General features: G+C 74.0%; 52 protein-coding genes (2 of these 52 running past the window's edge). 32 read left to right on the forward strand and 20 right to left on the reverse strand.

All coding sequences use genetic code 11. The features are described from left to right. Nucleotides 1-2,210, forward strand: partial view of a hypothetical protein gene (locus tag ACFY7C_RS18860; RefSeq protein ID WP_389651393.1) — the 3' portion only. It extends 460 nt beyond the left edge of the window; only the last 2,210 of its 2,670 coding nucleotides appear in the window; its start codon lies beyond the left edge, outside the window; it ends in the stop codon at nucleotides 2,208-2,210. After that, nucleotides 2,210-3,412, forward strand: a complete 1,203-nt coding sequence (locus tag ACFY7C_RS18865) for a pyridoxal-phosphate dependent enzyme (protein ID WP_389651396.1) — start codon at nucleotides 2,210-2,212, stop codon at nucleotides 3,410-3,412. Before ACFY7C_RS18860 ends, ACFY7C_RS18865 begins: the two co-directional genes overlap by 1 nt. Nucleotides 3,413-3,467: 55 nt before the next feature. Here the strand turns inward: ACFY7C_RS18865 and ACFY7C_RS18870 are convergent, their stop codons facing one another. Further along, a complete protein-coding gene (locus ACFY7C_RS18870) occupies nucleotides 3,468-4,328 on the reverse strand; it encodes an NADPH-dependent F420 reductase (RefSeq protein WP_389651399.1) in 861 nt (286 codons plus the stop codon). On the opposite strand from ACFY7C_RS18870, the gene ACFY7C_RS18875 reads away from it, so the two are divergent. Then, nucleotides 4,268-4,843 carry a GNAT family N-acetyltransferase gene (locus ACFY7C_RS18875; protein WP_389651401.1) on the forward strand — a complete coding sequence of 192 codons (576 nt, stop codon included), beginning with the start codon at nucleotides 4,268-4,270 and terminating at the stop codon, nucleotides 4,841-4,843. The two genes, ACFY7C_RS18870 and ACFY7C_RS18875, sit on opposite strands and share 61 nt — an antisense overlap. A 42-nt stretch (nucleotides 4,844-4,885) precedes the next feature. Here ACFY7C_RS18875 and ACFY7C_RS18880 read toward each other — a convergent pair whose 3' ends face one another. The 5 genes from ACFY7C_RS18880 to ACFY7C_RS18900 form a co-directional block, all read right to left on the reverse strand. Then, complete coding sequence (locus ACFY7C_RS18880) at nucleotides 4,886-5,437, reverse strand: YdeI family protein (protein WP_389651404.1); 552 nt, start codon at nucleotides 5,435-5,437, stop codon at nucleotides 4,886-4,888. Nucleotides 5,438-5,540: 103 nt separating this feature from the next. After that, complete coding sequence (locus tag ACFY7C_RS18885) at nucleotides 5,541-6,836, reverse strand: ATP-binding protein (protein ID WP_389651407.1); 1,296 nt, start codon at nucleotides 6,834-6,836, stop codon at nucleotides 5,541-5,543. A 347-nt stretch (nucleotides 6,837-7,183) separates the two neighbouring features. After that, nucleotides 7,184-7,537 (reverse strand): DUF805 domain-containing protein, encoded by a 354-nt coding sequence (locus ACFY7C_RS18890; protein ID WP_389651410.1) that lies wholly within the window; start codon nucleotides 7,535-7,537, stop codon nucleotides 7,184-7,186. 197 nt (nucleotides 7,538-7,734) lie between these two features. After that, nucleotides 7,735-8,100 (reverse strand): SPW repeat protein, encoded by a 366-nt coding sequence (locus ACFY7C_RS18895; protein WP_389651412.1) that lies wholly within the window; start codon nucleotides 8,098-8,100, stop codon nucleotides 7,735-7,737. Between the two features lie 265 nt (nucleotides 8,101-8,365). Next, on the reverse strand, nucleotides 8,366-8,749 hold the full coding sequence (locus ACFY7C_RS18900) for a VOC family protein (protein ID WP_389651414.1): 384 nt from the start codon (nucleotides 8,747-8,749) through the stop codon (nucleotides 8,366-8,368). Nucleotides 8,750-9,115: 366 nt separating this feature from the next. On the opposite strand from ACFY7C_RS18900, the gene ACFY7C_RS18905 reads away from it, so the two are divergent. Beyond that, complete coding sequence (locus ACFY7C_RS18905; RefSeq protein ID WP_389651417.1) at nucleotides 9,116-9,490, forward strand: cupin domain-containing protein; 375 nt, start codon at nucleotides 9,116-9,118, stop codon at nucleotides 9,488-9,490. A 143-nt stretch (nucleotides 9,491-9,633) separates the two neighbouring features. Here ACFY7C_RS18905 and ACFY7C_RS18910 read toward each other — a convergent pair whose 3' ends face one another. Next, nucleotides 9,634-11,046 (reverse strand): sulfatase-like hydrolase/transferase, encoded by a 1,413-nt coding sequence (locus ACFY7C_RS18910; protein WP_389651419.1) that lies wholly within the window; start codon nucleotides 11,044-11,046, stop codon nucleotides 9,634-9,636. Between the two features lie 287 nt (nucleotides 11,047-11,333). Here ACFY7C_RS18910 and ACFY7C_RS18915 point away from each other — a divergent pair, with 287 nt between their 5' ends. After that, on the forward strand, nucleotides 11,334-12,581 hold the full coding sequence (locus tag ACFY7C_RS18915; RefSeq protein ID WP_389651422.1) for an ROK family protein: 1,248 nt from the start codon (nucleotides 11,334-11,336) through the stop codon (nucleotides 12,579-12,581). A 97-nt stretch (nucleotides 12,582-12,678) separates the two neighbouring features. Further along, entirely contained in the window at nucleotides 12,679-13,191 is a 513-nt protein-coding gene (locus ACFY7C_RS18920; RefSeq protein ID WP_389651425.1) for a DinB family protein, read from the forward strand. Nucleotides 13,192-13,251: 60 nt separating this feature from the next. Here the strand turns inward: ACFY7C_RS18920 and ACFY7C_RS18925 are convergent, their stop codons facing one another. Next, nucleotides 13,252-13,626, reverse strand: coding sequence for a hypothetical protein (locus ACFY7C_RS18925; protein ID WP_389651428.1), 375 nt, complete (start codon nucleotides 13,624-13,626; stop codon nucleotides 13,252-13,254). A gap of 174 nt (nucleotides 13,627-13,800) precedes the next feature. On the opposite strand from ACFY7C_RS18925, the gene ACFY7C_RS18930 reads away from it, so the two are divergent. Together ACFY7C_RS18930 and ACFY7C_RS18935 are read left to right on the forward strand one after the other, a co-directional pair. Beyond that, entirely contained in the window at nucleotides 13,801-15,270 is a 1,470-nt protein-coding gene (locus ACFY7C_RS18930) for a carboxylesterase/lipase family protein (RefSeq protein WP_389651431.1), read from the forward strand. A 95-nt stretch (nucleotides 15,271-15,365) separates the two neighbouring features. Continuing rightward, complete coding sequence (locus tag ACFY7C_RS18935; RefSeq protein WP_389651433.1) at nucleotides 15,366-15,944, forward strand: hypothetical protein; 579 nt, start codon at nucleotides 15,366-15,368, stop codon at nucleotides 15,942-15,944. Here the strand turns inward: ACFY7C_RS18935 and ACFY7C_RS18940 are convergent. Next, on the reverse strand, nucleotides 15,917-16,690 hold the full coding sequence (locus ACFY7C_RS18940; protein WP_389651435.1) for a metallophosphoesterase: 774 nt from the start codon (nucleotides 16,688-16,690) through the stop codon (nucleotides 15,917-15,919). The genes ACFY7C_RS18935 and ACFY7C_RS18940 overlap by 28 nt on opposite strands. Before the next feature lie 176 nt (nucleotides 16,691-16,866). Between ACFY7C_RS18940 and ACFY7C_RS18945 the strand changes: the two genes are divergently transcribed. Continuing rightward, nucleotides 16,867-17,562: an RraA family protein gene (locus ACFY7C_RS18945; protein ID WP_389651438.1), complete on the forward strand. Its 696-nt coding sequence runs from the start codon at nucleotides 16,867-16,869 to the stop codon at nucleotides 17,560-17,562. Nucleotides 17,563-17,694: 132 nt separating this feature from the next. Here ACFY7C_RS18945 and ACFY7C_RS18950 read toward each other — a convergent pair whose 3' ends face one another. Further along, nucleotides 17,695-18,135, reverse strand: a complete 441-nt coding sequence (locus tag ACFY7C_RS18950; protein WP_389651441.1) for an OsmC family protein — start codon at nucleotides 18,133-18,135, stop codon at nucleotides 17,695-17,697. Nucleotides 18,136-18,434: 299 nt separating this feature from the next. Between ACFY7C_RS18950 and ACFY7C_RS18955 the strand changes: the two genes are divergently transcribed. Next, nucleotides 18,435-18,767 carry a hypothetical protein gene (locus ACFY7C_RS18955; protein WP_389651444.1) on the forward strand — a complete coding sequence of 111 codons (333 nt, stop codon included), beginning with the start codon at nucleotides 18,435-18,437 and terminating at the stop codon, nucleotides 18,765-18,767. Nucleotides 18,768-19,034: 267 nt separating this feature from the next. After that, on the forward strand, nucleotides 19,035-20,003 hold the full coding sequence (locus tag ACFY7C_RS18960; protein ID WP_389651446.1) for a hypothetical protein: 969 nt from the start codon (nucleotides 19,035-19,037) through the stop codon (nucleotides 20,001-20,003). A 136-nt stretch (nucleotides 20,004-20,139) separates the two neighbouring features. Here ACFY7C_RS18960 and ACFY7C_RS18965 read toward each other — a convergent pair whose 3' ends face one another. After that, the gene (locus tag ACFY7C_RS18965) at nucleotides 20,140-20,826 is read right to left on the reverse strand and encodes an NADPH-dependent F420 reductase (RefSeq protein WP_389652753.1); all 687 of its coding nucleotides are present in this window, start codon (nucleotides 20,824-20,826) and stop codon (nucleotides 20,140-20,142) included. A 245-nt stretch (nucleotides 20,827-21,071) separates the two neighbouring features. Between ACFY7C_RS18965 and ACFY7C_RS18970 the strand changes: the two genes are divergently transcribed. From ACFY7C_RS18970 to ACFY7C_RS19010, 9 genes are all read left to right on the forward strand, one after another. Further along, nucleotides 21,072-23,474: a molybdopterin cofactor-binding domain-containing protein gene (locus ACFY7C_RS18970; RefSeq protein ID WP_389651448.1), complete on the forward strand. Its 2,403-nt coding sequence runs from the start codon at nucleotides 21,072-21,074 to the stop codon at nucleotides 23,472-23,474. Between the two features lie 99 nt (nucleotides 23,475-23,573). Continuing rightward, nucleotides 23,574-24,053, forward strand: a complete 480-nt coding sequence (locus ACFY7C_RS18975; RefSeq protein ID WP_389651451.1) for a (2Fe-2S)-binding protein — start codon at nucleotides 23,574-23,576, stop codon at nucleotides 24,051-24,053. Nucleotides 24,054-24,122: 69 nt separating this feature from the next. Next, a complete protein-coding gene (locus ACFY7C_RS18980) occupies nucleotides 24,123-24,692 on the forward strand; it encodes a dihydrofolate reductase family protein (RefSeq protein ID WP_389651454.1) in 570 nt (189 codons plus the stop codon). 38 nt (nucleotides 24,693-24,730) lie between these two features. After that, nucleotides 24,731-25,387, forward strand: coding sequence for a maleylpyruvate isomerase N-terminal domain-containing protein (locus ACFY7C_RS18985; protein WP_389651457.1), 657 nt, complete (start codon nucleotides 24,731-24,733; stop codon nucleotides 25,385-25,387). A 444-nt stretch (nucleotides 25,388-25,831) separates the two neighbouring features. Then, entirely contained in the window at nucleotides 25,832-26,680 is an 849-nt protein-coding gene (locus ACFY7C_RS18990) for an ABC transporter ATP-binding protein (RefSeq protein ID WP_389651459.1), read from the forward strand. A gap of 97 nt (nucleotides 26,681-26,777) precedes the next feature. Beyond that, on the forward strand, nucleotides 26,778-27,782 hold the full coding sequence (locus ACFY7C_RS18995; protein WP_389651462.1) for an alpha/beta hydrolase: 1,005 nt from the start codon (nucleotides 26,778-26,780) through the stop codon (nucleotides 27,780-27,782). After that, on the forward strand, nucleotides 27,775-28,956 hold the full coding sequence (locus ACFY7C_RS19000) for an acyltransferase (protein ID WP_389651465.1): 1,182 nt from the start codon (nucleotides 27,775-27,777) through the stop codon (nucleotides 28,954-28,956). Before ACFY7C_RS18995 ends, ACFY7C_RS19000 begins: the two co-directional genes overlap by 8 nt. Beyond that, entirely contained in the window at nucleotides 28,949-30,346 is a 1,398-nt protein-coding gene (locus tag ACFY7C_RS19005) for a sensor histidine kinase (RefSeq protein ID WP_389651467.1), read from the forward strand. Before ACFY7C_RS19000 ends, ACFY7C_RS19005 begins: the two co-directional genes overlap by 8 nt. Next, entirely contained in the window at nucleotides 30,343-31,017 is a 675-nt protein-coding gene (locus tag ACFY7C_RS19010; RefSeq protein ID WP_389651470.1) for a response regulator, read from the forward strand. Before ACFY7C_RS19005 ends, ACFY7C_RS19010 begins: the two co-directional genes overlap by 4 nt. A gap of 131 nt (nucleotides 31,018-31,148) precedes the next feature. Here the strand turns inward: ACFY7C_RS19010 and ACFY7C_RS19015 are convergent, their stop codons facing one another. Both ACFY7C_RS19015 and ACFY7C_RS19020 read right to left on the reverse strand, forming a co-directional pair. After that, complete coding sequence (locus ACFY7C_RS19015; protein WP_389651473.1) at nucleotides 31,149-32,084, reverse strand: hypothetical protein; 936 nt, start codon at nucleotides 32,082-32,084, stop codon at nucleotides 31,149-31,151. After that, nucleotides 32,084-33,376: a VWA domain-containing protein gene (locus ACFY7C_RS19020; RefSeq protein WP_389651476.1), complete on the reverse strand. Its 1,293-nt coding sequence runs from the start codon at nucleotides 33,374-33,376 to the stop codon at nucleotides 32,084-32,086. The genes ACFY7C_RS19015 and ACFY7C_RS19020 overlap by 1 nt, the downstream gene beginning before the upstream one ends. Nucleotides 33,377-33,545: 169 nt before the next feature. Here ACFY7C_RS19020 and ACFY7C_RS19025 point away from each other — a divergent pair, with 169 nt between their 5' ends. Next, nucleotides 33,546-34,217, forward strand: coding sequence for a GntR family transcriptional regulator (locus ACFY7C_RS19025; RefSeq protein WP_389651480.1), 672 nt, complete (start codon nucleotides 33,546-33,548; stop codon nucleotides 34,215-34,217). A 31-nt stretch (nucleotides 34,218-34,248) separates the two neighbouring features. Here ACFY7C_RS19025 and ACFY7C_RS19030 read toward each other — a convergent pair whose 3' ends face one another. Then, nucleotides 34,249-34,965 (reverse strand): flavodoxin family protein, encoded by a 717-nt coding sequence (locus ACFY7C_RS19030; RefSeq protein WP_389651483.1) that lies wholly within the window; start codon nucleotides 34,963-34,965, stop codon nucleotides 34,249-34,251. Nucleotides 34,966-35,215: 250 nt separating this feature from the next. Between ACFY7C_RS19030 and ACFY7C_RS19035 the strand changes: the two genes are divergently transcribed. The 7 genes from ACFY7C_RS19035 (at nucleotide 35,216) to ACFY7C_RS19065 (ending at nucleotide 44,277) form a co-directional block, all read left to right on the forward strand. Then, nucleotides 35,216-36,187, forward strand: a complete 972-nt coding sequence (locus ACFY7C_RS19035; RefSeq protein WP_389652756.1) for an alpha/beta hydrolase — start codon at nucleotides 35,216-35,218, stop codon at nucleotides 36,185-36,187. Nucleotides 36,188-36,201: 14 nt separating this feature from the next. Next, nucleotides 36,202-37,755, forward strand: coding sequence for a peptidoglycan DD-metalloendopeptidase family protein (locus ACFY7C_RS19040; protein ID WP_389651486.1), 1,554 nt, complete (start codon nucleotides 36,202-36,204; stop codon nucleotides 37,753-37,755). Nucleotides 37,756-37,766: 11 nt separating this feature from the next. Beyond that, nucleotides 37,767-39,236 (forward strand): hypothetical protein, encoded by a 1,470-nt coding sequence (locus ACFY7C_RS19045; protein ID WP_389651489.1) that lies wholly within the window; start codon nucleotides 37,767-37,769, stop codon nucleotides 39,234-39,236. Nucleotides 39,237-39,289: 53 nt separating this feature from the next. Next, nucleotides 39,290-41,314: a family 43 glycosylhydrolase gene (locus ACFY7C_RS19050; protein WP_389651492.1), complete on the forward strand. Its 2,025-nt coding sequence runs from the start codon at nucleotides 39,290-39,292 to the stop codon at nucleotides 41,312-41,314. 95 nt (nucleotides 41,315-41,409) lie between these two features. Next, entirely contained in the window at nucleotides 41,410-41,979 is a 570-nt protein-coding gene (locus tag ACFY7C_RS19055) for a hypothetical protein (RefSeq protein WP_389651495.1), read from the forward strand. Between the two features lie 124 nt (nucleotides 41,980-42,103). Further along, nucleotides 42,104-42,877 (forward strand): serine/threonine protein kinase, encoded by a 774-nt coding sequence (locus ACFY7C_RS19060; protein ID WP_389651498.1) that lies wholly within the window; start codon nucleotides 42,104-42,106, stop codon nucleotides 42,875-42,877. Nucleotides 42,878-42,879: 2 nt separating this feature from the next. After that, entirely contained in the window at nucleotides 42,880-44,277 is a 1,398-nt protein-coding gene (locus ACFY7C_RS19065) for a serine/threonine-protein kinase (RefSeq protein ID WP_389651501.1), read from the forward strand. 21 nt (nucleotides 44,278-44,298) lie between these two features. Here the strand turns inward: ACFY7C_RS19065 and ACFY7C_RS19070 are convergent, their stop codons facing one another. From ACFY7C_RS19070 to ACFY7C_RS19085, 4 genes are all read right to left on the reverse strand, one after another. Continuing rightward, nucleotides 44,299-45,705, reverse strand: a complete 1,407-nt coding sequence (locus ACFY7C_RS19070) for an alpha/beta fold hydrolase (protein ID WP_389651504.1) — start codon at nucleotides 45,703-45,705, stop codon at nucleotides 44,299-44,301. 122 nt (nucleotides 45,706-45,827) lie between these two features. Then, nucleotides 45,828-46,709 carry a helix-turn-helix domain-containing protein gene (locus ACFY7C_RS19075; RefSeq protein WP_389651507.1) on the reverse strand — a complete coding sequence of 294 codons (882 nt, stop codon included), beginning with the start codon at nucleotides 46,707-46,709 and terminating at the stop codon, nucleotides 45,828-45,830. Between the two features lie 85 nt (nucleotides 46,710-46,794). Beyond that, nucleotides 46,795-47,595 (reverse strand): endonuclease I family protein, encoded by an 801-nt coding sequence (locus ACFY7C_RS19080; protein WP_389651510.1) that lies wholly within the window; start codon nucleotides 47,593-47,595, stop codon nucleotides 46,795-46,797. A 170-nt stretch (nucleotides 47,596-47,765) separates the two neighbouring features. Further along, nucleotides 47,766-50,471, reverse strand: coding sequence for an FAD/NAD(P)-binding protein (locus ACFY7C_RS19085; protein WP_389652758.1), 2,706 nt, complete (start codon nucleotides 50,469-50,471; stop codon nucleotides 47,766-47,768). A gap of 266 nt (nucleotides 50,472-50,737) precedes the next feature. Here ACFY7C_RS19085 and ACFY7C_RS19090 point away from each other — a divergent pair, with 266 nt between their 5' ends. Continuing rightward, the gene (locus ACFY7C_RS19090) at nucleotides 50,738-51,199 is read left to right on the forward strand and encodes an RrF2 family transcriptional regulator (RefSeq protein WP_389651512.1); all 462 of its coding nucleotides are present in this window, start codon (nucleotides 50,738-50,740) and stop codon (nucleotides 51,197-51,199) included. 24 nt (nucleotides 51,200-51,223) lie between these two features. Here ACFY7C_RS19090 and ACFY7C_RS19095 read toward each other — a convergent pair whose 3' ends face one another. Beyond that, complete coding sequence (locus ACFY7C_RS19095) at nucleotides 51,224-51,679, reverse strand: Lrp/AsnC family transcriptional regulator (protein ID WP_345491484.1); 456 nt, start codon at nucleotides 51,677-51,679, stop codon at nucleotides 51,224-51,226. A gap of 111 nt (nucleotides 51,680-51,790) precedes the next feature. Here ACFY7C_RS19095 and ACFY7C_RS19100 point away from each other — a divergent pair, with 111 nt between their 5' ends. From ACFY7C_RS19100 to ACFY7C_RS19110, 3 genes are all read left to right on the forward strand, one after another. Beyond that, the gene (locus ACFY7C_RS19100; protein WP_389651515.1) at nucleotides 51,791-52,831 is read left to right on the forward strand and encodes an asparaginase; all 1,041 of its coding nucleotides are present in this window, start codon (nucleotides 51,791-51,793) and stop codon (nucleotides 52,829-52,831) included. Between the two features lie 140 nt (nucleotides 52,832-52,971). Then, nucleotides 52,972-54,429 carry an aspartate ammonia-lyase gene (locus ACFY7C_RS19105; protein ID WP_389651518.1) on the forward strand — a complete coding sequence of 486 codons (1,458 nt, stop codon included), beginning with the start codon at nucleotides 52,972-52,974 and terminating at the stop codon, nucleotides 54,427-54,429. A 73-nt stretch (nucleotides 54,430-54,502) separates the two neighbouring features. After that, nucleotides 54,503-55,147 (forward strand): hypothetical protein, encoded by a 645-nt coding sequence (locus ACFY7C_RS19110; protein ID WP_389651521.1) that lies wholly within the window; start codon nucleotides 54,503-54,505, stop codon nucleotides 55,145-55,147. 13 nt (nucleotides 55,148-55,160) lie between these two features. Here ACFY7C_RS19110 and ACFY7C_RS19115 read toward each other — a convergent pair whose 3' ends face one another. Continuing rightward, nucleotides 55,161-56,532, reverse strand: the 3' portion of a protein-coding gene (locus ACFY7C_RS19115; RefSeq protein WP_389651524.1) for a serine hydrolase domain-containing protein. It continues 29 nt past the right edge of the window; 1,372 of the gene's 1,401 nt are visible here — the last part of the coding sequence; its start codon lies beyond the right edge, outside the window; the stop codon is at nucleotides 55,161-55,163.

Consider the following 56,532-nt stretch of genomic DNA (forward strand, 5'->3'; position numbering starts at 1 on the left):
GCGTCACCCCCTTCCCCCGCCGAGGCGCGCTCACCACTCCCGAGTACCTCCGCCACTTCGCCACCCTCTGGCGCACCGGCGCCCGGCCCCCGCTCCCCGCCCTCCACGCGGAGGCGGCCGCGGCGGCGGCCCAGTCGACCCCCCAGACGCAGGCGGTCCTGCTCACCCCGCCCGCCGCCTCCCACCAGCCGACCCCCTTCGCCGCTCCCGTGGTCTCGGTCGCGTCGAGCGCTCTGGTGGAGTCCCCGCCCACACGCCGCCTGGGCACCGCCGCCCCGGCGCGGGCGCGCGACGGCGGCGGCCTGAACGGCGCGCCGTCGTGGGATCCACGGACCGCCGCCGAGACAGGGCCTGTCGCCGCGCCGGTCACACCGAGGCCCGACACGCCCGTGGGCCCTGCGCGAGGTGAGAACGACACGACCGCCGCCGCACCGGCTCCGGCGGGTCCTGCCACGACGCCGGTGCCGGCCACCACCGGAACCGACGTGCCGCCGGCTGCGCCGTCGGAGGCCGACAGTGCTGTGGAGGTCTCGGCGCGTGGCCGCGCCGAGATGGCGGGCACGCCACGCGGCGGCGGATCGCCGTTCCTGGCTGGTTCGGTGGCCGCCGCGCGGTGGCAAGTGGCGGAGACCGGCGCCGGCGCGGCGATCGCGAGCCCTCAGCCCGGGGGAGCCGTTCGTCCGCCACGGGACGGGCTCGTCCCGGCGGCGGCTGAGGCGGACGGCGACGGCTCGCCGCCGACCGGTCCGTCGGCTGCCGAGACGCAGCCGGTCACGCCGGACGGCGTCCCGTCCGTGGTCGCGCCGCGCGAAGCACGCGACGCGTCCGCGCCCCACTCCGAGCCCCGGCCCGCCCCGTCGGACCCCGGCACGTCGGACCCCGGGTCCGCCCCGGCAGTGACCGGCCCCGGAGCCGCATCCCCGCCGCCGGCCGGCGGGGGCACCGGCACCGGCTCCGTCACGCCCGAGTCCCCGGCCGCGCCGGCAGAGACCGACACCGGCTCCGTCCCGCCCGAGTCCCCGGCCGCGCCGGCAGAGACCGACACCGGCTCCGTCACGCCCGAGTCCCCGGCCGCGCTGGCAGAGACCGACACCGGCCTCGTCCCGCCCGGGATCGCCTTCCTGCCTGCGGCCGGCGGGACCGGCGTCGTGCCTCCCGGTGGGGCGTCCGCGCCGTCGGTCACGGACGTGCCCGGGTTGCGGCCCACGCCGGCAGAGACCGGCCCCGGGGTTGCATCCCCGCCAGCGGTCGGCGGGCGCGGCGTCGTGCCACCCGGTGGGTCGTCTGCGGCGTCGGGCACCGCCGCGTCCGCGTCGCCGGCCGCGTCGGCAGAGGGCCTTGTCCCGTCCGGGGCCGCGTCCCCACCTGCGGTCGGCGGGCGCGGCGTCGTTCCGCCCGGCGGGTCGTCCTCGCCGTCGGGCACCGCCCCGTCCGAGCCCCGGCCCGCCCCGTCGGGCACAGGCACCGGCTCCGTCCCGCCCGAGTCGCCGGCCGCGTCGACAGGGACCGGCACCGGCCTTGTGTCGTCTGGGGCCGCATCCCGGCCGTCGGTCGGCGGGACCGGCGGCGTCACCGCCACGTCCGAACCCCGGCCCGCGCCGTCGGACACCGGCATCGGCCTTGCCTCGCCCGGGATCGCATCCCCGCCGTCGGTCGGCGGGACCGGCGTCGTCACCGCCGCGTCGGATACCGGCACCGGCACCGGGACTGGCACCGCCGCCGGCGTCGCCGCACCCGAACCCACCCCCGTAACCGTGCCCCCGCGCCCCACGCACGCACCCGGGCCGCCTCGGCCCGGTGGGGGTGTGGATCCGCATCAGGCGATTCTCGCGGCGGCGATGGCCGGGCGGCACGGGGAGGCGGCGGCGGTGGCCGCCGCGTGGGAGAGCGACGCGTTGCGGCGGTACGGGCCGCGGTCGGGGGAGGCCGTGCACTGGGTGGAGGTACGGGCGGATCTCGCGCGGCTCGCGGGGGAGCCGGCGCGGAGCTGCGAGTTGTGGATCGCCGCCGCGCAGGCCCGGCTCGGGATGCGGCAGGGGCCGGACGAGCCCGACGTCGAGGGCGCGGTGGACCGGGCCCATCACCAGTGGGAGCAGATCCGGGACCCGGCCAGGGCCCGGGCCCTCGGGCCCGCGCTCGTCGAGTTGCGCCGCGCCGTGCCCGGCCGCCGCGCCGGCGCGCTCGCCGCACTGCAGCGGAGAATGGGCTGATGAAGTCACTTGCCACCAGCCAGCGTTCGCTTCGCGACCCCGCCGTGCGCCACCCCCTGTGGCCGCCACTCACCGCGGGCGATCCCGTCACGTCCACCGACGCCGTCGCGTACCCCCTGGACATCGACTACGACTACGACCGCGTCCCGGACGACCTGTTCAGCCGCCCCGCCGCCCACGGCCTGGAGCGCTGGGCGCCGTTGCTGCCTCCGCTCGCCGCGCCGGGGCTCGGCGAGGGCGACACGCCGTTGGTGCGGCTCGCCGACGGAGTCTGGGTCAAGGACGAGTCCCGTAACCCGACCTGGAGCCACAAGGACCGCCTGAACAGGGTCACCGTGAGCGCCGCCGTGGCGTCCGGCGCGCGCGGGATCGTGGTGTCGTCCTCGGGCAACCACGGCGCGTCGGCCGCCGCCTACGCGGCCCGCGCGGGGCTGCCGTGCGTCGTCTTCACGTCTCCCTTCGCGCCGCCGGCCGTCGCCTCCCACGTGCGGGCCTACGGGGCGACCGTGCTGACGGTCCCGCAGGAGTCCGTCCGGCCGTTCATGCGCCGGATCGTCGACGAGCTCGGCTACCAGTCGGTCAGCAGCGTGACCGACACCGCGCACACCGGCCACCCCTTCGGGCCCGAGGGCTACAAGACCATCGCGTACGAGATCGCCCTCGACCTCGGGCGCGCCCCGGCCGCCGTCCATCTGCCCACCGGCTACGGTGAGTTGCTGTACGGCGTGGCCAAGGGCTTCCTGGAGCTGGCCCGGCTCGGCGTCACCGACTCCGTCCCGCGGGTGTACGCGACCGAGCCGGCCGCTGCGGGCGCGCTCACCGAGGCCATGCGCTCCGGCGCCGACACGGCGCGGGTGCCGGTCGGGCCGACCGCCGCGTACGCCATCGACTGCGAGATCAGCGGCTACCGCGGAGTCGTCGCCCTCCGCGAGACCGGAGGTACGGCCCGTACCGTGACGGACGATCAGATGGCCGAGGCGCAGGCGGAGCTGGCCGCGCAAGGACTGTGGTGCGAGTTGTCCTCCGCGGCCGGTCTCGCGGGCCTGCGCGCCCATGGCCCGGTCGACGAGGACGGACCCGTCGTCTGCGTGGTCACCTCCAGCGGCTTCAAGGACACCGCCACGGCCCGCGCCACCCACGCGCCCATGGACCTGGAGTGGGCGGAGGTGAAGGCCCTGCTGACCGAGGCCCCGTCCCCGTAGGGCAGGTCATGTCGGAGTAGGGCCCGGAGTAGGGCCCGTCGATCCCTCCTCGGCTCTACGAAGCGGCCTCCGCCGCGGTCCGGGCCTCCTCGTACGACTGCGGCACGTCCTCGGACAGCCTGACCACCCGCAGCCCGAAGCGGTACGAGCCGACGGCCTGCGCGACGGGGATGAACAGGAGGCTGAAGTGCTCCTGGCCGCGGGCCGTGGCGATGCCGCCCAGGTCGAGGACCGAGTCCGGCGACCAGCCCAGGTCGTGGAGGAGGCCACGGACGGTGTCCTTGGCGGTCGGGTCGTCACCGGAGAGGAAGACGGTGCTGGGGCCCTCCAGGGAGTCGGGGGCGATCATGACGAGACGGTCGAGGGTGCAGAGGGTCTTCACGACTCGGGTGTCGGGGAAGGCGCGTTGGAGTTCCTCACCGAGGCTCTCGCCGAGGTGGGAGAGGTCGCCGGCGTCGGTGAAGCCGACGGCGACGTCGAGCAGCACCTTGCCCGCGAGGGCCGGTGCGCCGACGGAGGTGAGCAGGGCGAGGGAGGCCGTGCCGGGGGTCGCGTTGACCACGACGTCGGCCGCGGCGACCGCCGCCTCCGTCGAGACGACCGGCACGTTCCCGCCGTGCGCCGCCGTCTCGTCCGGCTTGCGCGAGCCGAGGACCACCTCGTGTCCCGCCGCGTTCCACGCGCCGGCGAGTGCGCGACCGACATTGCCCGTTCCGAGGATTCCGATTCTCATGGGCCTGACGCTATGGCGGACCCTTCCGACCTCACCTCGGCCCGGGGAAGGGAGACTTCTCGGCCATCGGTCGTACGTCCCCGGGCCGGGGGCGACGTGCGACCACCTGACATCATCGACGCATGGCCCCGACCACGCCCGGCACCGACCCGCCCCTCGTCCCCGGCGCCGCACCGTCCGCACCGTCCGCCCCGCTCGTGAGGGACTCGCTCGTGACGGACGAGCTCGTCACCGACCGGCTCGTGCTCCGGCCCGTACGCGTAGGGGACATCCCGGGGGTGACGCGACTGTGGAGAGACCCGGACGTGCGGCGCCATCTGGGCGGCCCGGTCGTCGAATCCGTCATCCGCATCCGGCAGCGGCGGATCGTCGGCGCACCCGGCTTCCACGCCGTCGAGCGGGCCTCCGACGGCACGCTGCTCGGCCTGGTCACCGTGGAGAAGGACGCGCGGAACGGGGAGACGGAGGTCTCGTACCAGTTCCTCCCTGAGCACTGGGGGCGGGGGTACGCGCGCGAGGCCGTCGCCGCGGCGGTGGAGCGGGCCCTGGAGGACGTGCCGGTCGTCGTCGCGGTCACCCAGGAGGCGAACGCACGCTCGCGCCGGCTGCTGGAGGCCGTCGGCATGACCCACGCCGAGTCCTTCGTGGAGTGGGACGCCCACCAGGTGTTGTACCGGCGCCGCGGGCGCGCCGCCTGACAGCCGGCCCTCGCCCCGAAGAAGGGATATGGCGAGCGGAGTTCAGCCGCTCCGCTCGCCGGCGGCGAGTGCCGCCACCGCCCGGTCGAGGCGGGCCTGCCGGGTCTTCGCCGTGCGTGCCTGCCACAGGCTCAGGATGATCAGATAGCGGTCGGTCCTCCCCAGCGCGTCGAAGGCGGACGCCGCCCGCGGGTCCGCCGCGAGGGCGGCGGCGAGGTCGTCCGGCACGGTGGCGTCCCTCTGCGAGGGGTACGCCTGCTGCCAGCGCCCGTCCGCCTGCGCCGCCCGCACCTCGGCGAGCCCCGGCTCCCGCATCCGGCCCTCCGCGAGGAGCACCTCGACCTGCCGGACGTTGACCTGCGACCACAGGCTGCGGGGCCGGCGCGGGGTGATCTTCTGCACGTAGGAGCGCTCGTCGCGGGCCTTGCGCTTGCCGGTGATCCAGCCGAAGGCGAGCGTGGCGTCGAGGATCTCGTCCGCGGTGGGGGAGGGGAGGCCGGAGCCGCTCCGCCCGAGCAGCAGCCAGATGCCCGGCGTGTCGCCGTGATGCTCCTCCAGCCAGGCCTCCAGCTCCTCGCCGTCGGCGAAAGCCATGAGTGCGAGTCCTTCGATCGTCTCCACCCGACACATCCTCCCCGACCGTCCCACCGACACCTGATGATCACCCTACGGGCAACGGGTGGACCTGGCGGCCGGATCAGAGCCGCGCGTGGGTGGTGATGTCCGACTCGAACTGCTCGATCAGGGCGGGAGTCACGGTCGGCCGGCACTGAGCGATCGCGTCGAGGTAGTCCTCGGTCGTCGCGCCGGGCGCCGCCCCCGACGCCTCGGCGGTACGGCCGCCCACCGACACCAGGTCCCGTTCGAAGGAGTTCTGGGCGGCGATCCGCGCCGCGTGCTCGATGTCGGCGGGGGTGAACAGGTCGCTCGCCGTGACGAGCGCGTCCACGTCGACGTCCGGCCTGGCGTCGGTGTAGCGGGCCCAGATCGCGGCCCGCGCGCCCTTGTCCGGCGTACCGATGGGGATGAGGTAGTCGAAGCGGCCGGGGCGCAGGAAGGCGGGGTCGAGGGAGCGGATGGAGTTGGTGGCACAGACGAGGAGCCGCTCGTCCCGCTCCCTGAACCGGGGGATGAGCTTGAGCAGTTCGTTGGTCACGCCGTGCATGCCGCCCGGCTGCACCGGTTCGGCCCGTACGGGCGCGATCTCCTCGACCTCGTCGATGAAGACGAGCACCCGCTCCAGCTCGGCGATCCGCGCGAACGCGGAGCGCAGCGCCGCCGCCAGGTTGCCGCCGTCGGCGAGGCGGGACGGCAGGATCTCGACGAACGGCCAGCCGAGCCGGGAGGCGATGGCGCGGGCGAACGTCGTCTTGCCGGTGCCGGGCGGACCGAAGAGGCCGATGGCGCGCGGCGGGCGCACTCCGTGCCGTGCGGCGCGCTCGGGCTCGGCGAGGGGAAGGACGACACGCCGTTCGATCAGGTCCTTCTCCCGTTCCATGCCGGCCACCTTGGCCCACAGGTCGGTGGGCAGGACCCGCCCGCCGAGGTCGTCGAGGAGACCGGCGGCCGGCCCGTGGAGCGGCTCGACCTTCTCGAAGTAGGCGACCGCGGGCTGCCGGGTGTATCCGGCGTTCAGCAGTCCTTCACCGAGGAGTTCCTCCTCGGGCAGCACATAGGCGATCCGGGCGACCCGCGCGGCCACCAGCCGTCGCTCCAGCTCCACCAGGAGGGCACTCGCCAGACCCCGGCCGCGCCACGCCGACGAGATCGCGATCCGCATCACCCAGGCCCGCTCCCCGGCGACGCAGGCGAGCGCGGCGCCGATGGGCGCGCCCTGGTGGACGGCGACGACGGCCGGCTGCCGGGAGGTGAGGGCGCCGATGCACTCGGCGAGCGAGAAGACGGACTCCTGGCCGAGGCCGGCCGTGGTGTCGATCAGATGGACGACTGCGGCGAGATCGCTCTCGCGGTAGTCGTGGATGAGCCAGTTCACCGGTGGTACCGCCCCTCGTGTGTGCTGTCGCGCTCCGTTTCGGCGAGGCTAGGCGGGGCGGCGGGGGCGGGTCGTGTGCCGTCGTGCACAAGCGGAGGGCTCCGATTGCGCCGTACCGGCTCTATGCGGGAGGCCGAGCCAGGGGGGCGGGACTGGGGCGGGGGCCGGGCAGGGGGCACGGCCGGGCATGCGCGAAGCCCCCGGAAGGCGGACCTTCCGGGGGCTTCGACGGGTCATACCGGTGTGCCACCGGCGAGCTGCCGGGCCCTGGAGCGGGCCATGCGGCGGGCCTTACGCCGGCGTACGGGCCGTCGGACGGGCCGTCGTACGGTCCGGCCGGCCGACCGTCAGTAGGCCGGGGCCAGCTTCGGGTTCGGGCCGTGGGCGTTCTGCTCGCGCTCGCCCTCACTGGCGTAGAAGACCAGCAGGACGATGAAGCCGACCAGCGGGATCAGACCGATGAGGATCCACCAGCCGCTGCGGCCGGTGTCGTGCAGACGGCGCACGGAGACCGCCAGGTTCGGGATCAGCACCGCCAGCACGTAGATGAGGCTGAGCAGCTGAATGCCGAGAGCGGCGTCGATGATCGACAGCACGATGGACGCGATCAGGTTGAACAGCTGGAACATCCAGAATTCCTTGCGGCGCGCCCGGCCGCTGAACACCGCGTACTTCTTGAATGCTTCGAGGTACCAGTTCACTTCGTCCCCCCAAGGACTGGGTTGTGAGCGGGAGCCTGTCCCTGTGGAGCAAGGCTTACGCAGAACTTATGTGGCCGAAACGGCGATGGTCAATTCGTTACCTGGCAGTGGCCGTTCACAGACCTGGACGGGACGAAAGTGAACGGCGTCGCCTCCTCGTACGAGGAGGCGACGCCGCTGCGGAGGGATCGGACCCGTTACGTCCTTCTCCTGCTCTTGCTGATGAGCAGTCCGCCTGCCGCCAGGGCGAACAGGCAGACACAGGCGCCGGTGATGACATTGCTGAGGATCGCACCGGTACCGGCGTCCCGGGATACCACCCACGGGGCGACGATCAGCCACGCGCCGAGCGGCAGGACCACGAAGTTCAGGTCCTGGGACCGTTCCGGAGCCATCGACATGCACAGTCCGAGGGCCGCGATGCTCAGGCCGACGATCAGGTTGTTGATGGCGAGTTCCGGCTTCGCGGCGGAGAAGTGCACCGTCCACGCGGAGACGGCGGCCCACAGACCGGCGAGGACCACGAGTTCCTCGACCGCCGCCACACCTCGGGTCTGGAGCATGCGGGCATAACGGTCCCGCATTTCCCCTGCGTCGGGGTGTCCTCGGATATCACCGGGACGGTGAGAGACGTCGGCCATGTGACTCGCCTCCTTCTGGCGTCTTGCGTGTCTGACCGCGCTCGCGGCATCGATACCGCGGTTTCATTGTGCTCTTATCTGGCCTTTATGTGTAGATGTGTCCGATAAGGGATCCGTACAGAAAACCCCCTCCTGATATGCACGGAATCACCAAATCCATCGTGCGTTCAACAAAAGTTCAGGACGATCAGGCGCGCGCGTACGGGCGCGTCATGATCTCCATGTTGTGGCCCGAAGGATCTTCGAAGTAGGCGCCGCGGCCACCGAAGAGACGATTGATCCGCCCCGGTTCGGTATGGCTCGGATCCGCGTAGTACGTCACGCGCATCCGCTCCAGGCGGTCGATCATCACGTCGAACTCCTCGTCGGGCACGAGGAACGCGTAGTGGGTGGGGGTGAAGGAGGCGTCCTCGGCGTCGTAGTAGTCGAGGGTGACGCCGTTGCCGGTGTCCACCGGCAGGAACGGTCCGAAGGGGGCACCGACCTCCAGGCCGAGCACCTCGGCCAGGAATTCGGCGGATACCCGCTTGTCACGGGCATGGATGACGGTGTGGTTGAGCTCGACGGCCACGGGGGGTCCTTTCGCGGGGTGGGCGCTGCTGTCCTCCGGCTCTCCCGTCCGCACGACGGCGGTACGGGACGGACGACCGCGGCGGACCCCGCGCCCGGCGACCCGGGGCGCTCACGCCACGGCCGGGCGCCTCTCTCGATCACGGCCCACGGCCGACCCGGCAGTCATACGATCAAGCTAACCCGGTCCGATCTTCTTCGGCAACGGGGTTTATGGCCATGTCGGCGTGTCGGCCAGGTCGGCGGTGTGGGCGAGCGGCGGCGAGTGGGGGCGCGGGCGCCGGGGCGAGGTGCGGCAGGGCCCCCGCGGCGTAGCCTGGAAGTGGACTCGGGGGTCTCACGTTCCACCGCCGGGAGGCGGACGACGATGGCCGCAATCCTTTCCAGGAGCTTCGACTCGGCAGACGAGACCCGCCCCTTCGAGGACGGCAAGGGCAGGCTGGACCTGCTCAACACGGACAACGGACAGGTCGGAAGGGCCGTGTTCGAGCCCGGCTGGCGCTGGACCCAGCATGTGAAGCCCATCGCCGGCACCGACAGCTGCCAGGCGCACCACGTCGGGTACGTCGTCAGCGGGCGGCTTCATGTCGTCATGGACGGCGGCGGCGAGGAAGCCGACCTCGGCCCCGGCGATTTCTACGAGGTCCAGCCCGGGCACGACGCCTGGGTGGTCGGCGACGAAGCCTGCGAACTCCTGGACTGGGTGGGCTTCGGCGACTACGCCATACGGTCCGGTTCCTGACCCCACGCGCAACGGTCCGGCTCCTGACCCCACGCGCAACGTGCGCGCCGGTCACGCATGCTCTCGAACCGCTTCGGGCTGGCGGTCGCCTGTGCGGCCGTCACGTCCGGCCGCCACGTGAGCGGCGGGGACGTGCGGTTCGGTCAGGCGTGACCGAACCGCACTCCGCGCCACGGCACCCGGTCCTCCGGGAACGCGTCCGGTGACCGCTGGCCGAGCGTGCGGGGCGGCGCCGCCTCGATGGCGGCGTCGGCGCCCTCCACCTGCCGCAGCCAGGCGCAGAGCGAGTCCCGCAGCTCGTCCGCCACGCGCCGGTGCGAGGTGAGCCCGGCGAGGTTCTCCAGTTCGTACGGATCGGACCGGAGGTCGTACAGCTCCGTCTCGCGATAGCGGTCGGCGGCCTCCTCGCGCCAGGCGTCCGACCCGGGAGGCGCCGTCACCACGTACTTCCAGCGATCCGTGCGCACCGCGCGTCCGATCACGTCCTCGCTGATCTGCACGAACACCGAGGCCGGGCGGTCCGGTTCGTCGCCCCCGCCGACCAAGGGGCGCAGTGAGCGGCCGTGCAGGCCCTCGGGCACCTTCAGGCCCGCCGCGTCGAGCAGCGTCGGCATCAGGTCGACGGTGGAGACGGGCCGGCGGATGCGACCGCCGCCCCGGAATCCAGGGCCGGTGAGCACGAACGGCACGCGCACCGACGCCTCGTGGGCCGAGCGCTTGTATTCGCCGTTGCGGGTACGGAAGTGCGAGCCGTGGTCGGCGGTCCACGCCAGCACGGTGTCGTCCTCGATGCCCAGGCTGCGCAGTGTGTCCCGGAGCCGGCCCACGCCCTCGTCCACCCGCTTGATCTGGCCCAGATAGCCGCCGAGGTGGCGGTGCGCGCCGCCGTGGGCCGCGCCCGGGCTGAGCGCGGCGAGATCCGGCGGCAGCCACCGTCCCTCGAAACGCTCCCGGTAACCCTCCGGGGCCGGGTAGTCGTCCGTGGCGTTCTGGTGGTGCGGTTCCAGGAGCGACAGGAAGAGCAGGAAAGGGCGTTCGTGGTGATCGGCGACGAAGCGGATCGCGGCGTCGATCAGCGCGTCCGACCGGTATCCCGGCAGCCTCACCGGCTCGTTCCGCTCGTCGTACAGCACCGTCCGGTACGCCTCGGAGGTGAACTCCAGCCGGTCCGAGGCGAGCCAGCGCGTGTAGCCGCCGCGCCGCTCGGCCGGCACCGGCCCGTCGGGGTGTTCCTCCCCGGCGAGGTGCCACTTGCCGATGTAACCGGTCACATAGCCGGCCTCGGCGAAGGCCCCGGCCAGGGTGGGGATTTCCGCTCGGAGCGGAAGACCGTTGCGGAACACCCCGGTCGCCGTCGGGAAGCGGCCGGTCTGCAGGGCGGCTCGCGCGGGCGCGCACACCGGGTTGGCGGTGATGGCCTGCTCGACCAAGGTGCCCTCGCGGGCCAGCCGGTCGAACTCGGGTGTCACATCAGCCGGGTTGCCGTGCACGCCGGTGGTGTCCCACCGCTGCTGGTCGGTGAGCACCACGATCACATGGGGCGGGGCGGTCGGCATGCGGATCCCTTCGGGGGGTGTGAGGGAATTAATTTCGCAGAGGAAGTAAAGAGCGCGCCAGCGCGTCTGCCAAGAGGGCCGAGGGCACGAAACCCGCGCGGGACACAAAGAAGCCGCCGAGTCCCCGGGCGTGCGGAACATGCGGCGTACGCGGAGCGGGTGGACCGGCGGACGGTGGGGAGGGGGCCGAACGGTGCGGAACGGCAACTATCCACAGGCTCCCCCGCCGCTCGGCCGACGGTGGTTGAATCGGCCCCCCAGCGCGGAACGCCCGAGACGAGACACGCATGAGCCTGACCTCCCACACCCCCCGACCGGCCGGTGACGGCCGACGCGAGACCAACGCGGCCACCGTCCTGCGCACCGTCCTCGACCACGGACCCGTGGCCCGCAGCGCCATTGCCCGCCTCTCGGGACTCAGCCCGGCCGCCGTCTCCCGCCAGGCCACCGATCTGCTCCGCCAGGGCCTGCTGCGGGAACTACCCGAGCGCCCCGACCCCGTGGGGCGGGGCCGCCCGCAGATCCCCGTCGACCTGCACATCGACACCCGCGCGAGCCCCGTCGTCGGTGGCGTCCACCTCGGCGTGCCCGCGTCCACCTTCGGCCTGGTCGACCTGCGCGGGCGGCTCGTCGCCCGGCGCGCCTTCGGACACGAGGGTGCCGACCCCCGGGTCCTGCCCGCCCTCGTGGCCCGGGCCCTGCGGGCCTTCCTCGCCGAACACGTCGGCGCGCGCCCGCTGCTCGGTGTCGGCGCGGCCGTCGGCGGCTGGGTGGACCCCGACCACGGGCGTGTCGTCCGTCACGACGCCCTCGGCTGGTACCACCGCCCCCTCGCCGCCGAACTCACCCGAGGCCTCGGCGGCCGTACGGTGCGGGTCGACAACCACGCCCGGGCCGTCGCCCAGTCGGAGACCCTCTTCGGTCGCCCCGAGGCCCGCCGCAGCCTGGTGCACCTCTTCGTCGGCAACGTGGCCGACGCGGCCCTCGGCATCGCCGGCGTCGTCCACCAGGGCCCCGGATCCGCCGCCGGCGACGTGGCCCATCTGCCCGTACCGGGCTCCACCGTCCCCTGCCCGTGCGGGCGTTCGGGCTGCCTGGAGGCCACCGTGTCCGACCGGACGCTCGGTGAGACCGCGTACCGCAGGGGGATCGTGCCCGACCCCGACTCGTCCCTGCTCGTCGACGCGGCGGCGACCGGCGACCGGCGCGCCGACCGACTGCTGCGCGAGCGGGCCCGCGCGGTGGGACGCGCCGTCGCGCTGCTGCTCGACGTCCTCAACCCCGACCTGGTGGTCGTCACCGAGCAGGCCAGCCTGCTCGACCCCGACTACCTGGAGGAGATCCGCGGCGCCGCGGTGGACCACTCGCACGTCTGCGACGACCCCGACCGGATCGTCGGCCCCCACGCGGGACCGGCCGCCATGCCCGTGGCGGCGGGCACGGTCCTGCTGCACCCCCTGTTCAGAAACCCGCTGCGGGGCCTCGAACGCCTCACGGCGTCCGCCGGCCCGCCGCCGGGCGAGCCGCACGGCTGACCCCGTCGTCATCGTGCCCCGGCCCCGGCCCCGCCCGGCCCGGCCCGGCCCGGAAAATTTCCGGGCCGCCGGCCCCGGCCGCTTACAGGATGCGCGCATGAACGCAGACACAGACCACCGGATACCGCCGCCCCGCACCGCCGACGAACGCGCCACCCTCACCGCGATGCTCCAGTTCCAGCGCGACACGCTGGCGGCGAAGTGCGCGGGCCTCACCCCCGAACAGCTCAAGACTCGCGCCGTCGCCCCCTCCGGACTGTCTCTGCTCGGCCTGGTGCGCCACGCGGCCGAGGTCGAACGCGGCTGGTTCCGCAACGTGATCAACGGCGAGGACAGCCGCAGCCCCTGGACCCCGCCCGGCTCCACCGACTGGGCCGACTTCGACGTCGACGACGCCGATGCGGACGAGGCCTTCACCGTCTGGCGCGAGGAATGCGCCCGGGCCCGTGCGATCGTGGACGCGGCACCCAGCCTCGACATGACCGGCGGCCTCGACGACGACACCTACTCGCTGCGCTACGTCCTCGCCCACATGATCGAGGAGTACGCGCGCCACAACGGCCATGCCGACCTGCTGCGCGAACGGATCGACGGCAGCACGGGCGAATGACGGCAGGGGGACCACGTCCGGCCCCTGGCTTGGAGCGGCCCGGGCCGACCACGGGCCCCGCTATCGGATCGAGCTGTAGGCGTCCGTCACGCAGTCCGCCGCGCACCGCCCCTGCTCGTACGCGTGCCGCAGCGCGGCGGCCGCGTGCTCGCGGGCGCCCTCCTCGTAACCGAAACGCTGATGGGCGAGCCGTACGACGTCCTCGACGGTGACGATCGTCGGCTCGCCCCGCCCCGCCGCACCCCGCGCGGCGGCGATCGCCAGCTCCGCGGAACGGGTCAGGGCCCGTACGTACGCCTGCCAGGCGAGGGCCCGCGCCCGGCGCGGCGCGAGCGGGCGCACCGCCCGGCCCTTCCAGCGCGCGCCGGCCGCGACGAGCACGGCGCCGGTCACCACCACCAGGACGCCGACGGGGGCGTCGGGACTCACATTCACACGGCCTGCCTTCCCCACCGGGGCCCGGCCCAACCGGGCGGGTCTCGCGGCGCGCCCGCGACCGGTGGCGCCGACTCTTTGGCCTTGGTGATGACACGTGTAAATTGAGCGTGTCACGCTGCCCGCAGCACCGCGCCGCCGCTCACGCACCGGCCAGGCCAGGAAGGCACGCCCATGTCCCCGGATTCCCCCCTCGTGACCACGACCCGCGGCCCGGTCCGCGGCGAACAGCGGGCCGACGGAAGCTGCCGTTTCCTCGGCATCCCCTACGCCGAGCCGCCGGTCGGCGCCCTCCGTTTCGCCGCGCCCGTGCCGCCCCGGCCATGGACCGAACCCCTGGACGCCACGGCGTACGGACCGACCGCCCAGCGCCGCCCCTTCGCCGAGGTGACCACCATCCCCGAACCGTCCGTGCCGGGCGCCGGCGTGCTCAACCTCAACGTGTTCACGCCCGAGCCTGACCCGGAGGCCGGACTTCCGGTGCTCGTGTGGATCCACGGCGGCGGCTATGTCGCGGGCTCGGCCGCCAGCCCGTGGTACGACGGGGCCGCGTTCAACCGTGACGGCGTGGTGCTCGTCTCGCTCGGCTACCGGCTCGGCGTCGAGGGTTTCCTCCATCTGGACGACGCCCCGGACAATCGTGGCGTACGGGACTGGATCGCCGCACTGGAGTGGGTGAGGGAGAACATCGCGCGCTTCGGCGGCGACCCGGCCAGGGTGACCGTCGCCGGGCAGTCGGCGGGCGGCGGCGCCGTGCAGACCCTGCTGGCCGTGCCGGCCGCGCGCGGACTCTTCCGTGGTGCACTCTCCGTCTCCGGCGCCGTGATGCGGCCCGACGGGCCGGCGGTCGCCCGTGCCGTCTCGCGCCTGTTCACCGCCCGCACCGGCCTGCCCGCCACGGCCGCCGCGCTCCAGGATCTGGGCGACGACGAGCTCAGCGACCTCCAGGACCGGCTCGGTGCCCCCGGGCCCGACCGCGAGGGGCTGCCGCCGATGCTGTCCCTCGCGCCCTTCGCCGACGGCGAGCTCATCCCCGAGCCGGTCCTGGATGCCCTGACAGCGGGTGACGCGGGCGCCGATATCCCGCTGATGCTGGGCTTCACCGCCCACGAGTTCGACATGATCCCCGCCCCCGGCCCCGACGCGCCGCCCCTGCCGGTCCTGCTCGGCGGCCTCGGCCTGGACGGGGACCGGGCGGCCGCCTTCTTTGAGGCGTACGCGGACAACGACCCCACCGGTCCCACCGGCTCCGTCGGTCACTTCGGCAAGGCCCTCACCGACGTGACCTTCCGTGCCCCGTCCCTCGCCGTCGCCGACGCCCGCGCGGAGCGCGAACGGCCCACCTGGCTCTACCAGTTCGAGTGGGCCTCGCCCGTCAACGGCCTGGCCTACCACTGCCTCGACCTGCCCTTCGCCTTCGACCTCCTCGACGCCGAGGGGGTCGAGGCCGCCGCCGGGCCCACCCCGCCCCAACCGCTCGCGGACGCCCTCCACCGCGCCTGGGTCGCCTTCGTCACCGACCAGGACCCGGGCCCTGACTGGCCCCCGTACACCTCCGCCACCCGCACCACCAGGCTCTGGAACGCACCCCCCACCACGGCCGACGACCCTCTCCGGCACGTCCGCGCGATCTGGCTCGACTGAGGGGCGGCAGGGTCGCCCCGCCGGGGTGTGGTTGAACACGTTCAACTTGTCTGGCAGGGTGGGGCCGGACATGCGTCGCCGACAGGGGAGAGCTCGTGAGGGGCGAAAACGGAGTGCGGGTTCCGGTCCGCGCGGTCACGCTGCTCCTGGTGGCGTTGCTGAGCGCGTGTGCCGGCCCGTACCAGTACTACGAGGGCACCGGCGTGCACGACGTCACGGCGGCCGAGGTAGCCGGGACCTGGGAGAACGTCGAGCGGACGCGGGTGACGTTGCACCGTGACGGCAGCGCGCTCGTCGAGCGGCTCGACGGCGCCGACTTCGACTTCGACCGAGGGTGGCGGCTGTCCGGCACGGGGACCTGGGAGCTGGCCGACCGCAGCGGGGGACAGCGCGTCCGCCTCACCCTGACGAAGCGGACCGCCGTGGAGGCGCGCCCCGCCGCCACCGCCGACCCCGCCGCCACAGACGGCGCAGCCGGCGCCGCCGGCGCCAGTGCCTCGGCCGATTCCGCCCCGGCCACCTACACCTGGCACTTCTACGTGGACCGCGCGGACGGCCCTGACTCCCACGGGGACGACGTCGTGCTGTTCTTCTTCTTCGGCGATCCCGACATCGGCAACACGTACGTCATGCGCCGCGCGCCGGATCAGCCGCCGAGCGGCACGCTTCGGTAGTGCGTCGTCAGCCGGCCGTCCTCGGAGAGGAGATGGAAGGCCAGCGACGGCGCCATCTCGTCCCGGTAGACGTAGTCCGTCGGGCCGCCGGTCTGTTCCCACGGCAGCTTCGAGGTCGACACCACGCCGGGCGCCACCAGGAGCGGGCGGTCGGCGAAGGTGGTGGCCGCGGCGGTGTGGGAGTGGCCGCAGAGGAAGGCGGTGACGGAGGGATGACGGCGGGTCAGGGCGGCGAGGCGGTCCTCGCCGAACTGGCGCAGGCCGTCGACGTAGGGCATGCCGAGCGTCGTCGGCGGGTGGTGGAAGCCCACGAAGACCGGAGTGCCCTCCGGCGTCCGCGCCAGTTCCTCCTCCAGCCAGGCCAGCGTCTCGTCCTCCAGGAAACCCTCGTCCTTGCCCGGCACCGACGAGTCGCACAGCGCGAGGACGAAGCCGTCCCGGCGGAGCACCTGGTTCACGGGCGCCTCCGGGGCCGGCGGCTCGGCGCCGAGCAGCACCCGCCGGAAGACGTCCCGGCGATCGTGGTTGCCCGGGCAGGTGAGCACCGGGTGCCGAGTGGTCAGGACGTTCTCGCGGATCCAGGCGTACTCCGACTCGGCGCCGTTGTCGGCGAGATCGCCGGTGACGATCACCGCGTCGAAGTCGTACGCGAGCGAGTCCAGGAACCTCATGGTCGCTCTCGTGCGCTCCCGGCTGCGCGGCGAGTCGTCGACGTGGATGTCACTGAGGTGCGCGATCACGATCACCGTTCGTCCCCTTCACGGTCCTCGGAGGGTTCTTTTCTCACGGAGCGGAACGTATCCCGCTCCCGTGCGCCACCGCACGGGCCAACCCCCATGCATTGGCCCTTTCCTGACGCTCGGAGCGGACTAGCCTCGGACCGCCGCACTCGCGCCCACCTCGCCGAAGGGACCGTCGCCCCATGCACAAGAGGTTCACCGAGCTCTCGACCCCGCTGGTCGCCGACGCCTGCGTACGGCTCGGGGTGCCGCTGCGGGCCGCACCCGCCGGCATCCTGCCGGTGGTCCCCGGTCACCGCGTCGCCGGGCGGGCGCTCCCCGTCCGGCACTACGGCAGCGTCGATGTCTTCCTGGAGGCCTTCACCACCCACGCCGCCCCCGGCGACGTGCTCGTCATCGACAACGAGGGCCGCGAGGACGAGGCCTGCGTCGGCGACCTCGCCGTCCTGGAGGCGAAGGTCACCGGTCTCGCCGGCGTCGTCGTCTGGGGCCTGCACCGCGACACCGCCGACCTGGTCGAGATCGGCATGCCGGTCTTCTCCTATGGGGCCCACGCCCCCGGCCCCGTACGCCTCGACCCGCGCGGGCCGGAGGCCCTGCGCACCGCTCGCTTCGGCGCGCACACCGTCGGCGCCGACGACGCCGTCTTCGCCGACGACGACGGCGTGCTGTTCGTGGCGGCCGACCGCGTCGACGCCGTGCTCGACACCGCCGAGACCATTTTCCGCACCGAGCGGAACCAAGCCCGGCGGATCCGGGCGGGGGAGACCCTGCGCGACCAGACCCGCTTCGACGAGTACCTCCGACGGCGGGCCGAAGACCCGGAGTACACCTTCCGGCAGCACCTGCGTCGCATCGGCGGTGCCATCGAGGAGTAGGACCGGGCCGCCCGGACCCGGCGGTGCGCCACGACCGGCCCCGCCGACAGGGCCCGGCAGGGCGTGGTCTGCCTGGAAGCGCCACAGTCCCGGCCCGCGTCCGGTGCGGCGCGCCGGCCCCGGCCGGGTGGCTCAGCCCGCGCGGAAACCGGTCGATCCGTCCGGCAGCAGTGCCTCGACCTCCGCGCCGTGCTCCACGGTGCGGCTCACCGTGCAGTACTTCTCGTGCGTGAGCCGCACCCCGCGGGCGAACACGTCCGCCGCCCGCGGGTTGTTGTCGGGCAGCTCGAACTCGTAACTCACCCTGATCCGCCCGATCCGGCCGTCGTCCTCCGGGCCCGCCACGCCCTCCACCACGATCCGCAGGTCGTCGTGGTCGACGGCCCGCGCCGTCCGGTCGATGACCAGCCCGCCACAGCCGCCCATCGCCGCGAGCAGCAGCTCGACGGGCGTGAACGACGGCTGGGCCGCCGCGTCGTCTTCGGCCGCGATCCGCACCTCGGCGCCACGGTCGTTGCGGGCGGTCCAGGTGCGGTATCCGGTGCGGACGGTCTCGATCCGGTAGTCGGCCATGACGACACTGCTCCTCGCTGCGGGGACGGCATGCGGCCGCGAGCGCGTCCGCACGGCCATCCCATCACTCCCGCCCGGCGCGTGCCCACGAGGAAACGCCCTCCCGTACGGCGGCCGCCCACGCGCTGGTTCGACAACCTCACGACGAACCGCGCTCCACCCGCACGACGGGGCGGGGGTGTGGTGTGGGACGCCACCGGCGACCACGCGGCGCACGTGCGGCACTGAGTACCCGGGGCGGAGTGGACTGAGTACCTCGTCCGATGTTCCGGCGCCGGGACCGCTGATGAACTGTCGTCATGACCGACGACGCCCCGCGCACCGCCGCCGCCCGCCCCCTCCGCCACGTCACCGCCACGGCCACCGCCACCGGTTCGGCGCTCGCCGTGGCGCTGCTGCCGGTCGTGGTCGGCGCGCTCCTGGCCCGCTCGGTGGGTGGTGACCCGATGGCGTCCGTCAACGCGCTCATCGCGGGCGGCGGACAGCGAGCCCGCCTCTCCCGCACCCAGCTGCGCGGCTGCGGCGGCCGGGCCGTCGCCACGGCCCGCGGCGTATGGGGCCAGTCCGGGCGCCGCCGGTCGGCCGAGCAGCCGGTCCCGGCGCGCGGTGACGTCATGCGCTCCGTCGCGTAGCGGGAGGCGCGGATCCCGCTCAGGGCGTGGCCGCCTGCGCCCGGCACGTGACTCCTGGCAGGCGGGGCTGTCCGCCGTACGGTCCGCCGCACGGCGGTCATGGTGTGACGGACCGACGCCGACACCGACTCCGGCTCCGACGCCAATGAGTCCGTTCTGTCACAGGGAGTCGGAATGTCGGACATGGGCTTGCCCGCTCCTTGTGTGATCCACAGACTCCCGTCGGTGGGCACGACACCGGACACACCGACGACAAGGAGCCCAGCCATGCGTTCCGCCCGACATCGCCGCGCAGCGGCCGTCACCAGTGTGCTGACAGCCGCCCTGCTCGCCTGCCTGCCCGTCGGCTCGGCCGCCGCGCGGGACGGCAGCGGTCACCGTGACGAACCGTCCCTCGGCCGCATCCTGGTCAACCCGCCGACGGCCTCCCTGGTGCTGCCCTTCGACAGCATCACGGACTCCTCCGCGGAGCGGCGCCTCAGCGACGTCGCGCAGAACCGGCTCACCACACGCTGCATGGCCCGCTACGGCGTGACCTACGCACGTCAGGATCCGCCCGTGGTCTCCGGCCCCGAGGACCGCCACCGCTACCTCTTCGGCCTCGCCGACCCCGTCTTCGCCGCCACCCACGGCTACGACCGCACGGCCGGGGAGCCCCGCCCGCCGCGCCCGGAGCAACCCGAGTTGGACGAGGACGCCTTCACCGCCCTGTACGGCCACCGGCCCGGCGACACACCGCCGTTCCACGACCCGCTCTCGGAGGAGGAGGCCCAGGAGCAGGACAGCGGAGTCCAGGTCAACGGCCGCACCGTCCCCGTCGACGGCTGCCTCGGCGAGGGCTACCGCACGCTCTACGTCCCGACCCGGGCGAGCCTCGACCCCACGTTCCCGTTCCAGCTCGCCGCCGAGGCGCACGCCCGTGCCAAGGAGGACTCACGCCTGCAGCGGGTCTACCGGCTCTGGTCGCGCTGCATGGAGCGCGCCGGCTACCCGGGCATCGAGAACCCGTACCTGGTGCAGGAGAAGCTCAACCTGTGGGACGACCCGGGCGGGCCCGAGGCGATCGCGGCCGCGGTCAAGGACGTGGCCTGCAAGCGGAAGGTGAACCTGGTGGGGTTCGGGGCCGCCGTCGAGACGGCCTACCAGGAGCAGGTCTCCACGGAGGTCGCGGATCCGCTCGCCGCCTACCGCACCCAGCGCGCCGCCCGCCTCGCCCTCGCGGCCACCCTTCCCTGACCCGTGGCGACCGGGCCGGGAAGTCACACGCGCCGGCGGACCGACCCACCCCGACGGGCGTCCGGCCGTGGTTCCGGACCGTCCTGACGTCCCGTCACTCCGGAGCGCCGTCGTACCGAGAGAGAACCCCGTCGGCTCAGCCGCGAAAGGCAGCCGGGCGCTCGGGGGAGGCGTCGGCGAGGGCCTGACGGACCGCGTCCACGCCCGCGCGCAGGCCGTAGACGGGCGTATCGGGCTGCTGGCGCCAGGAGTCGTCGATGCCGCCCGCGTCGACCGTGTCGAAGCCGAGCTCGTCGATGAGCGCGCGCACCGTCTTCTTCGCCACCTCGTCGTCCCCCGCGACCGGCAGCGCGATCCGCTCCGGGTCGCCGGCCGGGAGCGGGCGGTCGAGGATGTCCTGGGCGTAGGTGCCGTTGAAGGCCTTGATCACGGGGTGGCCGAGCTGCCGCTCGGTCCAGCGGCTCTCGGTGAGGCCCTCGTCCTCGATGGCGGCGATGCGGCCGTCGCGCTCCCGCGGGTAGTAGTTGCCGGTGTCGAGGACGGCGAAGCCCTCCGCCGCACCGTCGAACAGCCCGGCCGGCAGGTCGGGGACCGCCTTGAGCGGGACGGTCACGATCACCACCTCCGCGCCCCGCGCGGCCTCCGTGACCGGGACCGGCGTCGCGCCGGTCTCCTCGGCCAGTGCCGTGAGGGTGTGCGGGCCCCGCGAGTTGGCGACGGACACCTCGTGCCCGAGCGCCGTGAGACGACGGGTGAGGTTGCCGCCGATGTTGCCTGCCCCGATGATGCCGATCTTCATCGTCGTGCCTTCCGCATGGGGAATGTCCTGGTGGCCGAGCCTGCGACCGGGCGGTGTGCACCGCCGTCACGCCTCTGCGCAACCGTCCCGTCCGGGACGGCTATTCCCGGCGACGTGAGGGCCTGGCGGGATCGGTGTGAAAGCTGCGCCGTTTCCGCGCCGTTTCCGCCCCGGCGCGGGGCCGTTCGGGTGATGATCCACTGGCCACCACTGGCCACACCCCGGCCCCGGCCGAGCCACCCCGGACCCGTCGTCGAAAGGTCACGCCCATGGAAGCCCAGGACCCCGCCGCACCCTCCGCGCCCCCCGCACCCGCTTCGCCCTCCACCCACCCCGTACAGGAGCCCGAGGCACCGCGCGGAATGGGCCGGCGACGGTTCCTCGGTTACGTGCTGGCGGCGCCGACCCTGACCGCCGCCGCCCGGATCGGCGAGGACGTCCTCGCGCCCGCACCCGCGGCCGCCGCCGTGCCCGCGGCGGCCCCGGGGGTCATCCCGTCCCTGCCCGGCCCCGCCGGGATCCTCGACCTCAACGACCTGCTCACCCTCGCCGCGCTGCCCACGGCGAACCTGATCACCATCCGCCTCGACCCCGACGGCACCGCCCACTTCGCGCTGCCCCGCGCCGAGGTCGGCCAGGGCATCACCACCTCCACGGCCATGATCATCGCCGAGGAGCTCGACCTGCCCCTCGACCGCGTCCGGGTCACCCTCGCCGACGCCCGCCCCGAACTGCTCTTCAACCAGCTGACCGGCGGTTCCAACACCACCGTCTCCACCTTCACCCCCCTCCGGGTCGCCGCCGCCGTCGCCCGCGGCCGGCTGCTGCGCGCCGCCGCCCTGCAACTCGGCGTGGCCGTCGACTCCCTGACCACCGAGGCCGGAGCCGTCATCTCCGCCGCCGGCGTCCGCCTCACCTACGGCGAACTCGCCGTCAAGGCGGCGGCGGTCACCGACACCCAGGTCTCCGTCACCCTCAAGGACCCCGGCCGGTTCCGGCTCGTCGGCACCGCCCAGCGCCGTATCGACGCCCTCGACGCCGTCACGGGGCGGAAGAAGTTCGCCATGGACGTCCAGGTCCCCGGCGCGCTGCCCACCATGGTCTGCCGCCCGCCCACGATCAACGGCACCGTGCGCTCCGTCGACAACCTCGCCGAGGTCGCGGCCATGCCCGGCATCACCGACGTCGTCACCGTCTCCACCGGCGTCGCCGTCCGCGGCCGCACCTTCGGCCAGTGCATCGACGCCGTCCGCGCCCTGAAGGTCACCTGGGGTCCCGGCACCGCCGAGGGCGCCTCCGACGCCACCGTGCTGCGGAAACTGCGTGGCGCCGAACTCCCCTTGGTCGTACCGCCGCTCGATCTCCTCACCAAGGCCGTCGACGCCCGCTTCACCTTCCACTTCGCCAGCAACGGAGCGCTGGAGACCAACTGCGCCGTCGCCGACGTACGGCCCGGCTCCGCCGAGATCTGGGCGGGCCTGAAGTCCCCGATCGTCGCGCAGGAGAAGATCGCGCTCCAGCTCGGCCTCCCGGTGAGCGCCGTCAAGGTCCATGTCACCGAGGGCGGCGGCTCGTTCGGCCGCAAGCTGTTCCACGACGCCGCCGGTGAGGCCGCCGAGATCTCGAAGGCCATGGGCAAGCCGGTCCGGCTCATGTGGCACCGCACCGACGACTTCCGGCAGGGCCGTACGCACCCGATGTCGACGTCCAGGGTCCGCGCCACGTACGCGCTCGGCGAGGTCCTCACGTACGAGCAGCGGCACACCTCCGTCGTCACCGACTTCGGCCACGGCGTGGGCGAGATCATCACCTCGGAGGCGGCCAGGCTGCCGGTCGCCGACCTCACCTTCTCCGAGACGATGTTCCAGCTGACCCAGTCGAGCCCGTACCACTTCGGTGTCACCACCCAGCTGCTCAGCGAGGTCGACCACGGCTTCAACACCGGCTCGATGCGCGGCATCTACTCGCCGAACGTGCGGTGCGCGCAGGAGCTCGTCGTCGACGAGCTCGCGAAGCGGACGGGGCAGGACGCGCTCGCGTTCCGGCGTCGCCACCTCAAGGACGAGCGGGCCCGCGCCGTGCTCGACAAGGTCGCCGAAGTCGGCCGCTGGGGGCGGCGGATGGAGCCCGGCACGGCCCAGGGCGTCGCGATCCATCCCGAGTACCACGCCTTCGTCGCCGTCCTCGCCGAGATCGACTGTCGACCGGAGACCACGGGGCGGAAGATCCGCGACGCGTACACCGGACCGCGCGTCACCAAGATCGTGTGCGCCGTCGACGTCGGTCTCGCCGTCAACCCGCGCGGTCTGGAGGCCCAGATGATGGGCGGCATCATCGACGGCATCGCCCTCACGCTCACCTCCAGCCTTCACCTGGAGAACGGTCGCTTCCTGGAGAGCAGTTGGGACAACTACTTCTACACCCGGCAGTGGAACACGCCGCCCGAGCTGCAGATCGTCGTCATGCCCCCGACCACGGACGAACCCGGCGGCGCCGGCGAACTGGCCGTCGCCCCGGCCATGGCCGCCGTCGCCTGCGCATACGGCCGGGCCACCGGAACCATGCCGACCACCTTCCCGGTCAACCACGCGGCGCCGCTCTCCTTCACGCCGCTGCCCGCCACCCCGCCGATCCCCGCCGCCCCGACCGACGGCCGCGACCGCGCCCTCTGAGACCTACGAGCCCTCCGGGCCCCCGAAACACGCCCCTGAAGCACGCCCCTGAAGCACGCCCCCGAAAATCGCCCCCGAAGAACGGAACAAGGAGCCACCGTGCCCCAGCACACCTTCATCCTCAACGGCAAGGCCGTCACCGCCGAGGTCGAGGACGACGTCCGGCTGCTCTGGGTGCTCCGGGACGTCCTCGGCGTCACCGGCCCCAAGTACGGCTGCGGCGTCGGCGTCTGCCAGGCCTGCACCAGCCACCTCAACGGCCGCGCCTTCACCCCTTGCTCCGTACCGGTGAAAGACCTCGCGGACACCGACGAGGTCACCACCATCGAAGGCCTGCCCGCGACCGTGGGGAAGGAACTGCACCCGATGCAGGAGGCCTGGCTCGACATCGACGTCGCCCAGTGCGGCTACTGCCAGCCCGGCCAGATCATGACCGCCGTGGCGGCCGTACGCCGCGCCCATGAGGCCGGACGGGAGATCGACGAGGCCGATCTCGACGAGATCCGCAATATCTGCCGCTGCGGAACCTATAACCGTATCCGTGAGGCCATCAAGGAGGGCGCCCGCCGCATGGTGTGAGCCGCGACGCTCCCTCGTCCAGGCACCGCGCCGCAGCGGCCTCCGCCGACGAGAGGGAGCGTGCTGCCCATGCCCGGAAAGATCGTCCTGTTCAGCGGCATCTCCCTCGACGGCTACATCGAGGGGGAGGGGCACGACATCAGCTGGCACCAGGTCGACGAGGATCTGCACCAGCACTTCAACGACGAACTCGCCTCCATGGGCGGCTTCCTCAGCGGGCGCCGCACCCACGAGCTGATGGCCGACTTCTGGCCGAACGCCGACAGCGACCCGGACCTCAGCCCCGCCATGCGCGAGTTCGCCGAGATCTGGCGCGCCAAGCCGAAGACGGTCTACTCCACCACCCTGGAGCGGGCCGACTGGAACACCACCGTCGTGCCCCGGGTGGACCCCGCCGAGGTCCGCGCCCTCGCCGCGGCCGCCGACGGCGACCTCACCCTCTCCGGCGCGTCGCTCGCCGCCGCGTTCCGCGAGAAGGACCTGATCGACGCCTACCAGATCTACGTCCACCCGGTCCTCGTCGGCCGCGGCACCCCCCTCTTCGCGCCCGCCGACAGCCCCGTCACCCTTCTCCACCTGGCCCGGTCCCACACCTTCAGGAACGGAGTGGTGCTGATGCGCTACGAGCGGAACCGATAACCGCGGGCGCGGGCACGGGGCGCTGGTAACTTGCGGCCGTGGACCACTTCTCCCGCTCGTGGACGGCGCTGCGCGCCACGGTCGCCGCACTCGCCGACGAGGACTTCGCGCGGCCCTCCGGCTGCGCCGGCTGGCTCGTACGCGATCTGGTGTGCCATCTCGTGATCGACGCCCAGGACGTCCTCATCACGCTGGCGACGCCGGCCGGCACGGAACCCACGCGCGACGCGGCCACCTACTGGGAGGTCTCCGACACCGCGCCGACCGGCGACGACCCGCTCGACGCGCTCACCGTCCGGCTGGCCGCCGCCTACCAGGACCCGCGGTTGCTGCTCTTCCACCTCGACGACGTCGGCTCCGCCGCCGGGCGGGCCGCCGAGCTCGCCGACCCCGCGCTCCGGGTCGCCACCCGCGGCCAGGTGCTCACCGCGGGCGACTACCTGTCCGCGTACGTCCTGGAGTGGACGCTCCATCACCTCGATCTCGTCGCCCACCTGCCGCACGCGGCGCCGCCCAGCCCCGACAGCCTCGCGGCGGCGCGCCGCCTGCTGGAGGAGATCGCCGGTACGGCGTTCCCCGGAGCGATGTCCGACCGGGACGCGCTGCTCGTCGGCACGGGCCGGCGCGCACCGACCGACGCCGAGCGGGCCACGCTGACCGGGACGGACCTGCGGATCCCGCTCCACCTCGGCTGATCCGGCCCGTTGGGTCGTACGCACACGGGCGAGGCGCCCCGCAGCCGTCCGAGGCCCGGTCAGCCGGGCGGCTGGGGGAGAGGAGGAGCCTCAGGGTCCCCCCAGCTCCGCGCGCTCTCGAGTCGGGCCGCCTCCTCCGCGTCGCCCTCCTCCTGTACGCGGTGCGGATGCGAGGGGCACGGCAAAGGGCCGCTCTCCGCATGCGCCGACGCCCCAGCCCGGGCCGGAATCACCGTCGACATCCTCGAGTTCACCGAGCACGCCACGGGTCCCGGAGCCGCCGGCGACGCCGTCGCCTACGCGCGGTGCCGGGTCGGGGGACACGTCGGGGGACGTACCGTAGGGGGCGCGGGCCGGGACACGTCGGGTCCTCACCGCATCCGTCCGGGCCGTCCTGTCGGCCGTCAACCGCGCCCACGCCCACCCCGAAGGAACACCGGCCCCGTGAACCAGCCCGTCCTCACCGCGGACGCGGTCCATGTCGTCCGCGACGGCAACGCCCTCCTCACCGACGTCTCGCTCACCGTCCACCCCGGCGAGCACTGGGCGCTCCTGGGGCCCAACGGCGCCGGGAAGACCACCCTGCTCAGCCTCCTCGGCGCCCATCTCCACCCGACCGAGGGGCGGGTGGAGGTGCTCGGCCACCGGCTCGGGCGCACCGACCTGCGCGGTCTGCGCGCCCACATCGGCCATGTGAACCCCCGCCACCCCCTGCGGTCGGCGCCCCGGCTGCGGGACGTCGTCCTCACCGGGCTCACCAACTCCGTCGAGCGGCCGCCCCGTTGGGAGCCGACCCGGCAGGACCGGGAGCGCGCCGACGAGCTGATCGCCACCCTGGGACTGACCGCCCGCAGCGAGGCCCGCTGGCCGACGCTCTCCCAGGGGGAACGGGGCCGGGCCCTGATCGCCCGGGCGCTGATGCCCGCACCACGGCTGCTGCTCCTCGACGAGCCCGCGACGGGCCTCGACCTGCCGGGCCGGGAGCAGCTGCTCACCGCCTTGGACGCGCTCGCGGCCGCCCACCCGCGGCTCGCGACCGTCCTGGTCACCCATCACCTGGAGGAGCTTCCCACCGCCACCAGCCACGCGCTGCTGCTCCGCGAAGGCCGGGCCCTCGCCCGGGGACCCGTGGCCGAGGTCCTGTCCGGCGACCTCGTGGGCGCCTGCTTCGGGATGCCGCTCACGCTCTCCCGGGCCGACGGCCGGTGGACCGTCCGCGCCGAGCGGGCCCGGCCGACCGATCCTTCCGCTCGCAGCGGAAGGAAGACGGTACCGGCTACCCGTCATACCTGAGAGCTACCGCCGGAGTTGGCTCCCCGGCGGGACGCCGACCACAAGGAGCGCTCCATACCTTCCGTAGCGGAACGAAACACCGTACGGAAGGACCCCCATGGCGCCCCTGCCGCGCGGCGACCGCCGCGCACCCTCCCTCGGCCGCGTCCGCCGCACTCTGCTCGCCGCGCTCGTCACCGCCGCCGTGACAGTCCCGGTCGCGGGAGCCGCCCGGCCCGCGGACGTGCCCGCGCCCGCGCCGACGGCCATCGCGCCGCTGTCCTCCACCGAGCCCACCGCGCTCGCCGCGGAGCTGGCGGCCCGGTACGCGGCCGGGCGGGCCGAGGTGCGGGCCGCCGGGCGGACGGCACAGGCCCACGGGGCACACCGGCGGGCCGCCTCGCTGCTGAGGATGGCGACCCCCGGGCGCCAGTTCCTCTCCTTCGACGGGCGCGACGGCGGCCGGAGTGCCGAGGTCGTCGGCGACCTGGCCCGCGCCGACCTGATCGCGATCCTGGTCCCCGGCGCCGACACCGGACTCGACGCCTACGACCGCTTCCACCGCGGCGCGACCGCGCTCCACGACACCGTCCGGCGGCAGCACGGCGGCCGGGTCGCCGTCGTCGCCTGGCTCGGCTACCGCACGCCCGCCACCGGCAGCGCCGCCTCCCTCACCCCCGGCCGTGCCGAGCAGGCCGCCCCTCGACTCCGCGCCCTCGTCGAGGAGTTGGCCCGGGTCAGGCCCGGCGCCCGGATCACCCTCCTCGGCCACTCCTACGGCTCCGTGGTGTGCGCCCGCGCCGCGGCCGGCCTGCCCGTCGCCTCGGTCGTCCTCTACGGCAGCCCCGGCACCGGCTTCGACGACGCCGACGACCTGCGCACCCGCGCCACCGTATGGGCCGGCCGCGCCGCCGGCGACTGGGTCGGCGAGGTGCCCCACCTCCGCGTCCCGCTCCTGCCCGGCACCGAACTCGGCTTCGGCACCGACCCCGTGGACCCGGCCTTCGGGGCCCGCGCCTTCGCCGCGGGCGACGGCGGACACAGCGACTACCTCGCCCCCGGCTCCGTACCGCTGCGGAACCTGGCCGCGATCACCGCCGGAAGGGAGCCGTCCCATGCGTGACCTCGTCACCCGCGCGGCCGGCCGGATAGCCGACGCCACCCCGCCGGGCCGCGACCGGGCCCTCGACGCCCTGCGGGCCCTCGCCATCCTCGGCGTGGTCCTCGGCCACTGGCTCGTCACCGCCCTGGTCGCCGACAGCGGCACCCTGCGCACCGAGAGCCCGCTGCGCCACCTGCCCGCGTTCACCCCGGTCTCCTGGGTGTTCCAGACCCTCGCGGTGTTCTTCCTCGTCGGCGGCCAGGTCGCCGCGCGCGGCCACGCGGCCGCCCGCGCCCGGGGCGAGAGCCACCGCCGGTGGATCGCCGACCGCCTCGCCCGGCTCTTCCGGCCGGTCGTCCCGCTGCTCGCGGTCTGGCTCGTCGCGACGGCCGTCCTGCTCGGCTGCGGAGTGCCCTGGCAGACCCTCCACACCCTCGGCACCCTCGTGCTGTCCCCGCTGTGGTTCCTGCTCGTCCTCGCCGCCCTCACGGCCGCCACCCCGCTCGTCGCCCGCCTCCACCCGCTGTGGCCGCTCACCGTCGTCCTCCACGTCGACCTGGTCCGCTTCGGCTTCGACGGCCCCGAGTGGACCGGGTGGCTCAACCTGCCGGCCGGCTGGCTCGTCCCGTACTGCCTCGGCGCCCTCCTCGCCCGTCGCGGCCCCCTCGCTCCCGCCGCCGCCCGGGGCCTGCTGCTCGGCGGCGCAGCCGCGACCGGTCTCCTGGTGGCCTTCGGCGGCTACCCCGGCTCCATGGTCGGCGTGCCCGGCGCCCCCGTCTCCAACCTCAACCCGCCCACCCTCGCCGCCGTCACCTTCGGCCTGGCCCAGTGCGGGGGCGCGGTCCTGCTCCTCGGGCCGCTCCGCCGCGCCCTGCGCCGGCCCGTGGCCTGGGCGGCGGTGGCCCTGCTGAACCTCCGCGCCATGACCGTCTTCCTCTGGCACCAGACCGCGATGATCGCTGTCACCGCCGCCGGACTGTTCACCGCGGACCTCCTCGGCCACGGACCGCTCGCCGGACTCCACACCGTGCCCGACGGCGGCACCTGGATCCTCGCGCGGCTCGGCTGGCTCCCGCTCTTCGCGGGCGCGCTGCTGATCTGCGGCGCCGTCTTCCACACGTACGAACGCACCAGCCGCGCGGTCCGCGCACCGAGGGCGAGGCCCCGCGACCGGAAGGAGGCACGACATGCCTAGGCTGTGGCAGGACGGACGATCATGGGGCGCGGGCGGCGGGGGGAACGCGGTGGGGGACACGGCACGGTGGGAGAGCGCCCTGCGCGCGGCCCCGGGCATCCTGCGGGCCGCGCCCGCCGTCCTGCGGGCGGACCTGCGCCCGGACCGCCGGGACCCGCTGCCCCGCCACCGCCATCTCGGCCGGCTCGCCCACGGCCACATCGTGCTGGTCTGCGTCCTCCTGGGCTTCTGGAACACGAATCACTACGAGAGCTTCATGGAGCCCGCCACGGGCGCCGTCTCGCTGCTCGTCGTCCTCCAGAGCGCGGCGCCCGTCCTGGCGCTCACCCGGCCCGCCGCCGCCCTGTGGCTCTCCACCACCGCGCTCGCCCTGACCGCCGCACTGACCTCGGCGGTGTTCGGCCTCTCCTGGCCGTGGAGCGTGCCGGGCATCGTGCTGCACACCCTGGTGCTGCTCCTACTGGCGCTGCGGGTGCGCCCCGCCGCCGCCGTCGCCGCCCTGGGACTGTCCCTGCTCACTGGGATCGGCGCCGTCGTCCCGCGCGGCGTCCCGGGACTGATCACCCTGCCGCAGGGCGCCGTCTTCTTCGCCACCGCGACCGCCCTCGGCTGCGCGCTGCGCGCCGCCCGTGTCTCACGCACCCGGCTCGTCGCACAGGAGGAGCTCACCGCCGAGGAGCGCGCCCGCCGCGCGCTGCTGGAGGAGCGCGGCCGGATCGCCCGCGAGCTCCACGACGTCGTCGCCCACCACATGTCCGTCATCTCCATCCAGGCCCAGGTCGCCCCGCACCTGGTCGAGGACCCCTCCCCGGAGCTCCGGGAGAACCTGGCCGGCATCCGGCAGAACGCCGTGGACGCCCTCACCGAACTGCGCCGCGTCCTCGGCGTGCTGCGCGGCGACGGCGCGGAGGGCGACACGGCCGCCGGCGTACGGCACGCCCCGCAGCCCACCCTCGACCGCCTCGGCGAACTCCTCGACAACGTCCGCGCCGCGGGACTCGACGTGACCGCGACCAACCGGGGCGAGGGCCGGCCGCTCTCCCCGGGCACCGAACTCTCCGCGTACCGCATCGTCCAGGAGGCCCTGAGCAACGTCATGCGGCACGCTCCCGGCACCCGGGCCACCGTGGAGACCCACTACCACCCCGGCGGACTGACCGTACGGATCACCAACACGCCCCCGCCCCCGGCCCGGGCCGCCCGGCCCGCGCCCGCCGGTGCCGGTGCCGGTGCCGGACAGGGCGGCCGGGAACCCGGCCACGGACTGCTCGGCATGCGGGAGCGCACCGCCATGCTGGGCGGCGAACTCGCCGCAGGACCCACCCCCGACGGCGGCTGGGAGATCACCGCCACCCTCCCCGCACCCCTCGACCGCAAGGACGGTTCATGAGCGACGACATCCGGGTTCTCATCGCCGACGACCAGAGCATGGTCCGGCAGGGGTTCACCGTCCTGCTGAACGCCGAACCCGGCATCCGGGTCGTCGGCCAGGCCGTCGACGGAGCCGACGCGGTCGCCAAGGCCGCCGAACTCCGGCCCGACGTCGTGCTTATGGACATCCGCATGCCCGGCACGGGCGGCATCGAGGCCACCCGGATCCTCACCGCCCCCGCCGACTCCACCGTCAAGGTCCTCGTCCTCACCACCTTCGACCTGGACGAGTACGTGTACGAGGCGCTGCGCGCGGGCGCCGCCGGGTTCCTCCTCAAGGACGCCTCCGCCGAGGAACTCGCCCAGGCGGTACGGATCGTGGCGCGCGGCGACGCCCTGCTCGCGCCCAACGTCACCAAGCGGCTGATCGCCGAGTTCTCCCGGCTCAGCCCCGCCCCCAGGACACCGCTCATGGACCGCGTCGGCAGCCTGACGGAGCGCGAGACGGAGGTGCTCGCCCTCATCGCGCAGGGCCTGTCCAACGCGGAGATCGCGAGCCGGCTCGTCGTCGCCGAGCAGACCGTGAAGACCTACGTGGGCCGCATCCTCGCCAAACTGTCCCTCCGCGACCGCACCCAGGCCGCCGTCCACGCCTACGAGACCGGTCTGGTCCGTCCCGGCGGCCGCTGACCCGACCCGCCCGGGCGCCACCCGCCCCGGCCGGACCCGACCGGGAACGGGACGGCCCCCGCCGCCGGCGCCCGCTGGGGGCGCGGCGACAGGGGCCGGGGAAGCAGGGACGAGCCGGGGCCGACGTCCGGTCAGGCGGCGGGCGGCACCCGTGAGGGGCGGCCGGAGCCGCGCGTCAGGACGTAGCCGCCGACACCCGCGAGGGCGGCGAGCACGCCGCCCGCGGCGGTCCAGATCCAGCGGTCGGACCACCAGCCCGAGGACCAGCCGTCCTCGGGCGCCCGGGCCTCCACCGTCTCCGGCGTGGTGGCGCCGGGCACCAGCGGCACGGCGAGCGCGCCGTCCGCCGCGTAGGCCCCGCCCGTGTCGTGGACGCTCGCCCCGACCCGCGCCGAGAACGGCTGGCCCAGGTCCTCCTCGGGCAGCCCGGTCACGGTGAGGCGGATGAAGTAGCTGCCCGGCAGCGGGTCGTTCGACCAGGTGTCCGCGGCCGCCCGAACCGGGCGCAGCGCACAGGCCAGCTCCACCGTCGCGGTCTCCTTGGCGGCGCTCCGGGACTGGGTGCCGTACGTGCACGGCTGCCGCCTGCGCAGCCCGTCGTACACGTCGATCCGCCAGGCGGCGGAGCCGTGCCGCAGCGCGCTGTCGGGCAGCGTGACGGTCGCGGTGACCGTCGGCCGCTGCCCGGTGTCGGCGGGGAACACCCAGTACAGGTAGTCACCCGTGGACGCCTGTGCGGTGGCCTGCTGTCCCGGCCGGAAGAAGGCGGCGGTACGGAAGGAGGTGCCGGCCTCGGTCGGCCCGGCCTCCGTCCCGGTGCCGCTCGCGCTGCCGCTCGGCGTCGGCGTCGTCGTGTCGGCGACGCCCGCCGGGGCGGCCGGTCCGAGCAGGGCCGCGCCCGCCAGCACGAAGCTCGCCGTCAGCCGGCGGAAGGCGCGCCGGACGCCCGGTATCAGCGCACCCGGTACGAGCGCGCCGGGTGCGGGTGTGGGTGCGGGTGTGGTCGGCGGCGTGAGGGAGACGGTCGCGGCAGGGGCCAGCGGGGTCCGCTTCGACGAGGTACGCATCAGTGGGTCCTCCAGACGGCGACGCGCCAGCGGGACAGCCAGCCCCAGACCAGGCCGCCGAGGAAACCGGCGACCACCAGGGTCCCGAGCAGCCACCAGCCGCGGCCGAGACCGAAGGAGGCGACGTCGGAGGCGGATCCGGGGCCGTCGACGACGTCGATCGCGAGCTCGACCGGCATGCCCGGGGTCGTCTTGACGGGCGGGGGAGCGGAGAAGGAGTTGCTGACCTGGAGACAGACCGTCTCGGCGGCGGGCTTCGTGTCGTCGTCCAGGGCGTCGTCGTCCTCCTTCTTCGGATAGCGCAGACCGGTCGAGATGACGTCGGTGCGCCCGTCGCCCGCCTCGGAGCCGCGGACGATCTCCCGCCCGTGCACGGTGACGGCCCGCAGCAGCACGCCGTAGTCCTCGTTCACGGCCCGGTCGGCGGCGATGCTCACCGAGGCGCGCAGCTCCTGACCGGGCAGCACGTCGACCCGGTACCAGCGGTGCCGGCCGATGACCTGACGGTCGGTGTACAGGCCCGGCCGCAGCGTCGGCGCGTCGGCGCAGCGCCCGGCGCCGTCGGTCGCCACGGGCGTCACCACGGGGTCAGCGGCGCGGTCGACGAGCTGCCGCACCCGGCCGGACAGCTCCTCGGTGCGGTGCACGGAGGTGTAGGTGCCGCCGGTGGCCTCGGCGATGCACATCAGCTGGCGGCGGGTCTTGACGTCCGGGACCAGGCCCAGAGTGTCGATGACCAGGTGGATGCCCTTGGCGGCGATGTCACGGGCCACCTCGCACGGGTCGAGCGGGGCGCAGGTGTCCTCGCCGTCCGTGATGAGCACGATCCGCTTGGTGGCGTCACCGCCCTTGAGGTCCTCGGCCGCGCCGAGCAGGGCCGGGCCGATCGGGGTCCAGCCGGTGGGCGCGAGCGTGGCGACGGCGGTCTTGGCCTCGGTGCGGTCGAGCGGGCCGACCGGGTACAGCTGCCGGGTGTCCTCGCAGCCGCGCTTGCGGTCCTGGCCCGCGTAGTCCGCGCCGAGGGTGCGGATGCCGAGCCGGACCTCCTGCGGCACCGCGTCCAGGACCTCGTTGAACGCCTGCTTCGCGGCGGCCATACGGGTCTGTCCGTCGATGTCGCGGGCGCGCATCGAGCCGCTGACGTCGAGCACCAGCTCGACCTTGGGGGCCTCCTTGACGGAGTCCGCGGCCGCGGGACCGTCGTCGGCGGCGGCACTGGTCGGGAAGAGCCCGACGGCCAGGGCGGCGAGCAGCGCGCAGGCCCCGGTCGCCAACCGTTTTCTCGTGATCATCGGAGGATCGTAGGGATGATCGTCCGGCAATCCAAACCCGGTCCGTTCCCGGGCTCGTGAGGGGAGGTCAGGAGCCCGGGGCCGGGACGTGACGGGCGTCGCACCCCCAGGGACGAGGAGCCCCCGCCCCGGTGGCATACCGTGAGGTGATCGATCACCGGGAGGACAGATGACCGGGACACGGGAGGCCGACCCCGCCCCATCCGCCGCCACGGGCGGCTGGCTCCGCGACCGGGTCTGCGAGGGGCTGCGCGACCGCATCATCACCGGGCGTCTCAAGCCGGGCGACCGGCTGGTCGAACGCGACGTCGCCGAGGACTTCGGCGTCTCCCGGGTCCCCGTGCGCGAGGCGATCCGCATCCTCATCGGCGAGGGCTTCCTCCAGGCCGTCTCCCAGCGCCGGATCGTCGTCCGCGAGATGTCCCGGCAGGACGTCGAGAACCTCTTCGACATGCGCGAGGCCCTGGAGGTCCTCGCCGTCCGCCGCGCCTCGGAACGCCGGACGCCCGCCGAGCTGTCCACCCTCGCCCGGCTGCTCGACGAGGCACGCGCCGCCACCGACGCCGGCGGCCCCGAACGGCTCTCCCGCGCCAACGCCGGCTTCCACGCCCAGATCGTCCGCATGTCGCGCAACGAACTCCTCGTCACCTCCCTCGAATCCCTGGAGGGCCGGCTCCGCTGGCTCTTCCAGCAGGTGGACGACCCGGAGCCGCTCTGGGAGGAGCACCGCCTGCTGTACGAGGCGATCGGCGCGGGCGACGCCGACGCCGCCGCGAAGCTCGCCCTGCACCATGTGCGGTACTACCGCGCGGTGGCGCTGCGGCTGCTCTTCGAGGACTGAGAGCGAGCGGACCGAGAGCGAAGGGACCGGCTCAGCGGTGTTCGGGGTTGGCGAATTCCGGCCGACAGCCCGCGTCCCAGGCCGAGCGCTGGTTGCCGAACGCCGGAACGCCACCCGCCCGCTTGAGCATCGCCGCCAGGTGCATCAGGTTCCACGCCATGAACGAGGTGTTGCGGTTGGTGAAGTCGTTGTCCGGCCCGCCCGAACCCGGGTCCAGATACGAGGGCCCCGGCCCCGCCTCGCCGATCCACCCCGCGTCGGCCTGCGGCGGCACCGTGTAGCCCAGGTGCTGGAGGCTGTAGAGGACGTTCATCGCACAGTGCTTGACCCCGTCCTCGTTGCCCGTGATCAGACAGCCTCCGACCCGCCCGTAGTACGCGTACTGGCCCGCGTCGTTGAGCATGCTGGAACAGGCGTACAGCCGCTCGATCACCCGCTTCATCACCGAGCTGTTGTCACCCAGCCAGATCGGCCCGCACAGCACCAGGATGTCCGCCGCCATCACCCGCTCGTACAGCCCCGGCCAGGCGTCCGTCTCCCAGCCGTGCTCCGTCATGTCCGGCCACACCCCGGACGCGATGTCGTGGTCCACGGCCCGCACGAGCGAGGTCGTCACCCCCTGCGCGGTCATCACCTCCCGGCTGCGCTCGATCAGGCCCTCGGTGTTGCTCACCTCGGGGGAGCGCTTGAGCGTGCAGTTGACGTAGAGCGCACTGAGATCGTCGTAACGGTACGCGGTCGAGTCCATCGGCCGGCTCCTCGCAGGCGGGGGTGACCCTCCCAGCCTGGGCGGCGCCCGCCCCGCGGGCCACCACGGCGCGCCCGAACGCGTGAGCGCGCCCCGCGCCCGCGCCCCCTCGCTCCTAACCGAACCGGGCCGCGCCTGTCATTCCGTAAGGTTCCGGGTTCTGTGTGGGGAAGAGGGTCGCTAGCTTCCGAACCGCCGCCGCACGGCGGCCGGACCGACCCTCACCATGTCTTCCCCACTGGAGGTCACGTTGACCGCGCACCACCCCACCCGCAGGAGCATCCTCAGGACCGCCGGCGGGCTCACCGCCGCGGCGGCCCTCGGCGCCGGGGGCGTGCTCGCCTCCGCACCCACCGCCGCGGCGGCCGGCGACCTGCGGGTCGTCGACCGCAACGAGAGCGATCCCCGGATGTGGTACTACCGCTTCCAGACCGACGCCATCGGCTGGAACCCCGGTGTGAACGTGCTGCTCCCGGACGACTACCACTACAGCGGCCGCACCTACCCCGTCCTCTACCTGCTGCACGGCGGCCTGGAGGACTTCATCACCTTCGACGCCCACCACGACATCCGGGGCCTGACCGCCGGGAAGCGGCTCATCGTCGTGATGCCCGACGGCGGCCGCGCCGGCTGGTACTCCAACCCCGTCAGCTCCGCCGTCGGCCCCCGCAACTGGGAGCACTTCCACATCGCGCAGCTGCTGCCGTGGGTGGAGGCGAACTTCCGGACGTACGCCGAGTACGACGGCCGGGCCGTCTCCGGCTTCTCCATGGGCGGCTTCGGCGCGCTGAAGTACACGGCCAAGTACTGGGGGCACTTCGCCTCGGTCAGCGCCCACTCCGGCCCCGCCAGCATGCGCTGGAACAACGGCGCGGTCACCCACTGGGCCAATGTGTCCTCCGCCGCGGTGGAGCTGGGCGGCGGCAGCGTCTATGGCATGCCGTTCTGGGACGAGGCCCGGGTCACCGCCGACAATCCGGTCCAGCGCATCGAGAGCTACCGGCACAAGCGGATCTTCCTGGTCGCCGGCACCAGCCCGCAGGACATCCAGGGTTACGCCAACGAGACCGTGGTGCTCGAGACCCAGCGGGAGTTCAAGTACCACCTCGACCGCGCCGGGATCCCGCACGAGTCGTACGAGCTGCCCGGCGGCCACTTCGTCCGCCGGGACATGCTGGAGCGGGACATCAACGGCGTCATCGACCGCCTGCGCAAGGCGTGACGGGGGGACGTCTCGTGTCGTTCGGAATTTCCCGGCGCGCCCGACGCGTCGTCGTGGGTGCGGCCGCGGCGTTCGCAGCCCTGCTGCCCGGTCTCGCGGTGAGCTCCCCGACAGCGGCAGCGGCGGCGATGACGACGGCGGCCCGGCCGTCGGCCGCCGCCGGTTTCGCGGCCGCGTGCCCGGCCGCCGGCCCCGTGTCGCAGCACTACCACAGCGGCCACAACGGCGTGGACATCGCCAACGACTACGGCACGCCGATCTACGCCGTCGGTGACGGCGAGGTGACCATCTCCGGCTACGAGTCCGGCTACGGCCAGTGGATCCGCATCCTGCACCCGGACGGCACGATCTCCGAGTACGGGCACATGTACCAGCGGGACGTGTTCGTCGGCGACCGTGTCGTGGCCGGTCAGCAGATCGCCCTGATGGGCTCCGAGGGCAACTCGACCGGCCCGCACCTCCATCTGCGGATCTGGGGCGACTCCTCCGCCTCGTACGGCGTGGACCCCGAGCCCTACCTCGCGGAGCGCGGCATCGAGCTGCCCTGCGTCCCCGGCAGCGGCCCCCGCCCCACACCGCTGGTGTATCCGGCGGAGTCGGGTCGGGTGGTGTCGGCGCGGTCGGCGGACGGTCGTCTCGAGGTCTTCGCGGCGGGTGCGGACGGTGTGCATCACGCGTGGCAGACGGCGGTGAACGGGGCCTGGTCGGAGTGGGAGTTCCTGGGCGGTCCTGGTGGTGCGGAGCTGGCGATCGGGTCGAACGCGGATGGCCGGCTGGAGATGTTCGCGATCAACGGGAGCACCTTCCAGCACCGGTATCAGCTGCAGCCTTCGGGTGGCTGGTCGGGTTGGGAGTCGTTCGGCGGCGGTGGTCGTGACATCGCCGTGGGGGCGAACGGTGACGGGCGTCTTGAGGTCTTCGCCTCGGGTCCTGTGGGGGTGTTCCACAAGTGGCAGACGGCGGCGAACGGCGGCTGGTCGGAGTGGGAGTCCGCCGGTGGCGGTCCGGCGAACAGTCGGATCGAGATGGAGAAGGCGCCGGACGGTCGTCTTGAGGTCTTCGCGCTGAACGGGGACGTCTTCCAGCACCAGTACCAGACGGCCGTGAACGGTGGCTGGTCGGGCTGGGAGGCCTTCGGTGGTGGCGGTCGTGATCTGACGGTGGACCACAACCAGGACGGCCGGATCGAGGTCTTCGCCTCGGGCCCCGTCGGGGTCTTCCACAAGTACCAGACGGGCCCGGCCAGCTGGTCCGAGTGGGAACCCACCGGCGGCCCCGCCGACTCCCAGCTGAGCAGTCAGCGGACCGCCGACGGTCGGGTGGAGGTGTTCGCGATCAACGGCAGTGTCGCCCAGCACATCTGGCAGACGGGGGTCAACGCCCCCTACGGCCAGTGGGAGTCCTTCGGCACCGGCGGCACGGAAGTCATCGCCACGGCCAATGACGACGGCCGCATCGAGGTCTTCGGTACGAGCGGTGCCGGTGTCTTCCACAAGTGGCAGACCGGTTTCGCCACCTGGTCCGAGTGGACCTGGCTCAACAGCACCTCCGGCCCCGCGGTCCATTGAGGAGACAGCAGGTGAGAACCACCACGCACGACTCCCGGCGAGCGCCCCATCGCGTCATCCTGGCGACGCTCACCTCGTTCCTGCTCGCGGCGGGCATCCTCGTCGGCGCCCCGCCCGCGTACGCCGCACCGAGCGACCTGTGCGCCCAGGTCGGCCACAACGCCGGTTTCCGCGGGGACAGCCTGGTGACCGCCGTCGCCGTCGCCCTCGCGGAGTCCAGCTGCGACCCGTCGGCGACCAACACGTACAACAACACGCCGCCTTCCCGCGACCGCGGCCTGTGGCAGATCAACGACTACTGGCACCCCGAGGTCGACGACGCCTGCGCCTACGACGCCCAGTGCAACGCGAACGCGGCCTTCGAGATCTCCTCCGGGGGAACGAACTGGCAGCCCTGGTCCACCTACAACCAGGGCCACCACTGGCGCCACATGGACGAGGCGCGGGCCGCCGTCGACCGCCTCGGCCGTCACGAGCCCGGTCCCAGGCCGCTGGTGTATCCGGCGGAGTCGGGTCGGGTGGTGTCGGCGCGGTCGGCGGACGGTCGTCTCGAGGTCTTCGCGGCGGGTGCGGACGGTGTGCATCACGCGTGGCAGACGGCGGTGAACGGGGCCTGGTCGGAGTGGGAGTTCCTGGGCGGTCCTGGGGGTGCGGAGCTGGCGATCGGGTCGAACGCGGATGGCCGGCTGGAGATGTTCGCGATCAACGGGAGCACCTTCCAGCACCGGTATCAGCTCCAGCCTTCGGGTGGCTGGTCGGGTTGGGAGTCGTTCGGCGGCGGTGGTCGTGACATCGCCGTGGGGGCGAACGGTGACGGGCGTCTTGAGGTCTTCGCTTCCGGTCCGGTCGGGGTGTTCCACAAGTGGCAGACGGCGGCGAACGGCGGCTGGTCGGAGTGGGAGTCCGCCGGTGGCGGTCCGGCGAACAGTCGGATCGAGATGGAGAAGGCGCCGGACGGCCGGCTTGAGGTCTTCGCGCTCAACGGGGATGTCTTCCAGCACCAGTATCAGACCGCGGTCAACGGTGGCTGGTCGGGCTGGGAGGCCTTCGGTGGTGGCGGTCGTGATCTGACGGTGGACCACAACCAGGACGGCCGGATCGAGGTCTTCGCTTCCGGTCCGGTGGGAGTCTTCCACAAGTACCAGACGGGCCCGGCCAGCTGGTCCGAGTGGGAACCCACCGGCGGCCCCGCCGACTCCCAGCTCACCAGCGAAAGGACCCAGGACGGTCGGGTGGAGGTGTTCGCCATCAACGGCAGCGTCGCCCAGCACATCTGGCAGACCGGTGTGAACGCGCCGTACGGCCAGTGGGAGTCCTTCGGCACCGGCGGCACGGAAGTCACCGCCACCGCCAACGCCGACGGCCGCATCGAGGTGTTCGGAACGAGCCACGCAGGTGTCTTCCACAAGTGGCAGACCGGTTTCACCACCTGGGCCGAGTGGGCCTGGCTCAACGGCACCTCCGGCCCCGCCGTCGACTGACCCGGTCGACCGACCCTCCGGATCCCTCCGAAAGACGAGTCTGGAGAAGAGTGATGCAACCGATCAGCAGGCGGAACCTGCTGCTGGCCGGCACCGGGGCGGGCACGCTCGCCCTCCTCGGTGCCGGGCGGGCCGCCGCGAGCGCGGACGTCCCGCCCCACCGGTGGATCGGCGCCGGATCCTTCCGCCACGTCCACGACCCGTCGACCCCCGGCCGGCGCCGCTACCTGAACGACCACACCCTGATCCGGGCCGGCGACCGCTGGCACGTCTTCGGCATCGTCGGCGACAGCGCGGCGACCGGCGACGCCCCGGACAGCGCCGCCGAGATCTCCTTCGCACACGCCTCCGCGCCCCATCCGTACGGGCCGTGGACCGCGCACGCCGACGCCCTGACCGTCGACCCCGGCTACCACGGCGAGGAGCACCTGTGGGCGCCGCACGTCATCGAGGCGGGCGGCACATACTGGATGTTCTACGCCGCGGGCGGCCGCGGCGGCGCCGCGATCAACCTCGCCACCTCCACCGACCTGACCACCTGGACCCGCGTGCCGTCCGGACCGCTCTTCCGGGGCCGCGCGGCACGTGACCCGATGGTCGTGCGGATCGGCGGCGAGTGGGTCATGTACTACACCGAGCTCTCCGCCGTCGACGGCCGCCACCTGGTCTGCCACCGCCGGTCCGCCGACCTGCTCCACTGGAGCGAGCCGGGCGTCGCGTACGCCGACGAGACCACCGACGCCACCGGCGTCTCGGTCACCGAATCCCCCTTCGTGGTCGAAAGGGACGGCTGGTACTACCTGTTCATCGGGCCCCGCGGCGGCTACGACGGCACCGACGTCCTCGCCTCCCGCGACCCCTTCCGCTTCTCCCTCGACGGCTACGCGGGCCATGTGCCCGGTCACGCCGTCGAGCCGTTCACCGACGGGCAGCAGTGGTACGCGAGCGCGGCCGGCTGGTTCCGGCACGGCCTGTACGTCGCCCCGCTGCACTGGCAGGACGCACCACCCCCGTGGCAGAGCCCCGACAACCCGGTCGCCGCGCTCGACGTCCAGGGCCGCCTGACCGTCTTCGCCCTCGACGCGGGGGACCGCTCGCTGCTGCGGCGCGTCCAGCTCGCCCCGGACACCGACAGCTGGTCGGAGTGGGAGCGGTTCGGCGGCCCCGCCGGGGCGGTCCCCACCCTCGGCCGCAACACCAACGGCCGGCTCGAGGTGTTCTCGCTCGCGCCCGGCGGCGCGAACCTCCACCACCGGGTCCAGCGGCCCGACGGCGGCTGGTACGACTGGGAGGAGTTCGGCGGCCCGGCCGGAGCCGCACCCGCCGTCGCCCGGAACGCCGACGGCCGCCTGGAGGTCTTCGTCCTGAGCCCCGGCGGCACCCTCATCGCCCGCCGCCGGCAGTGGTCGCCCGGAGCGCTCACCTGGGATCCGTGGGACGCCGGATTCGGCGGACCCGCCGGTGCCCCACCGGTCGTGGCGGCCAACGCGGACGGCCGTTTCGAGGTGTTCGCCCTCACGCCCGGCGGTACCGCGCTCCTCCATCGCTGGCAGGAGACGCCCGGCGGCGCGTGGTCGCCGTGGAACCGGTTCGGGACCGCGGCCGGCGCGGCGCCCCGGGTGGCCCGCGACGGCAGCGGCCGGCTCACCGTCACCGCCATCGGCCCGTCCGGACTGGGCGCGTTCCACCGGCGCCAGTCGGTCCCCAGCGGCGGATGGGACGACTGGCGGCCGTTGTTCGGCTGGTCGGCGGCGGCCCCGCTGCTCGTACCCAGCGCCGACGGCCGCCTGGAGGCCATCGCGCTGTCCCCCGGCGGAGAACGGCTCGCCCACCGCTGGCAACTCGCGCCCGGCGGCGCCTGGGACCCCGGCGCGGACTTCGGCGAACCCGGCGTCACGCTCGCCGCCCCGCCCTCGGCCGCGGCCGACGCCACCGGCCGGATCCACGTCTTCGCGGTCACCGTCGAAGGCCGGGTCCGCACCCGCGTACAGGTGCGGCCGAGCAGCGGCTGGCAGCCGTGGACCGGCTTCGGCGACCGCCTGCTGGCCCCGCTCCCGTCCGGCGCCCCCGCCCCCTGAGCGCGCCCCGACCCGTACCTCGCAGCGGAACGCCCCCAGGCCCTCCCCCCCCGACAGCTCATTCCGACAGCCCACACCGAAAGCGAGCCACCCCCGTGACGCAGCAACCGCCCCCGCCCACGCCCCACTCCGGCGCCGCACCGACCCGCCGTCGCGGCCGGTGGGAGCGCTATCGGGTCACCCATCCCTTCTCGCCCAGGGCCCAGCTCGGCCTGTGGGGCGCGATCGCCGGGACCGTAGCCCTGGCCGCGCTGCTCGGCTGGGCGCTCGACATGAAGGGCGGGGTCGTGATCGTCGCGGCCCTGCCGTTCATCGTGTCCTGGTTCGAGACCCAGCGCACCGCCTTCCAGTTCGACGTCACCGGCCTGCGGATCGGCGGCCTGTCCCTGCCGTGGGACGCCGTCGACCGGATCGTCGTGGCGACCCCGCCGCACGGGACGGACGCCGTGATCGGCGTTCGGCCGCGCTCCGGCGTCCCGCTGCCGCCGGGCGTCGTACCGCAGCCGCCGCACCCGGCCGTGTCGGCCCCGTTCCATGTCGCCGTGCCCCGGCACAAGCTGGATCTGGCGAAGATGCTGGGCAAGGCACGCCGTTACGCCCCCGAGCGCCTGCGGATCGTCGTCGCCGACGCCTCCGGGGAGCGGCCCGCCACGCCCGCCGGCTGATCGCGGCGCCGGAGCGACCCCACCCTCCCCTCCCGAAGTGGCCGATGCCACGCGGTGAAACGCCATGCGCAGGCGGTAACGTTCGGTGTGTCGGGCAACGGTCGGCACGCGGGACGGGGGAGCGGTGAGCGGGATTGTCGTGCACCTGCCGGAGGGGAACGGCGGCGACGCGGTGACCCTGCGGCTCGGGCCGGGGGAAAGGGCACGGTTCGGGCGCGGCTCGGCGAGTACGCCGGTCGAACTCCGTCTCGATGACGAGGCGGTCTCCCGGCTGGCGGGGGAGATCCGCGCCACCGACGACCACTGGCAGCTGAGCAACCTCAGCACCACCCACGGCTATCTCGTGGAGAACCCGGAGGGCGCGGGCGAATACCTCCGGGTCCCGCCGCGCCGCGTCGGTGCGCCGATCCCCTTCGAGTTCTCGCGGGTGGTGCTGCCCACCCGCCGCGACACCCCGGTCTTCTTCCAGGTGTTCGCGCCCGACCACGTCTATCTGGATCCGCACGCGACGGGCGGCTCCTGGGAGAGCCGCACCCTCACCGCGTACTCCCTGGACGAGACCGCCACCTACTTCCTGGTGCTCGTCGCGCTCTGCGAGCCGTGGCTGCGCGACCGTTCGCCGGTGGCGGTGCCGACCACGCCCCAGGTCGTCGAGCGGCTCCGCGGCCATGCCGCCTGCGCCCGGCTGACCGCCCGCGCGGTCAGTTCGCACATCGACTACCTCGCCGACGAGAAGCTGCGGATCGGCGCCCCCGACCCGGACCCGGCCGGGCGGACGGACCGCAGGAACGGCAAGCGCGAGGCCGTCGTCGGACTCGCGCTGAAGTTCGGCATCGTACGGGAGGAGCACCTCGCGCTGTTACCGCCGCGCGCCGAGCCGGCCGAGCGCGGACGGTAGGCGTGGCGCGGAGGGAGGACCCGGCCGGCTCCTGGGGGAGCGGCGGGGCGGAGCTGCTGCCGCCGGGGCACCGGGTAGGCGACTGGACCGTCGGCGAGCCGATCGGTGCCGGCGGCTGGGCCACGGTCTACGCCGGACGGCCCGCGGACCGGCCCCACCCACCGGACGGAGCCGCTGACGGGCCCGACCGGCCGGAGGTCGCCCTCAAGGTCATGCCGACGGCCGGTCTCGCCCCGCGCCAGGCCCGCAACGTGGCCGAATCGGCCCGGCGCGAGGTCGACCTGGCCCGCCGGGCACCGCATCCGAGCCTGGTCCGGCTGCTCGACTCCGTGGTGCTCGCCGCACCCGAGCGGCCGTCCCTGGACGGAGCGATCGTCCTCGTCATGGAGCGGGCCCGGTGCAGCCTGCGCGACCTGCTCGACGCCGGCGTCACCGAGGCCGAGGGCGGCCGGCTGATCGCCGGCATCTGCGAGGGCCTGGCCCATCTGCACCGGTCCGGCTGGGTGCACACCGACCTCAAGCCGGAGAACATCCTCATCGGCCGGGACGGCGAGGTGCGGCTCTCGGACTTCGGCTTCGCCATCGAACTCACCGGCACCCACGGCTGGACGGCCCCCATGGGCACCCTGGACTACCTCCCGCCGGAGCGCTGGAAGGAGCCCCTCGGCGACCGCGGCGTACGGGTCCGCGCCACCGCCGACATCTGGGCCCTCGGCATCGTCATCCACGAGGTGTTCACCGCCGGCGCCTCGCCGTTCCCCGGCGCCACGCCGACGGCGCGCGGCGCCGCCGTGCAGGCGTACGCCGAGGGCCGCGCCTCCCTGCGGATGGACCACGCCGTCCCCGAGTTCTGGCGCGCCCTCGCCGCCGACTGTCTCGCCCCCACCCACGAGGCCCGCGCCCCCCACACGGCCGAGAGCCTCCTCGCCCGGATCAGGGCCCACGAGTCCGGGCGCCGGAGACGACGTCCCCTGCCCCGGCTCCGTACCGCCGTGCTCGCCCTCACCGCCTGCGCGGCGGCGGCCGGCGGGGCCGCGCTCTGGTCGTACACGGGAGGCCGCACGGACGGCGAAGGGCCGGGCACCGTCCGGGTGTTCAACGCCGAGCGCGGCTGCCAGGACCGCACGGACCGCGACCGGCAGTGCAGCCTCGGCCTCGCGATCGACCCCCGGCAGCCCTACACGGCCGACAACGTCGTCCCCACCCGGGTCTGGCACGGGGACCTCCTGGACGCCGACTGCCACCTGCCCGACGGGCAGCCCATCATCGACGAGGAGGACCTCAGGTCGACGGTCTGGTTCCGCGTCCGCCTCCCACGCGCGGACGCGGAACCCGCCACCGCCTGGCTGCCGGCCGTCCGCACGAGGGACCGCCCCGAGCTTCCGCGGTGCGCCCGTTAGACCTGGTCGCGGAGCCGGCCCCTACCGCAGGAGGAACGCCTCCGCCGCCCGCGCGCCCGCGTCGCTGCGGCTCTGGGTGGAGTGGCCCACGCCTTCGAGGACGACCAGTTCGGCCCGCGGGGTCGTGGCGGCGAGGTCACGGGCCCACCGCACCGGGGTCGAGAGGTCGCGGTCCCCGGCGAGCAGCAGCACCGGCATGGTCAGGGTGTGTCCCGGCGCCGGGCGGTGCGGGCGCGAGGACGGCCAGGGCAGACAGGTCCGGGGGATGCCCTGGGCGCCGGCCGTCTCCCGCTGGAACGGCCACACCTCCGCCGGCCTGATCCGCTGCACGGCCTTGCGCAGGGCCCGTTCGCGGCCCTCGACGGGCGCGGAGGCGTCGCCCCACGGCCAGCGCGAGTCGGCGCACAGCGTCGCCGCGTGCAGCCCGGAGCTGAAGTCGGCCGCAGGTTCGTCGGACGGCCCGGAGAACCCGGCGACCAGCCCGTCGAGTCGGGCCGGATCTCCCTCGGCGGAGGCGTGCAGGGCGTTCAGGATGCCGAAGCGGGGGTCGTTCAGCTTCGGGTCGATGATGCTCGCGATGACGAGGAGGTTGAAGACGCCGACGCCGTTGCCGTCCCGGCGGACCACCTTCGCGAGGTCGCGGGCCGGGTCGAAGCCGCACTTCTGCTCCCGGCAGGCGGCGCGCAGCACCTCACCGGCGTGTCTGAACGCCGCCTCGTACAGCACGCCGGCGCCGTCGAGCGGAACGACGGAGTCGAGGACGAGCCGGCGCACCCGCTGCGGATGGGTGAGCGCGTACTGCCCGGCGGTGAAGGTGCCGTACGAGACCCCGTCGAGGGTCCAGGAGTGCACGCCGAGGGCGCGCCGCAGATCCTCCAGGTCGGCCACGGTGTCACCGGTGGTGTAGAGGTCGCGGTGCGGCCCGAGGCTCTCGGCGCAGGCCGTGACGGCGGCGGGCGTGGGGGCGACGGTGTCGCTGCTGCCCACCTCCTTCTGGAGGGCGGGGCAGTCGACCGCCGTGCCGCCGGTGCCGCGCTGGTCGATCATCACCAGCCGGTACTGGTCGAGCGCCTTCGGAAGCCGGCCGCGGATCCGCTGGACGTACGGGACGCCCGGCTGGCCCGGGCCGCCGGTGAGGAAGAGCAGGGTGCCGCGCGGCGCGTCGGCCGCGCCGAAGACGGCCGTGCGCAGCCTCAGCGTGCCCGGCACGGCGCCGGACCGGTCGAGCGGCACGGTCAGCTCCGCACAGGTCACGTCGGGCTGCCCGGGGCAGGGCTGCTGCCCGGTGAGCTCGGGCGCCCCGGCAGACCGGACCGCCGGGGTGGTGGCCGAGGGGCCGCCGGCGGCGGCACCGGGCGCCGATGCCGCGCACGCGGCGGCGGTCAGCACGGCGGCCAGGGCCGTGCCCGCTCTGGTCAGTAAGGTCATCGTCGCGTTCCCCCGCTCGGAAGACGGGGTGCCGCGCGCACGTCCCGGAGGGCGGCGCGGCACCGGCCGGGTTTCCGGCCGCCGCCATCCTGCGGTCCGCCCTCGCCCGGGGCGTTGGACATTCATGCGCGATCCGCGAGGAGTCCTCGGACGGCGCTGGGCGCGTGCCCCGTGTGACCCCGGCACAGTCGGCTCAGATGGGCCTGGTCGGCGAAGCCGTAGGCGTGGGCGAGGGTGCGCAGGCTGTCCTCGCCCTCCTCCAGGGCATGGAGCACGCCGCGGATCCGCAGCTCGTTGCGGTAGCGGGTGAGGCTGCTGCCGGTGACCGCCCGGAAGACCCGGCTGAGGTGGTGCGGGGAGGCCCCGACGGCGCGGGCCAGGTCCTCCAGGGGGAGCCGCAGTGCGGGGGCGCCGCCGGCGAGGACGGCGCAGGTGTCGCGGACGAGCCGGCCGTGCTCGCGCGCGGTGCCGGGCCGGGCGCCGGTGTCGGTGCGCCAGTGGCCCGCGGACTCGGCCACGCCGTCGAGCAACTCGTGGAGCCGGTCCGCCAGTTCGAAGGAGTCGGCGTTCCGTCGGGCCGCGGCGAGCAGGGCCCGGTGGCGTACGTCGGTGGCGCCGGTGACGGTGAAGCGCCGGGAGACCGGCGGGCCGTCGAAGCGGTCGGCGAACAGCGCGGCGCCGACCCGGATCTCGGTGGACCGGTCGCCGGGCCCGACCGGGTGCGCGACCCGCTGTTCGTCTCCCGGCCGGGTCAGGTAGCCGCCGCTCGGGTCGACGAAGAACTCCTCGCCGGCGATCCGGCGCAGATAGCCGCCGGAGCGGGTGAGGACGACCGTGTACGCCTCGGCGCGACCGGGCGCGACGAACCCGGTGCGGTCCTCGCAGCACAGGATGTCCTGGACGGTGATCCCGGCGGCCGTGAGCCGGCCGCGCAGTTGCCCGCGCCGCTCCCGCGCCGCCTCGCAGCGCGGTAACCCCCGCTCGTCGCGGCTGTCCTCGCCCACGCCGTACCTCCTGCTCGCGCGCGTCGCGGGCCGTGGGGGCCGGGCTCCCCGAGGGGCGGGGAACCCGGCGCGACTCACGGTCGGGCTACCAGATTGCCTCGACCCACTCCGGGTGGTCGATGAACGGATTGCGGTTGCGCTGGTAGGTGTTGTAGATGACGTCGTTGCGCCGCTCCTCGAAGGTGCTCGGCGGGTCCTGCTGGTGCCACTGCTTGAGTATCGCGAGGCGGCCGTGGAAGGGGACGCTGCCGTTGGTGCTCGACTCGTTGGTCTCCAGGTCGGGCCAGGAGTCGTCGCCCTCGTAGCGGACCGCCATGTAGAGGATCATGCGGGCCACGTCGCCCTTGTCCGCGTCGCGCGGCTCGAAGGAGTTGCTGTCCGTGTAGCTGCCCGGCGCCCCGCTGACCGCGCTGCCGCCGTTGTCCCAGTCCTTGTTGCCGCGGGTGCTGTTGACCTGGACGTCACACGCCCGCAGGTGGTGCAGGTCGGTGCCGGGGCCGGCGGACGTGCCGAAGCTGCCGTGCGACTGCGCCCACACGTGCTCGCGGTTCCAGTCGCCGACGTCGCCGCCGCTGAGGCTCTTGCTGCGGGAGTAGCCGCTGTAGAGCAGCAGGACGTTGCTCGTGTTGTTCGGGTCCTGGTCGGTGACCTTCAGCGCGTTCCAGACCGCGTCGTACGAGATCTTGTTCTGGCTGCTGATGATGGTGTGCAGCGAGGACTTGAGGCTCGGACCGGTCTTGCCGATCGCGTTCTTGTAGTACGTGCTGTCGTAGGCGTTGGTCGTGGCGCCGGCGGGAGTCGCGGTGACCGTAGGAAGGGTGAGGCCGACCAGGACGGCGGACATCGCCGCCCAGGTCTTCCACTTGCCTCTCTGCGCAACGGACATGGGGGCCCTTTCCCGGGGACGGGACGCGCGGGAACGCCGCCCGGGCTCAAGCGGACGGCGTTCTACGCGTGTTGAATCGGTGTCATCGGGAGAGTGGCACGACCGAGTGGTTTGTCGTGTAACGGTCAGAAGGCTTTTTCATGACGTTCTGACATACGGCGCAACCGCGCTCAGGCGCCGAGGCCCGCCAGTCGCCGCTGGTCCAGCGGCGAGGCGCGGCGGTCCAGGCGTTCCTCCAGGAGCCGCCGGGCCCGGTCGCTGTCACCCGCCTCCACCAGGGCGTACAGCAGCGTCTCCTCCACGACCTCCCGCTGCGCCGCGCTGCCGCCGACCCGGCGCAGCGAGGGCAGCAGCGCGTCCAACCGCTCCGCCGCCGTCGCCCACTCCTCCTCCAGCACGGCCTCCAGGGCGCCGCACAGCGGCACCACCACCTCCCGCTGCACCGGATCCGCCCCGGCCGCGTGGGCGCGCAGCCGCCGCAGGGCCGGCAGGTCACCCGCGGCGGTGAGGGCGACCGCGCCGTGGAGCGCGGTGAAGGCGGTCGAGGGGCGCTCGACCAGATCGCGCTCGACCGCGTCGAGCACGCCCTCGACCGGCACCCGGCCGGTCCAGTTCCGGCACATCCGGGCCCGCCACAGAAGCGAACCGGAGTCGACGAGGGCCCGCACCCCGCCGACCTGACCGGGGGCCAGCTGGGCGAACCAGCGGCGGCGCACGGCCGCGGAGTCGTCGAGGGCCAGCTCGTGCAGGGCCACGTGCCAGGAGAAGTGCGCCCGGTGCACGGCCCCCCGGCCGTGCCCGCCGATCCAGCCGTCGAGCCACTCCCGGCCCGCGCGGTGCGCCCCCGACTCGTAGTGCACATGGGCGAGGGCGTGGACGGCATGGCCGGAAGCGGGCTCCTCGGCGAGCGCCGCACGGGCGAGGTCGCCCGCCTCGTCGATCAGACCCTGCTCCTGGCGGACGAAGGCCAGCAGGGAGGTGTGGAACCAGTGGCCGCCGTAGGCGGGCGCGGTGCGCTCCACCAGACGCAGGGCCAGGGTGCCGTCGAGATCGCCGACACCGGCGAAGGCGATGGTGGGAACGGCGATCCCGAGGGCGAACGCGTCACCGGGAAAACGCTCCAGATGACCGATCAGCGCCCGGTCGCCGTCCGAGCCGCCCGCCGCGCCTTCTGTGCCTGTCGTGCTCGCTCGGGGCGTCTCGTGGCCGAGGATCCGGCGCGTGACGACGTCGACGAACGATCGCTCCCGCTCGTCCCCGCGCTCCCGCACGCTGCGCCGCGCGTCCGCCAGCGCCCGCGCGACGTCGACGTCCGCCCCGCCCTCGTGCCCGAGCAGGGCGAGCGCGGCGTGCCCGAGGGCGAAGCCGGGATCCAGCTCGGTGGCCCGGGCGAACGCCTCGGCGGCCTTCGCGCGTACGGTGACCACCCGGCCGAGCCCGGAGCGGAAGGCGACCGCCGCGGCGGCGTGCGTGGACAGCGGCAGCCCGAACTGGTCGGTCGGCCGCCGGCGCACCGGCCGCGCGGTGCGGCCGCCGAGCGGGGAGAGGAGCGCCTCGGCGACCTCCTTGGCCTGGGCCCGGATCTCGGGGATCGCCGTCGTCTCCCACAGCTCGCCGCGGCGCGGCGAGCCCAGCGTGAACAGCGGCCGCCCGCCGCGGCCCCGGGCGTCGCGCAGCCGGCCCCCGTCGGTGGCCACACCGATGCCCAACGGCCCCGGCACGGCCAGCCCGTCGTCGAGCAGACCGCCCCACAGCGGGTCGCCGCCGGCGTCGGCCCGCAGCCCCGGCCCCGTGCAGTCCACCACCCACCCCACCCGCAGCTCACGGCCCCCGGAGAGCGAGACCGCCAGGCCGCCGTCCTCGCCCGGCGCCGCACCGGTGACCCGGCCCGCGTGCACCCGCAGCCGGCGGGCCGCGCGCGCCCGGGCGACCGCCTCGGCCGTCGCCGGGGCCATCCGGTGCCGGTGGACGTTCCACGGCGTGGCGTCACGGCCGAGGAACTCCGCCCGCTCCTCGTCGGTGAGGCCCTGCCACAGCTGTCCGATCCACGGCCGCAGCCCGTCGAACGCGGGCCGCCAGTCCCCGTGCGCCCGCCGCGTCGCGGAGACGTAGCGCAGCACGGCGCGGCGCAGGTCGGAGAACGGCAGCACCGCCAGGTCCGGCGGCGGCGGTACGGCGGGCAGTGGGGCCAGCGCGTGCGGCTGGGGCAGCAGCCCGGAGCGGGAGACGGCGTGCACGGTCCGGCCGGGCCGGTCGAGGACCAGGGCGAGGTCGACGGCGGTGAGCCCGGTGCCCACGAGCAGCACGTCGTCCGACGGGGACACGGCGGCGAGCGCTCCGGGCGCCCAGGGGCGGGCGACGAACCGGTCGGAGCCGGTGAGCCCGTCCGGGGCCCAGTCGGCCCGGCCGGCGGCGGGACCCGTGGCGAGCACCACGCCGTCCGCCGTCACCGTGCCGCCGTCGGCGAGCCGGAGCTCCAGCCGGCCGCCGGACACGTCGGCCAGGCCGGTCGCCCGGGTGCGCAGCCGCCGTACCGCGACCGTGCCGTGCGCCGCGATGATGGCGCGGCCGAGCGTGTCGGCGAGATAGGAGCCGTAGCGGTGGCGCGGGGCGAAGTCCGTGTCCCGGACGGTCGGTTCGCCGTGCGCGCACAGCCAGCGCCGGAAGTGACCCGGGTCGTCCGGGTAGCAGCTCATCCCGCCGACCGGCACGTTGAGCCGGTGCTCGGGAACCTCGGTGGCGTAGGCGGTGCCCCGGCCCGCCTCGGGCGCCGGGTCGACGAGGACGAGGTCGAGCGGTGTCCGCCGTCGGGTGGCCGTCTCGCACAGCTGGACGGCGACGAGCGCGCCCGCCGCTCCCGCGCCGACGACGGCCACGGTCGGCCGGGCGGGGGCGGGGGCGGGGACGGGCGCGTCGGACTGCGGGGCTTCGGCGGACACCACGGGCACCTCCGGGACGGGGCGGGGCGGAGCAGGCACGGCAGGGCAGGGCAGGGCAAGGCACGGGTGTTGTTCACTATGTCGATGAACAAAATGAACAGGCAACGCCGGTTTCGGCCAAGGGCGGTGCTCCCCAGCACCGTTGACGCGTCATCCGCGCCGCGGCGGGGCCGGGAACGCGCCACTCGTGAGACATTGAGCCGGTGAGGATCTCTGCACGAACGGACTACGCCATCCGGGCCATGGCGGAGCTGGCCCGCTCCCCGGAACGGCCGCTCAAGGCCGAGGACATCGCCGGACGCCAGGACATCCCCGTCCGCTTCCTCTTCGTCGTCCTCAGCGAACTGCGCCAGGCCCGCCTGGTGACGAGCGTCCGCGGCCCCGAAGGCGGCTACTCGCTCACCCGGCCGCCCACCGGGATCACGCTCGCCGACGTCATCCGGGCCATGGACGGACCGCTCGTCAGCGTGCGGGACCTCAAGCTGACCAGCCTCGAGTACCAGGGCGCGGCGGCCCCGCTGCCGGACGTGTGGCGTGCGGTGCGCACCAGTCTGCGCCAGGTCCTGGAGTCCACGACCCTCGCGGACCTGGCCGGCGGCGAACTGCCCGACCTGGTGCAGGAGCGGGCCCGCGCCTACCGGGACGACGTGCGGACCTATCCGTAGACCGGCCCGGCCCGGCCCGGCGCGTCAGCGCTCGACCGGCAGCCCCCGGGGCTCCTTGACGCGCTTCATGATGATCTGCGAGTTGACCTCCGTGACCCCGGCGAGGGTCGTCAGGCGCTCGATCCACAGCCGCTCGTACGCCGCGAGGTCGGCGACCGCGATGCGCAGCAGGCACCCCGGGCTGCCGAAGAGGCGATACGCCTCGATGACGTCGGGGATGTCCTGAAGGGCCTCCTCGAAGGCCTCCACCGTCTCGCGGTCCCGCTTCACCTCGACGGAGACCAGCACCTCGAAGCCCCGCCCGACCGCCTCCGGATCGATGACCGCGCGATAGCCCTGGATCACCCCGTCCTGCTCCAGCTGACGGACCCGCCGCATACAGGGGGAGGGGCTGAGGCCGACCCGCTGGGCCAGCTCCTGGTTGCTCAGTCGGCCGTCCTGCTGGAGCTCGCGCAAGATATGGAGATCGATTCGGTCCATGACACAATTATCCACCACGGAGTTCATCATTCCCGGGTGATTTCGCAATCGCATTGCGTGACGATTGACCTATCGTTGCCGCGCACACCCCAGGGGAAGGACAGCACACTCATGAAGTGGACGCGCGACGCCCGGCCGCGCCGCATCGTGGTCATCAGCACCGGCGGCACCATCGCCAGCCGCTGGACCGGCAGCGGATACGCCGCCGACGCCTCCGGAGACGACGTCGTGGCCACGGCCGCGGTCCCCGACAACGTCGACATCGAGGTCGTCGACCTCTTCAACGTCAACAGCTCCCGGATGACCACCGAGCGCCAGCTGGCCCTGCTGCGCACCGTCCACGAGACGCTCGCCGACCCCGGCGTCGACGGCATCGTCGTCACCCACGGCACCGACACCCTCGAGGAGTCGGCCTTCTTCCTGGACCTGCACCACTCCGACCCCCGCCCGGTCGTCCTCACCGGCGCCCAGCGCCCCTTCGGCACGGGCGACGGCGACGGTCCCGGCAACCTCTACGACGCGCTCCAGGTCGCCGCCACCGTCCGCGGCCTCGGCGTCCTCGTCGTCTTCGACGGCCTCGTCCACGCCGCCCGCGGCACCGTCAAGACCAAGACCCTCGCCTCCGACCCCTTCGCCGACCCCTCCGGCGAGCGCGTCGGCCGCCTCGGCTTCGGCCAGGTCGACATCGAGCGCGAGCCCGAGCGCCCCGCGCCGCTGCCGCTGCCCGCCGAGGACCGGCCCGCCCCCCGCGTCGACATCATCACGCACCACTCCGACGCCGACCCGGTCCTCTTCGAGGCGGCCGTCGCCGCCGGGGCCCGCGGCATCGTCCTCGTCGGCACCGGCGCGGGCAACGCCACCCCCGAGATCGCCGAGGCCGTCGCCCGCGCCGTCGACCGGGGCGTCCACGTCGTCCTCTCCACCCGCGTCGCCTCCGGCCCCGTCGCCGAGGTCTACACGGGCGGCGGCGCCGTCGACCTGGCCGCCGCCGGCGCGGTCCTCGCCGGCACCCTGCGCCCCGGGCAGGCCCGGATAGCCCTGCTCGCCGCGCTCCTCGCCGACTCGCCCTCGCCCGAGCGCCGCACCACCCTGCTCCGCACCCTCCTCGAAGGCCCGGTCCGCGCCGAGCCGGCCCTCGCCGTCGCGCACTGAGCCCGTCGCGCGCCGAGCCCGACGTGCCCTGAGCGCGTCGGGCACCGAACCCCTCGCGAGCCGTCGGGGCCCCACCGCGGTCGGGCCCCGTGCCGTACCCCTTCCGCCGCCCTCCTCCCCACGCGTAAGGCACCGTCACCGTGATCCCCGCACAGAACACCGCCCCCGAGCCGACCGCCGCCCCCACCGGGGCCGTGCGGCGCGAACACGACCTGCTCGGCGACCGGGACGTCCCCGCCGACGCGTACTGGGGCGTCCACACGCTGCGCGCCACGGAGAACTTCGCCATCACCGGCACCCCGATCTCCGTCTACCCGCAGCTGATCGACGCGCTCGCCGCCGTCAAGGAGGCCGCCGCCCTCGCCAACGAGGAGCTCGGTCTGCTCCCCGCCGACAAGACGGCGGCCATCGTCGCCGCGTGCCGCGAGATCCGTGGTGGCGCGCTGCACGGCGAGTTCGTCGTGGACGTCGTCCAGGGCGGCGCCGGCACCTCCACCAACATGAACGCCAACGAGGTCGTCGCCAACCGGGCCCTCGAACTCCTCGGCCACGCCAAGGGCGACTACCACCGTCTCCACCCCAACGAGGACGTCAACCTCGGCCAGTCCACCAACGACGTCTACCCGACCGCCATCCGCATCGCCGCCATCGGCGCGGCCCGCGAGCTGCTGCGGGCGATGGCCGTCCTCCAGGACGCCTTCGCCGAGAAGGCCGTCGAGTTCGGCACCGTCGTCAAGATGGGTCGCACCCAGCTCCAGGACGCCGTGCCCATGACGCTGGGCCAGGAGTTCTCCACCTACGCCGTGATGCTGGAGGAGGACCGCGGGCGCCTCGCCGAGGCGATCGAGCTGATCCACGAGATCAACCTCGGCGCCACCGCCATCGGCACCGGTCTCAACGCCGCCCCCGGCTACGCCGAGACCGCCCGCCGCCACCTCGCCGGCATCACCGGGCTGCCCCTGGTCACCTCCGCCAACCTGGTCGAGGCCACCCAGGACTGCGGCGCCTTCGTCCAGCTCTCCGGCGTGCTCAAGCGGATCGCCGTGAAGCTCTCCAAGACCTGCAACGACCTGCGCCTGCTCTCCTCCGGCCCGCGCGCCGGATTCGGCGAGATCAACCTGCCGCCCGTCCAGGCCGGTTCGAGCATCATGCCCGGCAAGGTCAACCCGGTGATCCCCGAGGTCGTCAACCAGGTCGCCTTCGAGGTGATCGGCAACGACATGACGATCACCATGGCGGCGGAGGGCGGCCAGCTCCAGCTCAACGCCTTCGAGCCGGTCATCTTCCACGCCCTGTCGAAGAGCCTGACCTCGCTCCGGGCGGCCTGCCTCACCCTCGCCGAGCGCTGTGTCACCGGCATCACCGCCAACGTCGACACCCTGCGCGCGAGCGTCGAGAACTCCATCGGACTGGCCACCGCGCTCAACCCGCACCTCGGCTACACGGCCGCGACCGCCATCGCCCAGGAGGCCCTGGCCACCGGGCGCTCGGTCGCCGAACTCACCCTGGAGAAGGGTCTGCTCCCGCCCGAGCGGCTCGCCGAGCTGCTCACGCCGGAGCACCTCACGGGCACGGCGGGCGGAGTGCTGAAGATCTGAGACTCAAGCCTGCGGGCGGCAAAGCCGACATTTCTACCGATAGAGGTATGAATCAGTCGTTGGAGTCGCCCGCATGCCGAACACCGCCGCCGTCACCCCCGCCGCCGTCGCCCCCACCACCGCAGCCACCACCCCCGACGAGCTCGACCGCGAAGCCGCCGCCCTGCTCGACACCGCGGCCTGGCAGGACATCGTGGCCCGCTGGAACGAGGCGCCGCCGGTACGGGAGGAGGCGGCCGACTGGCGGCGGCTGCTGTCCGTCCCGGTCGACCGGCTGGTCGCCGACGCCCTCGCGTCCCTCGACGCCCTGCCCGCGCCGCAGCCCGCCGAGCGCCCGCTGCCCGGACGCCTCGGCGCGATCCTGCCCGACCGGCTGCACGCCTGGCGCCGCATCGGCAGCCCCGACGTGCGCCCCTCGGTCCACCTCGCCCACACCCGGCGCGTCCTCACGACCTGGGGCTGGCAGAACACCCCGTACAAGCTCCGCGACCGGCGCGGCGCGCGGTGCGTCTGCGGCGCGATGCTCGCCGCGCACCGGCTCGGCTACGGCAGCGCCGCCACCATGAACGAGGCCGGCGCCTGGATGCTCGAAGAGCTCCGCTCCCGCGGCTGGACCGAGCTCATCGGCCCCTGGAACCGGGCCCCGGGCCGCACCGCGGCGGACGCGCTCGCCCTGGTGGACGCCACCATCCGCCGCGCGGCCCGGGCCGGTCGCTGAACTCCGGGACCTTCTAGCGCTGGACGCCCGGCAGACGGTCGACCAGCGGCGGCAGGTCGGCCGGAACCGCCGGGGCGGCGGACCGCAGGCCCTCGGCGGGAGTCGTGGCGGCGCCGCTCAGGGCGCCGTCCACGAAGGCGTACAGCGCCGGGGTGATCGGGTCGGGCAGCGGTCGGCCCTGCTCGTCGAAGCGCTGGTACTTCATCAGGTTGTAGGCCACGGAGACCTGGCGACGGCCGTCCTCGGTGGCGAGCGACCACGTGCCCGCGCCGAACACCGCGCCGTCATGGCCCCAGTACCAGCCGCCGCTCGGCATCTTCAGGGTGTAGAGGCCGAGGCCGTAACGCATCGCCACCTCCTCGCCGGGCTGCTCCGGCTCGTACGCCGGAACCGTCGTCTTCATCGCGCGCAGCGCGGCCGGGCCGAGCAGCTTGCCGCCGAGCAGCTTGCGGTAGAAGGTGTTGAGGTCGTTCGTCGTCGACACCAGCGCCCCGGCCGTGCCCCCCCACGACATGTCGTACGTGCTGTAGTCGCGCGGCGGGTCGATGAGCCCGAAGAACGACTCGTACATCCCGGCGTGCCGCCCCTTGAGCGAGGGCGAGTCGGGGAAGTAGGTGTGGCCCAGGCCCGCCCGGCGTATGACGTGGCGGGTGATGTACGCCTCCGGGTCCTGGCCCGTCACCCGCTCCAGGACCAGCCCGGCGAGGATGTAGTTGGTGTTGGAGTACGAGTGCTTCCCGCGCTCCTTCACCGGCGGCGCGGCCAGACCCAGGCGGGCGAGCTCCTCCGGCGCGAGGTGCCGCAGCCGGTTCTCGTCCAGCGTCCTGCCGGGGTCCTGGAGCAGCCCGGGGAAGGCCGGCAGGATGTAGTCGGCGATGCCGCTCGTGTGGTTGAGCAGCATCCGGACCGTCACCTTCTCGCCGCGCTCGCCGGTGACGAGGTCCGGGAGGTAGCGGCCGACCGGCGCGTCCAGGTCGATCCGGCCGCGTTCCACCTGCTGGAGGACGGCCACGGCGGTGAACGTCTTGGTGATGCTGCCGACCCGGTGCTCGAAGTCCGGGCTCATGGGCCGCCCGGTGGCCGGATCGGCCACGCCCGTGGCCCCGCGCCACCGCTCGGAGCCGTCCCGGACCGCGGCGAACGCGCCGTACATCCCGGCGGCGTGGAAGGCGTCGAGCGTGCCGCGCAGCGCCTCCCGGTCCAGGGCGGGCCGGTGGTGGAGCGCCACCGCGCTCGCCGACGCCGCCCCCGTGGCGTCGGCGGCATGGGCCGGGAGCACACCCAGGGACAGGGCGAGCAGGGTGGTCGAGAGCACGGCCGCCGTACGGGCCGGGCGCCGCGTGGTGGCGGCCGGGCCGGTGAGGTCCGAGGAGTGCTCGGGCTGC

The organism is Streptomyces sp. NPDC012769, assembly GCF_042901205.1.
Taxonomy (GTDB): domain Bacteria; phylum Actinomycetota; class Actinomycetes; order Streptomycetales; family Streptomycetaceae; genus Streptomyces.

What these genes read in the sequence shown, in the direction of transcription:
- ACFY7C_RS18865 (WP_389651396.1), top strand. Translation starts at nt 2,210, where the DNA reads ATGAAGTCACTTGCCACCAGCCAGCGTTCGCTTCGCGACCCCGCCGTG.
- ACFY7C_RS18875 (WP_389651401.1), top strand. Translation starts at nt 4,268, where the DNA reads ATGGCCCCGACCACGCCCGGCACCGACCCGCCCCTCGTCCCCGGCGCC.
- ACFY7C_RS18880 (WP_389651404.1), bottom strand. Translation starts at nt 5,437, where the DNA reads ATGGCTTTCGCCGACGGCGAGGAGCTGGAGGCCTGGCTGGAGGAGCAT.
- ACFY7C_RS18895 (WP_389651412.1), bottom strand. Translation starts at nt 8,100, where the DNA reads ATGCTCCAGACCCGAGGTGTGGCGGCGGTCGAGGAACTCGTGGTCCTC.
- ACFY7C_RS18905 (WP_389651417.1), top strand. Translation starts at nt 9,116, where the DNA reads ATGGCCGCAATCCTTTCCAGGAGCTTCGACTCGGCAGACGAGACCCGC.
- ACFY7C_RS18910 (WP_389651419.1), bottom strand. Translation starts at nt 11,046, where the DNA reads ATGCCGACCGCCCCGCCCCATGTGATCGTGGTGCTCACCGACCAGCAG.
- ACFY7C_RS18915 (WP_389651422.1), top strand. Translation starts at nt 11,334, where the DNA reads ATGAGCCTGACCTCCCACACCCCCCGACCGGCCGGTGACGGCCGACGC.
- ACFY7C_RS18920 (WP_389651425.1), top strand. Translation starts at nt 12,679, where the DNA reads ATGAACGCAGACACAGACCACCGGATACCGCCGCCCCGCACCGCCGAC.
- ACFY7C_RS18930 (WP_389651431.1), top strand. Translation starts at nt 13,801, where the DNA reads ATGTCCCCGGATTCCCCCCTCGTGACCACGACCCGCGGCCCGGTCCGC.
- ACFY7C_RS18945 (WP_389651438.1), top strand. Translation starts at nt 16,867, where the DNA reads ATGCACAAGAGGTTCACCGAGCTCTCGACCCCGCTGGTCGCCGACGCC.
- ACFY7C_RS18950 (WP_389651441.1), bottom strand. Translation starts at nt 18,135, where the DNA reads ATGGCCGACTACCGGATCGAGACCGTCCGCACCGGATACCGCACCTGG.
- ACFY7C_RS18955 (WP_389651444.1), top strand. Translation starts at nt 18,435, where the DNA reads ATGACCGACGACGCCCCGCGCACCGCCGCCGCCCGCCCCCTCCGCCAC.
- ACFY7C_RS18960 (WP_389651446.1), top strand. Translation starts at nt 19,035, where the DNA reads ATGCGTTCCGCCCGACATCGCCGCGCAGCGGCCGTCACCAGTGTGCTG.
- ACFY7C_RS18970 (WP_389651448.1), top strand. Translation starts at nt 21,072, where the DNA reads ATGGAAGCCCAGGACCCCGCCGCACCCTCCGCGCCCCCCGCACCCGCT.
- ACFY7C_RS18980 (WP_389651454.1), top strand. Translation starts at nt 24,123, where the DNA reads ATGCCCGGAAAGATCGTCCTGTTCAGCGGCATCTCCCTCGACGGCTAC.
- ACFY7C_RS18995 (WP_389651462.1), top strand. Translation starts at nt 26,778, where the DNA reads ATGGCGCCCCTGCCGCGCGGCGACCGCCGCGCACCCTCCCTCGGCCGC.
- ACFY7C_RS19000 (WP_389651465.1), top strand. Translation starts at nt 27,775, where the DNA reads ATGCGTGACCTCGTCACCCGCGCGGCCGGCCGGATAGCCGACGCCACC.
- ACFY7C_RS19005 (WP_389651467.1), top strand. Translation starts at nt 28,949, where the DNA reads ATGCCTAGGCTGTGGCAGGACGGACGATCATGGGGCGCGGGCGGCGGG.
- ACFY7C_RS19010 (WP_389651470.1), top strand. Translation starts at nt 30,343, where the DNA reads ATGAGCGACGACATCCGGGTTCTCATCGCCGACGACCAGAGCATGGTC.
- ACFY7C_RS19015 (WP_389651473.1), bottom strand. Translation starts at nt 32,084, where the DNA reads ATGCGTACCTCGTCGAAGCGGACCCCGCTGGCCCCTGCCGCGACCGTC.
- ACFY7C_RS19020 (WP_389651476.1), bottom strand. Translation starts at nt 33,376, where the DNA reads ATGATCACGAGAAAACGGTTGGCGACCGGGGCCTGCGCGCTGCTCGCC.
- ACFY7C_RS19025 (WP_389651480.1), top strand. Translation starts at nt 33,546, where the DNA reads ATGACCGGGACACGGGAGGCCGACCCCGCCCCATCCGCCGCCACGGGC.
- ACFY7C_RS19030 (WP_389651483.1), bottom strand. Translation starts at nt 34,965, where the DNA reads ATGGACTCGACCGCGTACCGTTACGACGATCTCAGTGCGCTCTACGTC.
- ACFY7C_RS19050 (WP_389651492.1), top strand. Translation starts at nt 39,290, where the DNA reads ATGCAACCGATCAGCAGGCGGAACCTGCTGCTGGCCGGCACCGGGGCG.
- ACFY7C_RS19070 (WP_389651504.1), bottom strand. Translation starts at nt 45,705, where the DNA reads ATGACCTTACTGACCAGAGCGGGCACGGCCCTGGCCGCCGTGCTGACC.
- ACFY7C_RS19080 (WP_389651510.1), bottom strand. Translation starts at nt 47,595, where the DNA reads ATGTCCGTTGCGCAGAGAGGCAAGTGGAAGACCTGGGCGGCGATGTCC.
- ACFY7C_RS19095 (WP_345491484.1), bottom strand. Translation starts at nt 51,679, where the DNA reads ATGGACCGAATCGATCTCCATATCTTGCGCGAGCTCCAGCAGGACGGC.
- ACFY7C_RS19100 (WP_389651515.1), top strand. Translation starts at nt 51,791, where the DNA reads ATGAAGTGGACGCGCGACGCCCGGCCGCGCCGCATCGTGGTCATCAGC.
- ACFY7C_RS19110 (WP_389651521.1), top strand. Translation starts at nt 54,503, where the DNA reads ATGCCGAACACCGCCGCCGTCACCCCCGCCGCCGTCGCCCCCACCACC.